The organism is Streptomyces sp. NPDC050147, from assembly GCF_040660195.1.
Taxonomy (GTDB): domain Bacteria; phylum Actinomycetota; class Actinomycetes; order Streptomycetales; family Streptomycetaceae; genus Streptomyces.
In genome coordinates, this window is sequence record NZ_JBFALJ010000013.1 from 1 (window position 1) to 54,227 (window position 54,227).

The following is a 54,227-nucleotide window of genomic DNA, read 5'->3' on the forward strand; positions in this document are numbered from 1 at the left end:
GGGTTGTGCACCTCGACACCGGCGGGCGGGGCGATGTCAGCGGCGGTCACGAGGCCCGGGCCCTGCTTGCGCAGGTACATCACGACGGGCTCGTCGTGCTCGCTGGAGACGACCAGCTGCTTGATGTTGAGGATGAGGTCGGTGACGTCTTCCTTGACGCCCGGCACGGTGGTGAACTCGTGCAGGACACCGTCGATGCGGATGGACGTGACGGCCGCACCCGGGATCGAGGAGAGAAGGGTCCGACGCAGCGAGTTGCCGAGGGTGTAACCGAAGCCCGGCTCCAGCGGCTCGATCACGAACCGGGAGCGGAATTCGTCGACGACCTCTTCGGTCAACGAGGGACGCTGAGCGATCAGCATGAAGTGTTTCCTTCAGTCAGGGACACCCACTATTTGATGTCCTTGCCACTGGGCGGCAGCCCAATGTTGTTACAGCTACAAGGGTACGGGCGGTACGGCTCCGAGGAGCCGCACCGCCCGAAAATCCCTGAGTCAAGCGACGTGCGTCAGACGCGGCGGCGCTTGGGGGGACGGCAGCCGTTGTGCGGCGTCGGCGTGACGTCCTGGATCGAACCGACCTCGAGGCCGGTCGCCTGCAGCGAACGGATGGCGGTCTCGCGACCGGAACCCGGACCCTTGACGAAGACGTCAACCTTGCGCATGCCGTGCTCCTGGGCGCGACGCGCGGCCGACTCGGCGGCCATCTGCGCGGCGAACGGAGTCGACTTGCGCGAGCCCTTGAAGCCGACGTGGCCGGCGGAGGCCCAGCTGATCACGTTGCCCGTGGGGTCCGTGATCGAGACGATGGTGTTGTTGAACGTGCTCTTGATGTGGGCGTGCCCGTGAGCGACGTTCTTCTTTTCCTTGCGGCGCACCTTCTTGGCAGCGCCCTGACGACCCTTGGGGGGCATCTATTAACTCCTACGCGAGGTGGTCGGTCCTGCAGCGACAGCTGTCGATCGACCGCTGAGGACTACTTCTTGCCCGGCTTCTTCTTACCGGCGATGGCGCGACGCGGGCCCTTACGGGTGCGGGCGTTGGTGCTGGTGCGCTGACCGCGGACGGGCAGGCCACGACGGTGACGGATACCCGCGTAGCAGCCGATCTCGACCTTGCGGCGGATGTCGGCCTGGATCTCGCGGCGGAGGTCACCCTCGGTCTGGATGTTGGCGTCCACGTACTCGCGGATCTTGATCATGTCCTCTTCGGACAGATCACGAACACGGGTGTTGCGGTCCACACCGGTGGCGTCCAGCGTCTGCTGGGACAGCGTGCGGCCAATGCCGAACACGTACGTGAGGGCGACCTCAACACGCTTTTCGCGCGGGAGGTCAACACCTTCAAGGCGTGCCATTCAAGGCTCCTGTTGATTTTCGGAGGTCTTCAGCAGGACCGGTCCCAGGTGCCGTACGAGGTACATCCTGGGTCCCCGGCCTCCGACCGGGGGTGTCGCCCTCCATCACTGAAGAGGGACGGGTCCTGCACATGTGCTTTACGTGCGTCGCGCGAAAATCTGCGAACTGCAGTCGTGCGTCAGCCCTGGCGCTGCTTGTGGCGCGGGTTGTCGCAGATAACCATGACCCTGCCGTGACGGCGGATCACCCTGCACTTGTCGCAGATCTTCTTGACGCTCGGCTTGACCTTCATTGGGTGAGGTTCTCCGGGTCAGTGCCATCACCCCACGCGAATGGGGTGCGGGCAAGATCTACTTGTACCGGTAGACGATCCGGCCACGGGTCAGGTCGTACGGAGACAGCTCCACCACGACCCGGTCGTCAGGGAGGATGCGGATGTAGTGCATGCGCATCTTGCCGCTGATGTGTGCCAGGACCTGGTGGCCGTTCTGGAGCTCAACCTTGAACATGGCGTTCGGAAGAGACTCAACGACAGTGCCCTCGATCTCGATGGCACCTTGCTTCTTGGCCACGCTTTGCCCTTCGAATCGACTACCTTGATCGACTTCGTACGCCGTATGCAGACACACGGATGCACGAGAGCCGACGAGTCAGTCTACGTCAGGCCACCCGGAAAGACGAATCGAGGAAGAATGCCCCATCGGGGTGATCCTTAAGCAGACGGAGGTCGTGCCGTTCACGCTGTGGGCAGGCGTTCCGCAGGGCGGAACGGGTGGGCACAGCCTGCCGCTGCCGAGTCATCGCTCCAGCAGCGCCCGCCCTGGCGCAGGCGGGGCGGGTCAGCCCAGCGGGGCAGGGGCAAGTGACCCAGGACTCGTCCGACGGCGTCGGCTCAGCCCAACGGATCCGGCGCGACCGTAACCCCGTACTCCGCCAGCTTCGCCCGCCCGCAGTCAGGAGCCGTGAGAACAAGCGGCCCTTCCTCCGTCAGCGCGATCGTGTGCTCCCAGTGCGAGGACCACGTGCCGTCCGTCGTGATGACCGTCCAGTCATCCTCCAGGACCTTCGTGCGGGGCGTGCCCAGGGAGACCATGGGCTCGATGGCCAGGCAGAGGCCGGGGACCAGCTTGGGGCCCTTGCCGCGGCGCCGCTCGACGTAGTTCAGGACGTGCGGGTCCATGTGCATCTCGGTGCCGATGCCGTGGCCGCCGTAGTCCTCGACGATGCCGTACTTGCCGCCGCCGGGCTTCGGCTGGCGGCGGATGTACGTCTCGATGGCGCGCGAGATGTCGGCGAGCCGGTTGCCCTGCTTCATGGCGGCGAGCCCCGCCCACATGGACTCCTCGGTCACCCGGGAGAGCTCGATCAGCTCCGGGGCGTGACCGGTGCCCACGAACGCCGTGTAGGCGGCGTCGCCGTGCCAGCCCTCGATGATCGCGCCCGCGTCGATCGAGATGATGTCGCCGTCCTTCAGGACGGTCTTGTCGTCCGGGATGCCGTGTACGACGACCTCGTTGACCGAGGTGCAGATCGTCGCCGGAAAGCCGCCGTACCCGAGGAAGTTGGACTTCGCGCCGTGCTCGGCGATCACCTTGCGGGCGACGTCGTCCAGGTCCTTCGTGGTGGCACCCGGCACCGCCGCCTCACGCGTCGCGGCGTGGATGGCGGCGACGACAAGGCCCGCCTCACGCATCTTCGCGATCTGCTCGGGGGTCTTGATCTGCACCATGGGGCTTCCGCTCTCCGTCATCCGTCCAACAACACGCCTACGTACACAACACTACGGCCGCGGTCCCCCGAGGGGCACCGCGGCCGAGACAGCGTACTGACTACTTGTCGCCCTTGAGCGCATCCATCGCGCGCTTGGTGACCTCGTCCACCTTGCCGAGCGCGGAGATCGTGACCACCAGGCCCTGGGCCTTGTAGTGGTCGATGATCGGCTCGGTCTCACGGTGGTACACGTCGAGACGCTTGCGCACGGTCTCTTCCTGGTCGTCACCGCGCTGGTAGAGCTCGCCGCCGCAGACGTCGCAGACGCCCTCGGTCTTCGGCTTGCTGTACGTCACGTGGAAAACGTGGCTGGAATCGTTCCGGCAGATGCGGCGGCCGGCGATGCGCTTGACGACCTCGTCCTCGGGGACCTCCAGGTCGAGCACCGCGTCGAGCTTCTGGCCGTCCGTCTTGAGCGACTCGTCCAGCGCCTCGGCCTGCGACACGTTCCGCGGGAAGCCGTCGAGCAGGAAGCCCTTCTCGGCGTCCGGCTGCGTCATGCGGTCGTGGGCCATGCCGATGGTGACTTCGTCGGGTACGAGGTTGCCGGCGTCCATGAACGCCTTCGCCTGCTTGCCCAGCTCCGTGCCCTGGCTGATGTTGGCGCGGAAGAGGTCCCCCGTGGAGATGTGCGGGATCGACAAGTTCTTGGCGAGGAACGCGGCCTGCGTTCCCTTGCCCGCACCGGGCGGCCCGACGAGGACGATTCGCATCAGCGGAGGAACCCTTCGTAATTGCGCTGCTGGAGCTGGCTCTCGATCTGCTTCACGGTCTCCAGACCCACACCCACGATGATCAGGATGCTTGTCCCGCCGAACGGGAAGTTCTGGTTCGCGCCGAAGCCCACCAACGCCATCGTCGGTACGAGAGCGATCAGACCCAGATACAGCGAGCCCGGCCACGTGATCCGGTTGAGTACGTAGCTCAAGTACTCAGCGGTCGGACGGCCAGCCCGGATGCCCGGGATGAAGCCACCATACTTCTTCATGTTGTCCGCGACTTCCTCGGGGTTGAACGAGATAGCCACGTAGAAGAAGGCGAAGAACACGATCAACAAGAAGTACGTCGCGATGTAAATCGGGTGGTCGCCCTTGGTCAGGTTCGCCTCGATCCACTGCTTCCACCCGGAGTTGCCACCCGCGAACTGGGCGACGAGAGCGGGGATATAGAGCAGCGAAGAGGCGAAGATCACAGGGATGATGCCCGCCTGATTGACCTTCAGCGGAATGTACGTCGAAGTACCGCCGTAAGACCGGCGGCCGATCATGCGCTTCGCGTACTGGACCGGAATGCGGCGCTGAGCCTGCTCCACGAAGACGACCAGACCGACCATGACGAGGCCGACCGCGATGACGGTGCCGAACTCGATCCAGCCGTCCGCCAGGGAGCCCTGCTTCTTGATGGCCCACAGGGCGCTCGGGAAGGTCGCGGCGATCGAGATGAACATCAGGATCGACATGCCGTTGCCGATGCCGCGGTCGGTGATGAGCTCACCGAGCCACATGACGCAGGCCGTGCCCGCGGTCATCGTGATGACCATGGTGATGGTCACGAAGATGGACTGGTCCGGCACGATCTCGGTGGCGACGGGACAGCCGGAGAAGAGCGAGCCCGTGCGCGCGGTGGCCACCAGGCCGGTGCCCTGGAGGATCGCGAGCGCCACGGTCAGATAACGCGTGTACTGCGTGATCTTCGCCGTGCCGGCCTGGCCCTCCTTCTTCAGGGCCTCGAGCCGCGGGATCACCACGGTCAGCAGCTGCAGGATGATGCTCGCCGTGATGTACGGCATGATGCCGAGCGCGAAGATCGTGATCTGCAGCAGCGCCCCGCCACTCATCATGTTCACCAGACCGAACAACCCCTGGTTGGAGTTGGCCTGGTCCACACAGACCTGGACGTTCTTGTAGCTGACACCGGGGATCGGGATATGCGTACCGAGCCGGTAGATCACGATGATGCCGAGAGTGAAGAGCAGCTTCTTGCGCAGGTCGGGCGTCTTGAACGCCCGGGCGAACGCGGTGAGCACGGTGCCTCCTGCGACCCCCGCGCGCGTGCGCAAGAGGTAGTGGTCTTGAGGATCGACGAATACGTATCAGTCAGAAAAACCGCACGGGCAGACCGCACGGAGCTTAGACAGTGCACGCCACCTTACCGGCGACCGTGCCCCCCTTGGAACGACCAACCGGGGATGCCCCATATGTGGGGCATCCCCGGCTGGGAATCGCTCAAGTCATCGAGTGGCCTGAAGAAATCAGACGAGCTCGGTGACCGTACCGCCGGCGGCGGTGATCTTCTCCTTGGCGGAGCCGGAGACGGCGTCAACCGTCACCTGCAGCGCCACGGTGACCTCACCCTGGCCGAGGACCTTGACGAGGCTGTTCTTGCGAACCGCACCCTTGGCCACGAGGGCCTCGACGGTGACCTCGCCACCCTCGGGGAACAGCGCGCTCAGCTTGTCGAGGTTCACGACCTGGAACTCGGTCTTGAACGGGTTCTTGAAGCCCTTGAGCTTCGGGAGGCGCATGTGGAGGGGCATCTGCCCGCCCTCGAAGCGCTCCGGAACCTGGTAACGGGCCTTGGTGCCCTTGGTACCACGGCCTGCGGTCTTACCCTTGGACGCCTCACCACGACCCACACGGGTCTTGGCGGTCTTGGCGCCCGGGGCGGGCCGGAGGTTGTGGACCTTCAGCGGGTTCTGCTCCGCCATGTCAGTCGACCTCCTCAACCGTCACGAGGTGGCGGACGGTGTGAACCATTCCGCGGAACTCGGGGCGGTCCTCCTTGACGACCTGCGTGTTGATGCCCTTGAGACCAAGGGAGCGCAGGGTGTCGCGGTGGTTCTGCTTGCTGCCGATGTACGACTTCGTCTGCGTGACCTTGAGGCGAGCCATTACGCACCCGCCCCGGCACGTGCACGCAGCAGAGCCGCGGGGGCCACGTCCTCGAGGGGCAGACCACGGCGAGCCGCGATCTCCTCGGGACGCTGCAGGCCCTTGAGGGCCGCCACGGTCGCGTGAACGATGTTGATCGCGTTCGACGAGCCGAGCGACTTCGACAGGATGTCGTGAACGCCGGCGCACTCGAGCACAGCACGCACCGGGCCACCGGCGATAACGCCGGTACCGGGGGAAGCAGGCTTGAGCAGGACGACGCCTGCGGCCTTCTCGCCCGTGATCGGGTGTGGGATGGTGCCCTGGATACGCGGGACCTTGAAGAAGTTCTTCTTGGCCTCTTCAACGCCCTTGGCGATGGCCGCGGGAACTTCCTTGGCCTTGCCGTATCCGACACCTACGGTGCCGTCACCGTCGCCCACCACGACCAGCGCGGTGAAGCTGAAGCGGCGACCACCCTTGACAACCTTGGCGACACGGTTGATCGCGACAACGCGCTCAACGTATGCGGTCTTTTCGGCGGCAGCGCCACCGTCGCGACCCTTCCGGTCCCGCCGCTCGCCGCCACCGGCACCGCTTCCGCGGCGCTGGGGTCCAGCCATTGGAATTACCTCTCTCTGTTACGTCCGCTAGCTCCGGAACCGGGGCTTAGAACTTCAGCCCGGCTTCGCGGGCGGCGTCCGCCAGAGCGGCAATGCGCCCGGCGTACTTGTTGCCACCGCGGTCGAACACGACGGCCTCGACACCCGCGGCCTTGGCACGCTCGGCAACGAGCGCGCCGACCTGCTTGGCCTGCGCGGACTTGTCGGCCTCGCCACCGCGGATCGTCGCGTCCAGGGTCGACGCCGACGCAAGGGTGTGACCCTTGAGGTCGTCGATGACCTGAGCAACGATGTTGCGGTTCGAGCGAGTCACGACGAGGCGCGGACGCTCCGCCGTACCCGACACGTGCTTGCGGATGCGGATGTGGCGGCGGGCCTTGGCGGCACGCTTGTAAGCGTCGCCCTTGGCGATCTTCACACCGTATGCCATGGCTTACTTACCTGCCTTTCCGACCTTGCGCCGGATGACTTCGCCCTCGTACTTGACGCCCTTGGCCTTGTACGGGTCGGGCTTGCGCAGCTTGCGGATGTTGGCCGCAACCTCGCCGACCTTCTGCTTGTCGATGCCCTCGACCGAAAGCTTGGTCGCGGACTCCACCTTGAAGGTGATGCCCTCGGGGGCCTCGACCAGGATCGGGTGGCTGTAACCCAGCGAGAACTCCAGGTTGGAGCCCTTCGCGAGGACGCGGTAACCGACACCGCTGATTTCGAGCTTCTTCACGTAACCCGTGGTCACGCCGGTGATCATGTTCGCCACCAGCGTGCGGGACAGGCCGTGCAGGGCCTTGTTCTGACGCTCGTCGTTCGGGCGGGTGACGTTCAGAACGCCGTCCTCACCCTTAGCGATGTCGATCGGCGCGACGACGGTGTGGGAAAGGGAGCCCTTGGGACCCTTAACCGAGACCGTCCGGCCGTCGATGGTGACGTCCACGCCGGCGGGAACCGTGATGGGGAGCTTGCCAATACGCGACATTAGCTATTCCTCCGTTCCCGACTACCAGACGTAGGCGAGGACTTCCCCACCTACGCCCTTCTTGCCTGCCTGCTGGCCGGTGAGCAGACCGTGGGACGTGGAGATGATCGCCACGCCCAGGCCGCCGAGCACCTTCGGCAGGTTGGTGGACTTCGCGTAAACCCGGAGACCGGGCTTGGAGATCCGCTTGATGCCCGCAATGGAGCGCTCACGGTTCGGGCCGAACTTCAGCTCGAGAACGAGGTTCTTGCCAACCTCGGCGTCCTCGACCTTCCAGCCCGTGATGAAGCCCTCCTGCTGGAGGATCTCCGCGATGTGAGACTTGATCTTGCTGTGCGGCATCGCCACGGTGTCGTGGTACGCCGAGTTCGCGTTACGCAGACGAGTCAGCATGTCCGCGATCGGATCAGTCATGGTCATGAATTGGCCTTCGGCCTCTCTCGCCGGGGTTTCCTATCTGCGCCATCCCTCTCCCCACTCAGAGGCAGGACGGGTGCGGCGCGGGGACCTACGGCGTAGTAAGTCGGTCAGGGCGGCAGGCGCCCAACCCTCCTAGCCTAAGCCATGGAGAGGTGGGCCACCTACCGACCAGATACTTACCGAGAGCCTCCAGTAATTCCCAAGTCCCTAGGGACAGAGGGGAATTACCAGGAGCTCTTGGTCACGCCCGGCAGCTCGCCACGGTGAGCCATCTCACGAAGGCAGACGCGGCACAGGCCGAACTTGCGGTACACGGAGTGCGGGCGGCCACAGCGCTGGCAGCGGGTGTAGCCACGCACACCGAACTTGGGCTTACGAGCAGCCTTGGCAATAAGTGCCTTCTTCGCCATCTCGCTTACGCCTCCTTGAACGGGAAGCCGAGGTGACGGAGAAGGGCACGGCCCTCAGCGTCGTTGGTCGCCGTGGTGACCACGGTGATGTCCATACCCCGGACGCGGTCGATCTTGTCCTGGTCGATCTCGTGGAACATGACCTGCTCCGTGAGACCGAAGGTGTAGTTGCCACGGCCGTCGAACTGCTTGGGGGACAGACCACGGAAGTCGCGGATGCGCGGAAGCGCGAGCGACAGGGTGCGGTCCAGGAACTCCCACATGCGGTCGCCACGGAGCGTGACGTGGCAGCCGATCGGCTGACCCTCGCGCAGCTTGAACTGCGCGATGGACTTCCGGGCCTTCGTGATGGCCGGCTTCTGACCCGTGATGGTGGTCAGGTCACGGACGGCACCGTCCATGAGCTTCGAGTCACGGGCGGCGTCGCCGACACCCATGTTGACCACGATCTTGACGAGGCCGGGCGTCTGCATGACGTTCTCGTACGAGAACTCTTCCTGCAGCTTCGCCGCGATCTCCTCGCGGTACTTCGTCTTCAGACGCGGAGTGGTGGTGGTCGTCATCAGATGTCCTCACCCGTCCGCTTGGCAACGCGGATCTTGTTGCCGTCTTCGTCGAAGCGGAAACCGACACGCGTGACGACCTTGTTGCCGTCCTTCTCCACGACGAGCTGAACGTTGCTCACGTGGACAGGGGCCTCGGTGGTCACGATGCCGCCGGCCTGCGAACCGCTGGCGGTCGGGCCGGCCTTCGTGTGCTTCTTGACCCGGTTGACACCCTCGACCAGGACGCGCTCGTCGCGCGGGTAAGCGGCAATGACCTTGCCCTGCTTGCCCTTGTCCTTACCGGTGATGACCTGAACCAGGTCGCCCTTCTTGATCTTCATGCTTACAGCACCTCCGGCGCGAGCGAGATGATCTTCATGAACTTCTTCTCGCGCAGCTCACGGCCGACGGGGCCGAAGATACGGGTGCCGCGAGGGTCGCCGTCGTTCTTCAGAATGACGGCGGCGTTCTCGTCGAAGCGGATGTACGAGCCGTCGGGACGGCGGCGCTCCTTGACGGTGCGAACGATGACCGCCTTGACGACGTCACCCTTCTTCACGTTGCCACCGGGGATCGCGTCCTTGACGGTGGCGACAATGACGTCACCGATACCCGCGTAGCGGCGACCCGAGCCACCGAGAACACGGATGGTGAGAATTTCCTTCGCACCCGTGTTGTCGGCGATCCGAAGTCGCGACTCCTGCTGGATCACGTCTATCTCCTGTTTGTCTGCCGGTTCCCCCGGGGCAGTTCAGCGAACTGCCCCGGGAGCCTGGCGGAACGAACTCCGAGGGATACCCCTCAGAGATTTACTTGGCCTTCTCGAGGATCTCGACGATGCGCCAGCGCTTGGTCGCCGACAGCGGACGCGTCTCCATCAGGAGGACGCGGTCGCCGACGCCGGCAGCGTTCTGCTCGTCGTGCGCCTTGAGCTTGTTCGTACGGCGGATGACCTTGCCGTACAGCGCGTGCTTCACACGGTCCTCGACGGCGACGACGACGGTCTTGTCCATCTTGTCGCTGACGACCAGGCCCTCACGGGTCTTGCGGAATCCGCGGTCAGTGTTGGTCTCAGTCACGTTGCTCTCGCTCATCAGGCGCTCTCCACCGTTTCGATGCCCAGCTCGCGCTCACGCATCAGGGTGTAGATCCGCGCGATGTCCTTACGGACGGCCTTGAGCCGACCGTGGTTCTCGAGCTGACCGGTCGCCGCCTGGAAGCGGAGGTTGAACAGCTCTTCCTTGGCTTCGCGGAGCTTGTTGAGAAGCTCCTCGTCACCCAGTTCGCGCAGCTCGGACGCCTTGGTACCGGCCGACATCACGACTCACCTGCCTCGCGCCGAACAATCCGGCACTTCATCGGAAGCTTGTGAGCAGCGCGGGTAAGCGCCTCACGCGCAGTCTTCTCATTCGGGTAGGACAGCTCGAACATCACCCGTCCGGGCTTGACGTTCGCGACCCACCACTCGGGGGAACCCTTACCGGAACCCATGCGGGTCTCGGCGGGCTTCTTCGTCAGCGGACGGTCCGGGTAGATGTTGATCCAGACCTTGCCGCCACGCTTGATGTGGCGGGTCATCGCGATACGAGCCGCCTCGATCTGGCGGTTGGTCACGTACGCCGGAGTGAGGGCCTGAATCCCGTACTCGCCGAACGCAACCTGCGTACCACCCTTTGACATACCGCTGCGCTTGGGGTGGTGCTGCTTGCGGTGCTTGACCCTACGAGGGATCAGCATGTCGGTCAGGCCTCCGTTCCGGTGCTCTCAGCCGGAGCGGCAGCTGCGGCGGGAGCGTCGGCCTTGGGGGCCTCGGCAGCCGGCGCGGACTGCTGCTGCGGCTTGCGGCCGCGGCCGCCACGCTCGCCACCACGGCCACCACGGGCCGGGCGGTCGTTGCCGCCACCACGGGCCGGGCGGTTACCCGCACGGGCCGCGGCGTTCTCGGCGCGGACCTCGGCGATGTTCTTGACGTCGCCCTTGTAGATCCAGACCTTCACGCCGATACGGCCGAAGGTCGTCTTGGCCTCGAAGAAGCCGTAGTCGACGTTCGCACGGAGCGTGTGCAGCGGCACACGACCCTCGCGGTAGAACTCCGACCGGGACATCTCGGCGCCGCCGAGACGGCCACCACACTGGATCTTGATGCCCTTGGCGCCGGCCTTCATCGTCGACTGCATGCTCTTACGCATGGCGCGACGGAAGGAGACGCGGGAGGACAGCTGCTCTGCAACGGCCTGCGCGACCAGCTGAGCGTCGACCTCGGGGTTCTTGACCTCGAGGATGTTCAGCTGGACCTGCTTGCCCGTGAGCTTCTCGAGGTCGCCGCGGATGCGGTCGGCCTCGGCGCCACGGCGGCCGATGACGATGCCGGGACGCGCGGTGTGGATGTCCACCCGCACGCGGTCACGGGTGCGCTCGATCTCAACCTTCGAGATGCCGGCGCGCTCCATGCCGGACGTCATCATCCGACGGATGGCGACGTCTTCCTTGACGTAGTCCTTGTACAGCTTGTCGGCGTACCAACGCGACTTGAAGTCGGTGGTGATGCCGAGCCGGAACCCGTGCGGGTTTACCTTCTGGCCCATTACCGGGTTCCTTCCTTGCTGCTGACGACCACGGTGATGTGGCTGGTCCGCTTACGGATCCGGTAGGCACGGCCCTGAGCACGCGGACGGAACCGCTTCAGGGTCGGGCCCTCATCCACGTACGCCTCGCTGATGACCAGCGAAGAGGCGTCACTGTGGTCGTAGTTGTGTGCAGCGTTGGCGATGGCGCTGTCAAGCACCTTGCCAACCGGCACGCTCGCGGCCTGCGGGGCGAAACGCAGGACCGCCTGAGCCTCCGTGGCATCCATGCCACGGATGAGGTCCACCACTCGGCGGGCCTTCATGGGCGTGACGCGGATGTACCGCGCCTGGGCCCTGGCTTCCATGGTTGTCCCTTCGGTGTAAGTCATAGTCGTTCCACCCCGCGCTAGCGGCGCTTCGACTTCCGGTCGTCCTTGACGTGGCCGCGGAAGGTGCGAGTCGGCGAGAACTCGCCGAGCTTGTGGCCGACCATCGCCTCGGTGACGAACACCGGGATGTGGGTCTTGCCGTTGTGCACCGCGATCGTGTGGCCCAGCATGGCCGGGACGATCATCGAGCGACGGGACCAGGTCTTGATGACGTTCTTGGAACCTGCTTCGTTCTGGACATCCACCTTCTTGATGAGGTGTCCGTCGACGAAGGGCCCCTTCTTGAGACTGCGCGGCATCTAAACCCGCTCCTAGCGCTTCTTGTTCGTCTTGCGGCGGCGGACGATGTACTTGCTGCTCGCCTTCTTCGGCGAACGAGTACGACCCTCCTTCTGACCCCAGGGCGAGACCGGGTGGCGACCACCGGAGGTCTTGCCCTCACCACCACCGTGCGGGTGGTCGACCGGGTTCATCGCCACACCGCGAACGGTCGGGCGAACGCCCAGCCAGCGCTTACGGCCGGCCTTGCCCCAGTTGATGTTCGACTGCTCGGCGTTGCCGACCTCGCCGATCGTGGCGCGGCAGCGGGCGTCGACCAGGCGGATCTCACCCGACGGCATACGAAGGTGGGCCATAGTGCCCTCCTTCGCCAGCAGCTGCACGGAGGCACCCGCGGAGCGGGCGAACTTCGCGCCGCCGCCGGGCCGCAGCTCGATGGCGTGGATGGTCGTACCGACCGGGATGTTGCGGAGGGCCAGGTTGTTGCCCGGCTTGATGTCCGCGCCCGGTCCGTTCTCGACCCGGTCACCCTGCGACAGGTTGCGGGGGGCCAGGATGTAGCGCTTCTCGCCGTCCGCGTAGTGCAGGAGCGCGATGCGCGCGGTGCGGTTCGGGTCGTACTCGATGTGCGCGACCTTCGCCGGCACGCCGTCCTTGTCGTGGCGACGGAAGTCGATCACTCGGTAGGCGCGCTTGTGTCCGCCACCCTGGTGGCGAACGGTCACACGACCGGCGTTGTTACGGCCGCCCTTGCTGTGCAGCGGGCGGACCAGCGACTTCTCCGGCGTGGACCGCGTTACCTCGACGAAGTCGGCGACGGAGGAGCCACGGCGGCCCGGCGTCGTCGGCTTGTACTTGCGGATTCCCATTTCTCAGTCCTCGTCCGATATTCGGACCAGGGCGCTCCGTTAGGAGGCCTGGCCGAAGATGTCGATACGGTCGCCCTCAGCAAGGGTCACGATCGCGCGCTTGGTGTCAGCGCGCTTACCGAACCCCGTGCGGGTGCGCTTGCGCTTGCCCTGGCGGTTGATCGTGTTGACCCCAGTGACCTTGACCGAGAAGACCGACTCGACGGCCTGCTTGATCTGGGTCTTGTTGGCGCCGGGCGCGACGACGAAGGTGTACTTGCCCTCATCGAGAAGCGCGTAGCTCTTCTCAGAGACGACCGGCTTGACGAGGACGTCACGGGGGTCCGTGAAGCTCTTGCTCAGCGGCGTCTCAACGGTGTTCTTGCCCTCGGTGGCGTGGCGCTTCGCCTTGGCGAGGCGCGCGGCCTTGGCGGCCTTGGCCGCCTTGGGGGCGATGCTCGGGTGACGCGTAGCCATCAGGCTTCGCTCCCTTCGGTCTCATCGGCCTTGGGGCCAGACACGAAGGACTCGAAGGCGGCCTTGGTGAAGACCACGTCGTCCGAGACGAGCACGTCGTACGTGTTCAGCTGGCCCGGCTCCAGGATGTGCACCTGGGGCAGGTTGCGGGCGGAGAGCAGCGAAGTCTCGTCCGCGCGGTCGATGACCAGGAGCACGTTCTTGCGCTCGCTGACCTTGCCGAGCAGCGTCTTCGCGGCCTTCGTGGAGATGTCGCCCTCGACCACGTTGGTGACAACGTGGATACGAGCGTTGCGGGCCCGGTCGGTGAGGGCGTGGCGCAGGGCCGCGGCCTTCATCTTCTTCGGGGTCCGCTGCGAGTAGTCACGCGGCTGCGGGCCGTGGACGACGCCACCGCCGGCGAACTGCGGCGCACGGGTCGAACCCTGGCGGGCGCGGCCGGTGCCCTTCTGGCGGTACGGCTTGCGACCACCACCGCGGACTTCACCGCGGCGCTTGGTCTTGTGCGTGCCCTGACGGGCAGCGGCCAGCTGGGCGACGACGACCTGGTGGAGAAGCGGGATGCTGATCTTCTCTACGTCGAAAATCTCCGAGGGGAGCTCGACGGTCCCGGCCTTGTCGCCTGCCGGCGAAAGGATGTCAATGGTGCTCATCGGTTCCTCAAGCCCCCTTGGCCGCGGTACGGACCAGGACGAGGCCGCCGTTCGGACCGGGAACTGCGCCCTTGATGAGGAGCAGGCCCTTCTCCGCGTCAACGGCGTGAACGGTCAGGTTCTGGGTGGTGACCCGCTCGTTGCCCATACGCCCCGCCATGCGGAGGCCCTTGAACACACGGCCCGGGGTGGCACAGCCACCGATGGAACCGGGAGAGCGGTGCTTGCGCTGGGTGCCGTGACCGGCGCCGAGTCCCTTGAAGTTGTGACGCTTCATGACACCGGCGAAACCCTTGCCCTTGCTCTTGCCCGTGACGTCAACCTTGACGCCGGACTCGAACACCTCGGCAGTCACCTCCTGGCCCAGCGTGTACTCGCTGGCGTCAGGGGTGCGGATCTCCACCAGGTGGCGGCGGGGAGTTACGTCGGCCTTGGCGAAGTGACCCTTGAGGGGCTTGTTCACCTTGCGAGGGTCGATCTCGCCGAAGGCGATCTGGACCGACTCGTAGCCGTCGGAGTCATTCGTACGGACCTGGGTAACGACGCAGGGCCCGGCCTTGACGACGGTGACCGGGACGACACGGTTGTTCTCGTCCCAGACCTGGGTCATGCCGAGCTTCTCGCCCAGGACGCCCTTGATCTGCTTAGTCATCTGTCCGCGCCTCTCAGAGCTTGATCTCGATGTCGACGCCGGCCGGAAGGTCCAGGCGCATCAACGAGTCAACGGTCTTGGGCGTCGGGTCGAGGATGTCGATCAAGCGCTTGTGCGTGCGCATCTCGAAGTGCTCGCGCGAGTCCTTGTACTTGTGCGGCGACTTGATGACGCAGTACACGTTCTTCTCAGTGGGCAGCGGCACCGGGCCTGCGACCGACGCACCAGTGCGAGTCACCGTCTCGACGATCTTCTTCGCCGAAGAGTCGATGACCTCGTGGTCGTAGGCCTTGAGCCGGATGCGGATCTTCTGTCCCGCCATGGCTACTTGGTAGTCCTTTGTCTCGAACGCTCTGGCTCCCGGGAGGCCCTTTTTTCTACTTCCTCCGACCCACGCGGTCGGGTGTGTCGCAGTCCCGCCCACACGAATTTCCCGAAGGATTTCCCTGCTAGGGGCTGCGGCCCAGATGACCGCGGGTCCGGGGGAAGAAACCCACCGGGTGCCTGGTTAAGTCTCCGCACCACACTTCCCAGAAGATTCCCGTACGTCCGCTCCAGCGCTGCCTGCGGGCTTTTTACGACCGCTTGACAGATGGGGCGACGAGTACTGTGGGACTCGCTTCCGGTCCTCCCGGCGGGAGGCGCGCAGCATCGGCACTCAACCGAGCAACCCCGACAGTCTGCCACACGGGGCACGGGCCTGGCCAATCGAAGCCTGGGATCGTACCCGGCGGACGCCAGAGATCAAACCCGGGGTGGGCCGGGAGAGGCCAGGCGATCACACGGCGTCACGCTCGGGGCGCGGACGGTTGTGGGTCGAGCTGAGCCTCACGCGACCGGAACCCGTCTCCTCGTGCTCCGGTGCCACGGGCACCTTTCCCCAAGGACCGTGAGAGGGAAAAGGACCCCACCAAACCCCACCCCTCCCGCCCGCAGGCACATCCGCGGGCGCCCCCCGCCCGGAGGCCGTCGGCAACGACAGGGCACCGCTCACTCACGCGGGTGAACATCACCAGCTCAGCTGGATTTCCGATCCCCCAACTGCCCTACTCTCAGCCCCAGTAGGCCAAACAACAGCAGACATGCGACGGCCCCCGCCGGGACTGGCATCCCAAGGCGAGGGCCTGACCACCGAGGAAGCGAGACCTTCCCGATGGACACCCACGAGGAAGAAGAGACCTTCCCGATGGACACCCAAAACCCTAGCGCGCCCCCGCACGCCCAGTCCGCCGTTGGCGGCAGTCAATCCCACGCACGAGCGACCCGGCGCCCCCGCAGCGGCCAGGACGCGCGGCGGCGCCCCTCCGGTGGCATCTCCCACGACAGCACCCGCCACACCACCCGCTTCACGGTGATCGGCAATCACCTCACCCAGCACCCGGAGCTCTCCCTCCTGGCGATCGGCATCGGCTGCCACATCCAGTCGCTGCCCGCGGGGGCCCGCGCCGACATCAAGACGCTCGCCGCCCGCTTCCCGGAGGGAACGACCCGGATCGCCGCCGCCCTGCGCGAGCTGGAGGCCCACGGTTACCTACGCCGCGTACGCGAGCGCACAGCCGTCGGCCGCATCGTCACCCGTACGACCTTCTGCAATCAGCCGCACGCCGCCCGGCAGCACGCGCACTCCCCCGCCCCGGCGCAGACCCCACCGCCCGAGCCCAGCGAGCCCCCGGCCCCGCGCCCACCCCGCAAACAGCCCCGCCCCCTCCCCGCGGTACCGCACCCGGCCTACCCGGCCCCGCCCCTCCTCCAGCAGGCCACCGACCTCCTCGCTGACCTGCGCCACCACGACCCCCGCCTCTTCCTCTCGGCCCGCGACACCGCCCACCTGGCCCCGGGCATCGCCGCCTGGCTGGAACGCGACGTGGCCCCCACCGCCGTACGCCACGCCCTCACCCACGACCTGCCACCCGAGGGCCCCCGCCACCCGGCCGCCCTTCTCGCGCACCGTCTGACAGCGCTTCTCCCACCCCCGTTCGACGGTCCGCCACCACCCACCCGGCATCCGCTCCAGAACTGCGACACCTGCGACCGAGCCTTCCGCGCCCCCGCTCCGGGCCACCGCCGCGACTGCCGACCCAGCTCCATGGAGGCCCCCTAGCATGAACGTGACGACCCTTGCCCCTGGGCACAGACGAGGAGCGCACGCCATGACTACCGCCCCGCACAGCGCACGACAGGGCAGCTCCCAGTACCAGGCGATGCGCGATGCCGTCGTACAGATGGGAGACGCCCTTCCGGGCAAATTCGAGATCACCCAGGAAGGGATCGTCCACGACATGATGTCGCCTGTCGGGCCTCACGAGTTGACGGCACTGCGCGTCCGGAAGCGCCTGGAGAAGGTGATGCCGGAAGAACTGGTGGCTCATACGGGGACGCCTGACGTGGAGGACGAGCCCGGGGGAATCCTGCGACACCCAGACATCATGGTGATCGCCGAGGCGGACATGGACGTCCAGGATTCCTTCGATCCCCGTACGCTCATCGCCGCGATCGAAGTCGTCTCCCTTTCCAACCCGGACAACGACTGGGTGAGCAAGACACGGGACTACCCCCTCCTCGGTATCCCCGTCTACGCGATCTTCGACCCGCGCACCAGCACGGGCGCCGTCTTCACCGACATCCACTCCACCCCGCGAGGCCCCCGCTACGCCACCCGCAAGGACTTCGTCTACGGCGAGGACGTCACCGTCGCCGAGTGGACGATCTCGACCGAGGACCTGCCCCGCTACCAATGAGCAGATCCGCACACGCGAAAGGGCCCGTACGACCGAAGTCGTACGGGCCCTCCCGTTACTGCGTGTACTGCTGTGCTCTCAGTTCAGAGCAACCGGGTCTCCCCGATCAACGCGCAAGCGAAAAGCTTACTTGTTGATCTTGGTGACCTGGCCGGCGCCGACGGTCCGGCCACCCTCACGGATGGCGAACTTCAGGCCCTCTTCCATCGCGACGGGCTGGATGAGCTCAACGGTCATCTCAGTGTTGTCGCCCGGCATGACCATCTCGGTGCCCTCGGGGAGGGTCACGACGCCGGTCACGTCCGTGGTGCGGAAGTAGAACTGCGGACGGTAGTTGTTGAAGAAGGGGGTGTGACGGCCACCCTCGTCCTTCGACAGGATGTAGGCCTGGGCCTCGAACTCGGTGTGCGGCGTGACCGAACCGGGCTTGATGATGACCTGGCCGCGCTCGACGTCCTCGCGCTTGATGCCACGGAGGAGCAGACCGACGTTCTCACCGGCCTGGCCCTCGTCGAGCAGCTTGCGGAACATCTCGATACCGGTGACCGTGGTGGTGGTCTTCTCGGTCTTGATGCCGATGATGTCGACGGTCTCGTTGACCTTGAGGATGCCGCGCTCGATACGACCGGTGACGACGGTGCCACGACCGGTGATCGTGAAAACGTCCTCGATCGGCATCAGGAACGGCTTGTCGACGTCACGCTCGGGCTCCGGGATGGACTCGTCGACAGCCTTCATCAGGTTGAGGACGGACTCACCCCACTCCTTGTCGCCCTCGAGCGCCTTGAGCGCCGAGACCTTGACGACCGGCAGGTCGTCGCCCGGGAACTCGTACTCGGAGAGGAGCTCACGGACCTCGAGCTCGACGAGCTCCAGGATCTCCTCGTCGTCCACCATGTCGGCCTTGTTCAGGGCGACGACGATGTACGGAACGCCGACCTGGCGGGCCAGAAGCACGTGCTCCTTGGTCTGCGGCATCGGGCCGTCGGTGGCGGCGACCACGAGGATCGCGCCGTCCATCTGCGCGGCACCCGTGATCATGTTCTTGATGTAGTCAGCGTGACCCGGGCAGTCGACGTGCGCGTAGTGACGCGTCTCCGTCTGGTACTCGACGTGCGCGATCGAGATCGTGATACCGCGCTGGCGCTCTTCGGGAGCCTTGTCGATCTGGTCGAAGGCCGAGGCCTCGTTCAGGTCCGGGTACGCGTCGTGCAGCACCTTGGTAATGGCGGCCGTGAGGGTCGTCTTACCGTGGTCAATGTGACCGATGGTGCCGATGTTGACGTGCGGCTTAGTCCGCTCGAACTTTGCCTTCGCCACTGAATCCTCCTGCGGAGTGGTTCTGTACGCCTTGCTTCATCGGCGCCAGGTGATCTTTGCTGGGATGCCGGGGTCCGAGGCATTCCGTCCGTAGAACGGCCGGAATGCCTCAGGACTTCCGGTGACAAGCCTAAAGCGTGAACTCGGGGGAGTTACTCGCCCTTGGCCTTCGCGATGATCTCCTCGGCGACGTTCCGCGGAACCTCGGCGTAGGAGTCGAACTGCATCGAGTAGCTTGCGCGACCCGAGGTCTTGCTGCGGAGGTCTCCGACGTAGCCGAACATCTCCGAGAGGGGCACGAGGCCCTTCACGACACGGGCGCCACTGCGCTCCTCCATGGCCTGGATCTGGCCACGGCGGGAGTTGATGTCGCCGATGACGTCGCCCATGTAGTCCTCGGGCGTGGTGACCTCAACGGCCATCATCGGCTCGAGCAGCACGGGGCTGGCCTTGCGCGCGGCCTCCTTGAACGCCTGCGAACCGGCGATCTTGAAGGCGAGCTCGGAGGAGTCGACCTCGTGGTAGGCACCGTCGAGAAGCGTGACGCGGACGCCCGTCATCTCGTAACCGGCCAGGATGCCGAACTGCATGGCTTCCTGAGCGCCGGCGTCCACCGACGGGATGTACTCCCGCGGGATACGGCCACCGGTGACCTTGTTGACGAACTCGTACGAGGTCTCGCCACTGTCGATCGGCTCGATCGCGATCTGCACCTTGGCGAACTGACCCGTACCACCGGTCTGCTTCTTGTGGGTGAAGTCCACGCGCTCGACGGCCTTGCGGATCGTCTCGCGGTAAGCGACCTGCGGCTTGCCGACGTTCGCCTCGACGCGGAACTCGCGCTTCATGCGGTCGACGAGCACCTCGAGGTGAAGCTCGCCCATACCACCGATGATGGTCTGGCCGGTCTCCTCGTCCGAGTGCACGCGGAAGGAGGGGTCCTCCTCCGAGAGACGCTGGATGGCTACACCCAGCTTCTCCTGGTCACCCTTGGACTTGGGCTCGATGGCGACCTCGATGACCGGCGCCGGGAAGTCCATGGACTCCAGGATGACCGGCTTCTTGTCGTCACTCAGCGTCTCACCGGTGGTGGTCTGCTTCAGGCCCATGACGGCGACGATGTCACCGGCGCCCACCGACTGGATCTCCTCACGCTTGTTCGCGTGCATGCGGTAGATCTTGCCGATGCGCTCCTTCTTGCCCTTGACCGAGTTCAGCACCGCGGTGCCGGCCTCGAGGCGACCGGAGTAGATCCGGACGAAGGTGAGCTTGCCGAGGTGCGGGTCGCTCGCAATCTTGAACGCGAGAGCCGAAAGCGGCTCGTCGTCCGAAGGCTTGCGCTTGACGATGACCTCGGGGTCCTTGACGTCGTGGCCTTCGATGGCCTCGACGTCCAGGGGCGACGGGAGGTAACGCACGACCGCGTCGAGCAGGGGCTGGACGCCCTTGTTCTTGAACGCGGTGCCGCAGAACACGGGGGTGACAGTGGTGTCGCCGCCCTTGCCGGAGGCGATGGTGACGCGGCGAATGGCCTCGTACAGCTGCTCCTCGGTGGGCTCCTGGCCCTCGAGGTACAGCTCCATCATCTGCTCGTCGTTCTCGGCGACGGCCTCGAGGAGCTTGCCGCGCCACTCTTCAGCGGCCTCGGCGTGCGTCGCCGGGATGTCGACGATGTCGTACGCCTCGCCCATGGCGGTCTCGGCGGACCAGACGAAGGCCTTCATCGTGACGAGGTCGACGACACCCTTGAAGTCAGCTTCTGCGCCGATGGGCAGCTGCATGACGATCGGGGTCGCACCGAGGCGGTCGATGATCATGTCGACGCAGCGGTGGAACTCGGCACCCGTACGGTCGAGCTTGTTGACGAAGCAGATGCGCGGGACGCCGTAGCGGTCCGCCTGACGCCAGACAGTCTCGGACTGGGGCTCGACACCGGCAACGCCGTCGAACACCGTCACGGCACCGTCGAGCACACGGAGCGAACGCTCTACCTCGACCGTGAAGTCGACGTGGCCCGGGGTGTCGATGATGTTGATCGTGTGGTCGACGTCGTTCAGCGGCCAGTGACAGGTGGTGGCAGCAGAGGTGATCGTGATGCCACGCTCCTGCTCCTGCTCCATCCAGTCCATCGTGGCGGCGCCGTCGTGGACCTCGCCGATCTTGTACGAGACGCCGGTGTAGAAGAGGATCCGCTCGGTGGTGGTCGTCTTGCCCGCGTCGATGTGGGCCATGATGCCGATGTTGCGCACCTTGGCCAGGTCAAGTGAAGTGGTAGCCATATCGGCTCAGTCTTCTCTCGGTCTCGATGTGGGTAGCGACTACCAGCGGTAGTGCGCGAAGGCCTTGTTGGACTCGGCCATCTTGTGGGTGTCCTCACGCTTCTTCACAGCGGCACCAAGGCCGTTGGAGGCGTCGAGGAGCTCGTTGAGCAGACGCTCGGTCATCGTCTTCTCGCGACGGGCGCGGGAGTAACCGACCAGCCAGCGCAGGGCCAGCGTGTTGGCACGACCGGGCTTGACCTCGATCGGAACCTGGTAGGTCGCACCGCCGACGCGGCGGGACTTGACCTCGAGGGTCGGCTTGATGTTCTCGAGCGCGCGCTTGAGCGTGATGACCGGGTCGTTACCGGTCTTCTCGCGCAGGCCCTCCATGGCGCCGTACACGATGCGCTCGGCGGTGGAGCGCTTGCCGTTCATCAGCACCTTGTTGATGAGGGAGGTCACCAGAGGAGAACCGTAGACCGGGTCGATGATGACCGGGCGCTTCGGGGCGGGGCCCTTACGAGGCATTCTTACTTCTCCTTCTTGGCGCCGTAGCGGCTGCGGGCCTGCTTGCGGTTCTTGACGCCCTGGGTGTCAAGGGAGCCGCGGATGATCTTGTAGCGAACACCCGGCAGGTCCTTCACACGGCCACCACGCACGAGCACGATGGAGTGCTCCTGCAGGTTGTGTCCCTCACCCGGAATGTAAGCGGTGACTTCGATCCCGCTGGTCAGACGCACACGCGCGACCTTACGCAGGGCCGAGTTCGGCTTCTTCGGGGTGGTCGTGAACACACGCGTGCAGACGCCGCGGCGCTGGGGCGAACCCTCAAGTGCAGGCGTCTTGTTCTTCTCGACCTTGTCCTGCCGGCCCTTCCGGACCAGCTGCTGGATCGTAGGCACTACTTCTCCGGTTTCTGTGTGCCGAATGGTAAAGCTAACCTGGAACGTCGCCGACCCACGCGGTCGGGTGTGTCGAATCCTGCAGACTCCCGCCGCAAGGCGGAAAGAGGCGCAGATTACGGTGGCCGTTCTCGGACTCACGCAGCGGCTGAAGACACGCGCACGAGCCCAGGCACACCCCAGGCACAAGGTCTGAGCGTACCTACCTCATCGAGTTCGGTCAAAACAAATGCGGTGGGGGGCGACACGCCGGGCTTTTCAGCGCCGGCGCGACCGGACTCGGCCACCGGGGCCGATTGTCGCCCGTTCGCTCCACGGACACCTCAAGTACGTTGACTGGTTGCGAGATCAGCGGCATCGGCGCACGTGAACACGGGGGCAGCGGGATGGCCGGGGGGCAAGCGCACACGAGGGACGACGACGGCCTGGACGACCGGGTGCCTTTCCTCGCGCGGCTGGAGAGGGACGACCGCACGGCCCTGCTCGCCATCGGCCGACCCCTGAGTTATCCGGCCCGCAGCGTCATCATGCGCCAGGACGAGCCGTCCACTCACCTCCTGCTGCTCCTGCGAGGCTGGACCAAGGTCACAGCCACCGCGGCCAACGGGTACGAGGCGCTCCTCGCCCTGCGCGGCCCCGGCGACATCATCGGCGAGGGTGCCGCACTCAGCGGACGCGGCCGCTCGGCCACCGTGACGGCCCTGGAGCAGGTCGAAGCGACCGCCATCGAGGAGCGCCGCTTCACCCGGTTCCTCACAGGCAGTCCGCAGGTGGCGCTCAAGCTCCTCGGCCTGGCCACCGACCGGCAACGCTCGACCGACCGCCGCCGACTGGAGTGGGCGGCGCTCTCGGTGCGCGAGCGGCTCGCCGTCCTGCTGCTGGACCTCGTCCGCACGCACGGGACGCGGACCGAGGAGGGCATCGAGCTGACCGTCCCGCTCAGCCAGCAGGAGTTCGCGGGCTCGGTCGGGTCTTCGCGTGAGGCGGTCGCCCGGCTCTTGAAGGAGTTGCGCGACCGGCAGGTCGTCGTGACGAGCCGCCGCCGCATCGTCGTCGTACGGCCTGACATTCTGCGTCGCATGACCGGTGGCGGAACGTGACCTGGCCGTAACATGTTGTCACTCTATGCACACGGTCACACTTCGTACGCGTCATCCGCCCTCTGCCGTCTCCTTCCGACCCGCCATCGTGCTGGTCAACGGACCGAATCGGCGAGAGGCAGACATGACCGCCACTGTGAACCGCACGATCCTGCTGTTCGACATCGAGCAGTTCGGCAAGCGCGACGACGTAGAGCAAGCCTTCCTGCGACGTCTGCTGTACGACGTCGCCGACCAGACCCTCACGGCCGCGGGCATCGACGAGACCGCCCGGCTGCGCGCGGACCGCGGCGATTCCGTCATGGAACTCATCGACGCCAACATCCCGGTGTCCGTGCTGCTGAAAAGCCTGCTGGCCGAGACCCCCGCACTGCTGCGCAACAAGAACCGCGTGGCCTCGAACAGCGCCCAGATGCGTCTGCGCATCGTCCTGTCCACGGGCCACGTCGCCGTGGACGAACTCAACGGCTGGGTCGGCTCGGATCTCAATCACGCCTGCCGACTGCTGGACGCGGCCCCCCTGCGTGAGGCGCTGCGCCGGCGCCAGGAGGACAGCGTGCTGTGCGTGTCCGACGGCGTGTATCAGGGGGTGGTACGGCACGGGCCCCTGGGCGTGCGCCCGGAGCAGTTCCGGCGGATCACGGTGGAGGCGAAGGAGGGGCCGACGATCGCGTGGGTGCACGGCGAGACAGACAGCGCCGCGCCGTCTGCCGCGTACGAGTACACGGCGCCACAGGAGCCCGCGCCGGGAGCGCAGCACAACACCACTCACGTCGGACGCGACCAGTACGGCGGCAACACCCACGTCCAGGGCGACGTCCACTACCGCTTCGGCACAGGGGACAGCCGATGAGCCAGGACGAGGCGGAAGGCACGGCCACGGCCGACGCGACCACCGAGGGTGGCGACCAGAAGCAGGAAGAGACACCCGACGCGCAGGAACAGCGCCAGAAGGCCTGGGCCGCCCGGCGGGACCTGATCGAGCACGCCCCTTCCTTCGTCTCCAGCCTGGTCAAGCGGGACCAGTACGGAGTCAGCGGCGGCCACGTGCAGGGCAACGTGATCTACCAGTTCGGTGGCCCCTCCGACACTCTCAGCGGCCCGGCGTCCGGGCCCATCCCCCGGGCCGAGATCGAGGCGCTTGCGGCCGTCTTCCAGCGCTGCCCCAGCTTCGACGAGGCGCTCGCCCGGCTGCGTACCGAACGCGTCGTGGTCCTGTCCGGGGGCCACGCGACGGGCCGCCGCTCCGCCGCGATGATGCTGCTGCTTCAGCTCGGCGTCGAGCGGATGCGTGACCTGGAACCGGGCACCTCCCCCGCGGCGTTGCGCGAACATCTGGACGGCGCCGCCGGATACGTCCTGTGCAATCTGGCGACCAGCAGGAGCCGCCCCCTGCGAGAGCTGCATCTGCGGAGCATGCGCGAGCAGTTGGAGCGCGCCGGCGGTCATCTGGTGATCACCATCGAACCGTCGGCGGCGCTCGGCGACGTACCGTCCGTGCGCTGGGAACCCCCGCCGGTGCAGGACATGCTGTGCGCCCATGTCACCCAGTCCGTGGGAGCGGCGGCGTGGGCGGACCTGTGTCGACTGGCGCCGGTGCGGGAGTTCCTCGAACGGGAGCATCGGCCGGATGAGATCGCCCGGTTCGCGCAGCGGCTCGTCGCCCTGCACCGCGGTGAGACCAGCGAACAGGAACTGGTCGCCCACGGACAGGCCGACGTCGCCGCCCAGGTCACCCAGTGGCTCACCGGCGAGAAACCCCCGCTGCTCGACAAAGCGTTCCTCATCTCGCTCGCCGTCTTCGACGGAGCCTCGTACGCGGTGACGGCCGAGCTCGGCGACCGGCTCTTCGCATTGCTGCAGAAGACCGAGGACCCCGACGAGCCACCCCGCATCCCCGTCTTCGGCAGCACACGGGCCGACCGCCTCCAACTGGCCCGCGCCGAGGGCCACATGGGCACAGAGGTCACCGAGTGGGGCGCGGTCGAGCAGTACGTCGTCGGCTTCCGGGACCGGGACATCGCGCGGCTCCTGCTCCACGAGGTGTGGAATCTCCACCCCTCCGCCCGCCCCGCCCTGGTCGCCTGGATCAAACAGCTCGCCGGTGACGGCCGCCCCCTCGTGCGTACTCGTGCCGCCGCGGCGGCTGCGCTCCTGGCAGCGGCGGATCTGCCGTCCTCGCTGGCCCTGCTCATCGAGCCCTGGGCCGACACGAAGAGCCACGGCGCCTGGCTGAACGCGGCGAACGCCCTCACCTTGGCCGTACTCCTGAAAGTGCCCACCGTCCCCCAGATCCTGCACGGCTGGTGCACCGGCGAGAACAAGAGCCGTCGCTGGACGGCCATTCGCGCGTACGGACTGCTGGGCCCTGTGCTCCACGAGGAGGCCCTCCAATCCTTGCTGGACGTCGCCGGTCAACAGCAATGGGACGAGGAGGAAGAGGCGGGCGAGCAGGAGGAGGCGTTGCAGCTCGCGGACGCCCTGGAGCTGCTGCTCCTCGCGGTGGAAGGGCCGGTCCTCGCCCGCCTCGCCGAACACATTCACGACGATCACACGGTCCGGGATCACGCTCTGCTCGCCTTTCTCCACGCCTGCGAGCAAATGGAAGAGGGCAGCGACCGCCCCCTGGTCCTCGGCTGGTACGCCCGAGCGGCGGCCGATGACACCCCTGAGGACCGGGAGCACCTGCTCACCTTCTGGCGCACCGCGCTCAACGACCGCGCCCACACCTCCGGGGCCCTGAGCGTGCTGCGCGACTGGGTGCGCATCGCCGACCGGGACCCGGCGTCAGAAGCAGCGCTCACCGCGCTGCTTCCCGCTCTCGCCACCGCACCCGCCGACCGCCAGCGCATCGGCCATCTGCTGCGCACGGCACGCGGCGCCGACGGCCGGATACCGGAGGCGAGCACACGACTGCTGGCGGCACTGCCCGCCGCCTGACCACTCGCCGAGGAGACGGAACATGGAAGACACCCACATACAGCCCGACGAGCCCAACTGGCTGCAACAGAAGCCCGAACCCCTCGCCACCTACTCACGACGGGCCGACCCGGTGATCACCGTGTGGCAGTTGCCGCGCATCAGCCTCGGCGGCCGCCGCTACACCGGTCGCATCGACCACACCCTGGTCCTCGTCACCCGCAAAGGGGAGTACGAGACGTTCCCACCGCCCGCTCGCCCCACGTCCCTCAGGCGGTATGTGGCCCTGTACGAGGTGAACACCGACCCCCGCTCCTTCTCGGTACGTGTCCCCCTCCCCAGCGCCGTGGACAGCTTCGAGTTCGAGGCCGCCGTGGACGTCACCTGGCGCGTCGCCGATCCGAAGCGCTTCGTGATCAGCCAGGAGCGCGACGTCCCCGCCCTCCTCACCCGCGAGCTCCTGCGGCTGATGCGCGCGGCCGGCCGCCGCCACGCCATCACCGCGAGCACCGCCGCCGAGCTTGACGTCCAGCAGGCGGTGGAGAGGGGCGCCGGCGTCGGCGACCGCGAAGGCCTGTGGGTCGACTGCTCCGTACGCCTGCGGCGTGATGCCTCCGAGCGAGCACATCAGGACCGGCTGCGGCAGGCCCTGCACGAGAGGGAAGCTGCCGCACCCGAGCACGAGGTGGCGGTGCTGCGCGACGAGCAGGACCGGCAGCTCATGGCCGAGAAGATCAAGTTCTACGAGAGCCATCTGGCCAAGGGCGGTATCGGCGCGCTCTCCCTGCACCTGGCCGAACACCGCGAGGACACCAAGCTGGTTCTGGAGCATCTCCGCGCCGACCAGGCGGAGCTCGTACAGAGCCAGCTTCATCTGATCGACCAGGCGCTGGAGAGCAAGGGCCTGGAGGACTACCAGCTGGAGGAGCCCCATCGGCTCATCGCCGAGCGCATGACGGACATCCTGAGGCCGACGGCCGAGCCCCCGGACGAGCCCGCGCCTCGCTACCCGGAGCTGTCGCCGCAGCCACCGGTCGAGAAGCGGCCGGGGCGCCCGACATGACAACCCTGGGCGACCCCCGGATCCAGGCAGGCGCACAGTTGCTCGCCGACCTCCGCAACGAAATCGCCCGCGCCGACTCCAAGGCCACTGTTCTGGTCGGAGCACTCAGCATGTCGACCGGCCTGCTCGGCGGTCTCCTGGCAAGCCGAAGCTGGACTCCGTCCCTGCTCTCGGCTCCCGCTGGCGCCCTGTGGTGGTCGGGAGTGGCCTCTCTCACCGGCGCCCTCTTCTCCCTGCTGCTCGCCGTGGTCCCCCGCTACCGCCGAAGCCGCTGGAGGTCAGGTGAACCACTCACCTACTTCGGCGATGTACACCGGGCCGCACGGGCCGGACAGCTCGACGCCGCCCTGACCGAGACCGGGCTTGATCCCACGTGCGGTCTGCTCCCCACCCTCACCGAGACCAGCCGCATCGCGGCCCGCAAGCACCTGTGGATCCGCATCGGTCTGATCGCCTTCGGCTGCGCCTCGCTCCTGCTTCCCGGATCGCTGCTCATCGACTGAACCGCCCATGGAAGGAGCACCATGTCCCCACCTCCCGAACCCGAGATACCCCGCGAGCCGGTGGCCCCCGAAGACCCGGACGACGACCTCGCCTTCCGTGACGGACGGATTCACATCACGGCCAGGCAGCGCCGTGCGGACGCCCTCACGCTCGGCAGTCTGCTGCTGCACCTGCCCCACGTGGCCATGAGCGCGGCTGTGGTCTTCCTCGTGTCGTACGTGATCGATGCCCTCGTCGGCCTTCCCTGGTGGGCCTGTGTCGGCGCCTGGGCCCTGAGCGGGGCGCTCGTGTTCCATCGCCCCAGCGAACGCGTCCTGGCCCGCCACCTCTTCGGTCTTCGCCATCCGACCCCGGGGGAGCGTCGGCGATTCGGGCCGGTCTGGCGTGAGGTGACGGCGCGTGCCGGAGTGAACGGGGACGCCTACCAGCTGTGGGTCGAGGACAGCGACGGCATCAACGCCATGGCGGCCGCCGGGCACATCGTCGGGGTCACGAGCCATTCGCTGAACGAGTTGCCGTCCGCCCAGCTCGGCGGCGTGCTCGCGCATGAACTCGGTCACCACACCAGGGGCCACGCATGGGCATCGCTGCTCGGCTACTGGTACGCGCTGCCGGGGCGGATCGCCTGGCGCGTCCTGCTCCGGCTCGCCTCGTTCATCGACCGGCTCTCCGTGGGAGCGACGGTCGCCGTGGTCGCCCTGACCGGAGCCGCTGTACTGGCCGTAGCGGTCGCCACGTACGGCCTGGTGCTCCTGCCTTTGGTCACGCCCTATCTGGTGGCAGCGGTCGCCCGGCGGTCAGAGCTCCGGGCCGATCAGCACGCGGCGGCGCTCGGCTTCGCGCCCCAGCTCATGGCGGTGCTCCGCAAAGAACAGGCGGGTCAGGAATCCGAGCGGGCCACGGCGGCGGCACTCGGCTCACCGCTCCGGGCACCCGGCCTGATCGCCCGGCTGCTCTCCTCGCACCCCGATCTGCACACCCGGCTGCACCACCTCCAAGAAGGCATGGACGGCGGGCGCTGAAACGCCGAAGGGCGGCCACCCCGGAAGGGATGACCGCCCATCAACTCAAGCGACTGACTGGCAACGCCTACTGGTTGTAAGGCCCGTAGTCGTAGTCCTCCAGCGGAACAGCCTGACCCGAACCCGTCCCGAAGGGCGAGTAGTCGATGTCGTCGTAGCCGACGGCCGAGTACATCGCGGCCTTGGCCTCTTCAGTCGGCTCGACCCGGATGTTGCGGTAGCGGGAAAGACCCGTACCGGCCGGGATGAGCTTACCGATGATGACGTTCTCCTTGAGGCCGATCAGGGAGTCGGACTTGGCGTTGATCGCCGCGTCCGTCAGGACCCTGGTCGTCTCCTGGAAGGAAGCCGCGGACAGCCACGACTCCGTCGCCAGCGAGGCCTTGGTGATACCCATCAGCTGCGGACGGCCGGAGGCCGGGTGGCCGCCTTCCGTGACCACACGACGGTTCTCGGTCTCGAACTTCGAGCGCTCGACGAGCTCGCCCGGCAGCAGCTCAGCGTCGCCGGACTCGATGATCGTCACGCGGCGCAGCATCTGCCGGATGATGATCTCGATGTGCTTGTCGTGGATCGACACGCCCTGGCTGTTGTAGACCTTCTGGACTTCGCCGACCAGGTGGACCTGGACCGCGCGCTGACCGAGGATCCGCAGCACGTCGTGCGGGTTGGTGGCACCGAAGGTGAGCTTCTGGCCCACCTCGACGTGGTCACCCTCACGCACGAGGACCTTGGCGCGCTTCGAGATCGGGAAGGGAGTCTCGTCGCTGCCGTCGTCCGGCGTGACGACGATCTTCTTGGTCTTCTCGGTCTCCTCGATACGGATGCGGCCTGCCGCCTCCGAGATCGGGGCGACACCCTTGGGCGTACGAGCCTCGAAGAGCTCGACGACACGGGGCAGACCCTGGGTGATGTCGTCACCGGCCACACCACCGGTGTGGAACGTACGCATCGTCAGCTGCGTGCCGGGCTCACCGATGGACTGGGCGGCGATGATGCCGACCGCCTCACCGATGTCGACCAGCTTGCCGGTGGCGAGCGAACGGCCGTAGCAGAAGGCACAGGTGCCGACCGCGGACTCACAGGTCAGGACCGAACGGGTCTTGACCTCCTCGACGCCGTTGGCGACCAGGGCGTCGATCAGGACGTCACCGAGGTCGACGTTGGCCGGCGCGATGACCTTGCCGTCGATGACGACGTCCTCGGCCAGCATGCGGGCGTACACCGAGGTCTCGACGTTCTCCGTCTTGCGGAGCACACCGTCCTCGCCCTTGACCGCGATCTTGAGCTTCAGACCGCGCTCGGTGCCACAGTCCTCCTCGCGAATGATGACGTCCTGAGAGACGTCGACCAGACGACGGGTGAGGTAACCGGAGTCGGCGGTACGGAGAGCCGTGTCCGCCAGACCCTTACGGGCACCGTGCGTGGAGATGAAGTACTCGAGGACCGAGAGGCCCTCACGGAACGACGCCTTGATCGGACGCGGGATCGTCTCGTTCTTCGCGTTCGACACCAGACCACGCATACCGGCGATCTGACGCATCTGCATCATGTTTCCTCGGGCACCCGAGTCAACCATCATGAAGATGGGGTTCGTCTTGGGGAAGTTCGCGTTCATCGCCTCGGCAACCTCGTTGGTCGCCTTGGTCCAGATCGCGATGAGCTCCTGCGTGCGCTCGTCCTTGGTGATCAGACCGCGCTCGTACTGCTTCTGGACCTTCTCGTCCTGCGCCTCGTAGCCCGCGACGATCGCCTTCTTGGCCTCGGGGACCACGACGTCGGAGATGGCCACGGTGACACCGGAACGGGTCGCCCAGTAGAAGCCCGCCGCCTTCAGGTTGTCGAGCGTCGCCGCCACGATGACCTTGGGGTAGCGCTCGGCCAGGTCGTTGACGATCTCGGAGAGCTGCTTCTTGCCCACCGAGTAGTCGACGAACGGGTAGTCCTCGGGCAGCAGCTCGTTGAAGAGCGCGCGGCCCAGGGTCGTACGCAGCCGGAAGCTGTCGCCCTGCTGGTACTCCTGCTCGCCCTCTTCGACGGCCGGCGGGGTCCAGCCGCGCGGCGGGATGGTGCCCACCGGGAAGCGGATGTCGACCTTCGCCTGGAGCGAGAGCTCCTTGGCGTCGAACGCCATGGTCGCCTCGGCGGTAGAACCGAAGGAACGGCCCTCACCGATGACCTTGCGCTCTTCCTCGTCCGTCGTGAGGAAGAAGAGGCCAAGGACCATGTCCTGGGTCGGCATGGTGACGGGACGGCCGTCTGCCGGCTTCAGGATGTTGTTCGAGGACAGCATCAGGATGCGGGCCTCGGCCTGCGCCTCTGCCGAAAGCGGCAGGTGCACGGCCATCTGGTCACCGTCGAAGTCCGCGTTGAACGCGGTGCAGACGAGCGGGTGGATCTGAATGGCCTTGCCCTCGACCAGCTGCGGCTCGAAGGCCTGGATGCCGAGGCGGTGCAGCGTCGGCGCACGGTTCAGCAGAACCGGGTGCTCGGCGATGACCTCTTCCAGGACGTCGTACACGACCGTGCGGCCGCGCTCGACCATGCGCTTGGCCGACTTGATGTTCTGCGCGTGGTTGAGGTCGACCAGGCGCTTCATCACGAACGGCTTGAAGAGCTCCAGCGCCATGGCCTTGGGAAGACCACACTGGTGCAGCTTCAGCTGCGGGCCGACGACGATCACGGAACGCGCGGAGTAGTCCACACGCTTACCGAGAAGGTTCTGACGGAAACGACCCTGCTTGCCCTTGAGCATGTCGCTCAGGGACTTCAGCGGGCGGTTACCGGGACCGGTGACCGGGCGACCACGACGACCGTTGTCGAAGAGGGCGTCCACGGCCTCCTGGAGCATGCGCTTCTCGTTGTTCACGATGATCTCGGGAGCACCGAGGTCGAGAAGCCGCTTCAGGCGGTTGTTGCGGTTGATGACGCGGCGGTACAGGTCGTTCAGGTCGGAGGTCGCGAAGCGGCCACCGTCCAGCTGCACCATCGGACGCAGGTCCGGCGGGATGACCGGCACGCAGTCCAGAACCATGCCCTTGGGGCTGTTGCTGGTCTGCAGGAACGCGGAGACGACCTTGAGGCGCTTGAGCGCACGGGTCTTCTTCTGGCCCTTGCCGGTACGGATGATCTCGCGAAGCCGCTCGGCTTCCTCGTTCAGGTCGAACGACTCAAGGCGCTTCTGCAGTGCAGCGGCACCCATCGAACCGTCGAAGTACGTGCCGAAACGGTCACGCAGCTCGCGGTAGAGCAGCTCGTCACCCTCCAGGTCCTGGACCTTGAGGTTCTTGAAGCGGTTCCACACCTCGTCGAGACGGTCGATCTCGCGCTGCGCACGGTCACGCAGCTGCTTCATCTCACGCTCGGCACCTTCGCGCACCTTGCGGCGTACGTCGGCCTTGGCGCCCTCGGCCTCAAGCTCGGCCAGGTCGGTCTCAAGCTTCTTGGCGCGGGCTTCGAGGTCGGAGTCGCGACGGTTCTCGACCTGCTGACGCTCCACGGAGACGTGCGCCTCCAGGGAGGGCAGGTCACGCGTGCGGCGCTCCTCGTCCACGAACGTGATCATGTACGCCGCGAAGTAGATGACCTTTTCGAGGTCCTTCGGGGCGAGATCAAGCAGGTAGCCGAGGCGCGACGGAACGCCCTTGAAGTACCAGATGTGCGTGACAGGCGCGGCCAGCTCAATGTGGCCCATCCGCTCACGACGCACCTTGGCGCGAGTGACCTCGACGCCGCAGCGCTCGCAGATGATGCCCTTGAAGCGGACACGCTTGTACTTGCCGCAGTAGCACTCCCAGTCCCGGGTCGGACCGAAGATCTTCTCGCAGAAGAGTCCGTCCTTCTCGGGCTTGAGCGTGCGGTAGTTGATGGTCTCCGGCTTCTTGACCTCGCCGTGGGACCACTGTCGGATGTCGTCCGCGGTGGCAAGGCCGATCCGCAGCTCGTCGAAGAAGTTGACGTCGAGCACTTTGTCGTCAATCCCTCTTTCGGGGTCGAGTCTCAATCATGGTCTGAACGGGTCCGGGGAGAGCCGGCCGGACACGAGGTCCGGCCGGCCAACCCGTCAGACCTCTTCGACGCTGCTCGGCTCGCGCCGGGACAGGTCGATACCGAGCTCCTCCGCCGCGCGGAAGACGTCCTCGTCGGTGTCACGCATCTCGATGGACATGCCGTCCGAGGACAGCACCTCCACGTTGAGACAGAGCGACTGCATTTCCTTGATGAGTACCTTGAAGGACTCGGGAATGCCGGGCTCGGGGATGTTCTCGCCCTTGACGATGGCCTCGTAGACCTTCACGCGGCCGGTCACGTCGTCGGACTTGATCGTCAGCAGCTCCTGGAGTGCGTACGCGGCGCCATAAGCCTCAAGCGCCCACACCTCCATCTCACCGAAGCGCTGACCACCGAACTGGGCCTTACCACCCAGCGGCTGCTGGGTGATCATGGAGTACGGACCGGTCGAGCGAGCGTGGAGCTTGTCGTCGACCAGGTGGTGCAGCTTGAGGATGTACATGTACCCGACCGAGATCGGGTCCGGGAACGGCTCGCCGGAGCGGCCGTCGAACATCCGCGCCTTGCCGGACGGCATGACCATGCGGTCGCCGTCGCGGTTCGGAATCGTGTGCTCGAGCAGGCCGGTCAACTCGTCCTCGCGGGCGCCGTCGAAGACCGGAGTCGCGACGTTCGTCCGCGGCGGAACCTGGTCGGCGCCGATGCGCTGCAGGCTCTGCGCCCAGTCCTCGCTGAGACCGGAGACGTCCCAGCCCTGGCTGGCGAGCCAGCCGAGGTGGATCTCCAGGACCTGTCCCGGGTTCATTCGGGACGGGACACCCAGCGGGTTGAGGATGATGTCGACGGGCGTGCCGTCCTCGAGGAAGGGCATGTCCTCGATCGGAAGGATCTTGGAGATGACGCCCTTGTTGCCGTGACGACCGGCGAGCTTGTCGCCGTCCGTGATCTTGCGCTTCTGCGCCACGTAGACACGAACCAGCTGGTTCACGCCCGGCGGCAGCTCGTCGCCCTCTTCACGGTCGAAGACGCGTACGCCGATGACCTTGCCGATCTCACCGTGCGGCACCTTCAGCGAGGTGTCGCGCACCTCGCGCGCCTTCTCACCGAAGATCGCGCGGAGCAGGCGCTCCTCGGGGGTCAGCTCGGTCTCACCCTTGGGCGTGACCTTGCCGACGAGGATGTCGCCGGCGACGACCTCGGCACCGATACGGATGATGCCGCGCTCGTCGAGGTCGGCGAGGACCTCTTCGGAGACGTTCGGGATGTCCCGGGTGATCTCCTCCGGGCCCAGCTTGGTGTCACGGGCGTCGACCTCGTGCTCCTCGATGTGGATCGAGGAGAGGACGTCGTCCTGTACGAGGCGCTGCGACAGGATGATCGCGTCCTCGTAGTTGTGACCTTCCCAGGGCATGAACGCCACGAGCAGGTTCTTGCCGAGGGCCATTTCGCCCTCTTCGGTCGCGGGACCGTCGGCGAGGACCTGACCCTCGACGACCCGGGCGCCCTCGTCGACGACAACCTTCTGGTTGACCGAGGTGCCCTGGTTCGAGCGGGAGAACTTGGCGATGCGGTACGTGGTGTACGTGCCGTCGTCGTTCGTGACGGTGACGTAGTCCGCGGAGACCTCCTGGACCACACCCGCCTTCTCGGCCTTGATCACGTCACCGGCGTCGACCGCACAGCGGTACTCCATGCCGGTTCCGACGAGGGGAGCCTCGGCGGTGATCAGCGGCACGGCCTGACGCATCATGTTCGCGCCCATGAGGGCACGGTTGGCGTCGTCGTGCTCGAGGAACGGGATCATCGCGGTCGCGACCGACACCATCTGGCGCGGCGAGACGTCCATGTAGTCGACGTCGTCGCCGGGGATGTAGTCGATCTCGCCGCCACGACGGCGGACGAGGACGCGCGCCTCGGTGAAGCGCATGTCCTCACCCAGCACGGCGTTGGCCTGGGCGATGACGAAGCGGTCCTCTTCGTCGGCCGTCAGGTAGTCGACGTCGTCGGTGACGACGCCCTCGACGACCTTGCGGTACGGCGTCTCGACGAAGCCGAACGCGTTGACGCGGCCGTACGAGGCGAGCGAACCGATCAGACCGATGTTCGGGCCTTCGGGCGTCTCGATCGGGCACATGCGGCCGTAGTGCGACGGGTGCACGTCACGGACCTCGAAGCCGGCCCGCTCACGGGAGAGACCACCCGGGCCAAGCGCCGACAGGCGGCGCTTGTGGGTGAGACCCGACAGCGGGTTGTTCTGGTCCATGAACTGCGACAGCTGGCTGGTGCCGAAGAACTCCTTGATGGAGGCGACGACCGGCCGGATGTTGATCAGGGTCTGCGGCGTGATCGCCTCGACGTCCTGGGTCGTCATGCGCTCACGCACGACGCGCTCCATACGAGCCAGACCCGTGCGGACCTGGTTCTGGATGAGCTCGCCGACGTTACGCAGACGACGGTTGCCGAAGTGGTCGATGTCGTCGGTCTCGACGACGATCGACGTACCGCTGTCGCCAACGGTCTCGGTCTCACCGGCGTGCAGCTTCACCAGGTACTTGATCGAGGCGATGATGTCCTCGACCGTGAGGATGCCCGCGTCGAGCGGAGCCTCCGCACCCAGCTTCTTGTTGACCTTGTAGCGGCCGACCTTCGCGAGGTCGTAGCGCTTGGGGTTGAAGTAGAGGTTCTCGAGCAGCGTCTGGGCAGCCTCGCGCGTCGGCGGCTCGCCCGGACGGAGCTTGCGGTAGATGTCGAGCAGTGCGTCGTCCTGGCCCTGGGTGTGGTCCTTCTCCAGGGTGGCGCGCATGGACTCGTACTCGCCGAACTCCTCGAGGATCTGCTCGGTCGTCCAACCGAGAGCCTTGAGCAGAACGGTGACCGACTGCTTGCGCTTGCGGTCGATGCGCACACCGACCATGTCGCGCTTGTCGATTTCCATCTCCAGCCAGGCACCCCGGGACGGGATGATCTTGGCGGAGAAAATGTCCTTGTCGGACGTCTTGTCGATCGAGGAATCGAAGTAGACGCCCGGCGAGCGGACCAGCTGTGACACGACGACACGCTCGGTGCCGTTGATGACGAAAGTGCCCTTGTTGGTCATGAGCGGGAAATCGCCCATGAAGACCGTCTGGGACTTGATCTCGCCGGTTTCGTTGTTGGTGAACTCGGCAGTGACGAAGAGCGGGGCGGCGAACGTGAAGTCGCGCTCCTTGCACTCGTCGATGGAGTTCTTCGGAGGCTCAAAACGGTGGTCGCGGAACGTCAAGGACATCGACCCAGAGAAGTCCTCGATCGGGGAGATCTCCTCGAAGATCTCTTCCAGACCGGACTTGGTGGGGACGTCCTGTCCACTGTCGAGAGCCGCCTCGACGCGAGCCTTCCACGCGTCATTTCCGAGCAGCCAGTCAAAGCTCTCGGTCTGGAGCGCAAGAAGGTTCGGAACCTCGAGGGGCTCCCGGATCTTTGCAAAGGAGATGCGCAGCGGGGCAGTGCTTGCGCCGTTGTTCGTATTCGCGGTCGAGGCAGTGCGCGAGGCGGCCAAGAGGGGGTCCTTCCGAGGGCTCGGACTCACTACGCGCGTACCGGTCCCAGGTTGGACGCAGAGACAGGATCACCCAGGTCAGGGAAAGTCCAGTCCACTGTGCTCAAGCATGGGCATGCCCCTGGTGACGGGCAGGAGGCAGCTAACAGGCAGCGCAAAGGGTCAGTGTAGCCACTAGGCCCACTGATGTCCAGTGCGGGTTTTTGAAGACCCTCGTTGTTCTCAACCCCTGCTGCAAGCCACGCCCTCGATGCACATCGATACTGCCCTCTTCGCCGTCGATCCATGCCTCGGATGCGGATCGATGTGACGACGCGTCCTGAGAATTGCGCGCTGCGTGCAGTTCGTCAAGGCCCCCCTGCCCCGACTTGGCTCTCAGCTCGTCACCGTCACGGCCGTTCCGAGGCACGACGAAGATCACCATACTCGTCGGGACGGGCTACGCAAGGCAGCCGTAGGGGTGTGCCGGAGAACGCCGAAGGGCGACCACCCAGATGGGTGATCGCCCTTGACGCGCGCTGCCTGAGCAGCGCTGGAAGTCCTGCCGCCTACGCGCCCACAGGCGCGCGGCAGACGACTCGCGAGGTGTTACTTGACCTCGACGGAGGCGCCGGCGGCCTTGAGGGACTCGGCAGCCTTCTCAGCGGCCTCCTTGGCGACCTTCTCGAGGACCGGCTTCGGGGTGCCGTCGACGAGGTCCTTGGCCTCCTTGAGACCCAGGGAGGTGAGCTCGCGCACGACCTTGATGACCTGGATCTTCTTCTCGCCGGCGCCGGTGAGGATGACGTCGAACTCGTCCTGCTCCTCGGCAACCTCGGCGGCGGCGGCCGGGCCGACCGGGGCGGCGGCAACCGCGGCGGCGGCGGTGACGTCGAACTTCTCCTCGAAGGCCTTCACGAACTCGGAGAGCTCGATGAGGGTGAGCTCCTCGAACTGAGCAAGCAGGTCTTCCTGGCTGAGCTTCGCCATGATGGGCGATCCTTCCACTAATTCGGCTGGTGCCGGGTGTATATGAAGGCGGGCGTACGTTCGGCCCGCTGCGACCGTCGCCCTAACGGGCGGCGATCAATGCGCGAGCCGAATTACTCGGCACCGCCCTGCTCGGCCTTCTTGGCACGAAGCGCTTCCGCGGTGCGGACGAACTTCGACGGCAGAGCCTGGAAGAGCTGCGCAGTCTGCGTCTGCTTGCCCTTCAGCGCGCCGGCCAGCTTGGCGAGCAGAACCTCGCGGGACTCGAGGTCCGCGAGCTTCTTGAACTCATCGGCGGACAGCGCCTTACCGTCAAGGACACCGCCCTTGATGACGAGGTTGGGGTTGTCCTTGGCGAAGTCACGAAGACCCTTCGCCGACTCCACCGGGTCACCGGTGACGAAGGCAACTGCCGTCGGACCCGAGAACAGGTCGTCCAGCGTGTCGATCCCGGCCTGGTTGGCCGCGATCTTGGTCAGCGTGTTCTTCACCACGGCGTACTCGGAGTTCTCACCGAGCGAACGGCGCAGCTGCTTGAGCTGGGCCACGGTGAGACCCCGGTACTCGGTCAGCACGGCGGCGTTCGAGCTGCGGAACTTGTCCGTGAGCTCGGCTACCGCGGCAGCCTTGTCGGGCGTCGGCATAGAGCGTCGGCCTCCTTCCGGGTGATGAGGACCGCTCAGAAGGGGCTGACAAAACAAAACGCCCCAGCGCAGGCGCATGGGGCGTGAACTCGACCTGACGAAAACCCGTCCGGGAGCACTTCCATAAACACCTACGCGGGTCGTCCGCAGTTTCAGCGGATCCTTCGGCCACCGCACACTCTTGCGAGCACACGGCAACGACCAGCGGTCTTTGGCTTCTACGGAAGAGTACGCGAACGGGTTCGCGTCAAGCAAATCGGCTCAGAAGCCGCTGTCCCCGCCGCCCTCGCCGAGCTCCTTGAACATCTCCATCAGGTCGAAGGTCTCCCCGGCCGGCGGAGCGGACACCTTGGCGGCGGCCCCGTAGTCCGAGAACTTCTGCGAGGTCTTGATGGTGCCCTCGGGGCTCTTGATGTCGATGTCCATGCGGACCGGGTAGTCGTCCTCGTTGACCCAGACCTCGGTGTCGTAGCCCTTGATGCCCGACTTCTCGATGCTCTTGAAGAGCTCGTCGCGCTCGCTCTTGCTGAGCACGTCGCTCAGGCCCTTGTTCGACTCCATCATCTCCTTGACGGAGAGCCGGCCCTTGTAGCTCTGGGTCTGCACACCGTCGACCTTGGCCGGGCCGACGTGCTTCAGGTTCGGCGAGTCCAGGAGCATCGCGAGCTGCTGCGCCGGGTCCTGGTTCATGCTGTCCAGGCCGCCGGTCATCTGCTTCGCGAGCTTCTCGTCACCGGCCTGCTCGGCGATGGAGGTGAGGTCCATCTTCATCCAGCGCTTGCCGTCCATGTCCTTGGCGGCGGCAGTCCCCATGTCCATGTACATCACGCTGTCGAGCCAGCGCATCCGGATCTCCTTCGGAGCCTCCGGGGCGCCCTCCGTGAGTGCCGAGCCCGACATCGTCATGTCCATGACGGTCGGGTCCCAGCCCATGACGCCGGACATCTTCATGTCACCGGACGCACCGGCCATCGACTTCGGCGCCGACATCGTCATCTCGACCTTGGCCGACTTGGCCTTCGCGGTCTTCTCGTACGCCGCCGTGATGACCTCGGTCACCTGCGACCGGGACTGGGTCTCCCCCGAGCCCGCTCCCCTGGACTTTCCGTCCTTGTCGGAGCCCGTGCAGGCGACCGCGCCGGTACAGAGCAGCGCGGTGGCGAGCACGGCGCCCGCGACCCTCTTACGTCCCTTGTCCCCACGTACGGAAACAATGTTCATGACCCCACCCCTAGGAACACATGATCGAAACAATTTAGTGTGGCGAGACTACCCGAAGGGCGAGATCAGGCCTGCGGCTGCTGGTTCATGAGGTCCTTGAAGTTCACGGTGTCCGAGGCCGGGGGCTTCTCCACGGAGACCGGGGTGCCGTAGTCGCTGTAGTAGACCGTCTGGGAGAAGGAGCCGGTCTTCATGTCGGCCTTCTCGGTCTTCTTGACCAGCAGGTCGTCGTCGTTGACCCAGATGTCGATCGTTTCCGTGCTCATGCCGGCCTGGCTGAACTGCTTCTTCAGCTCGGCCATCTGAGACGCGTCCAGGTCGGCGTTCTTGCCCGTCAGGTCGGCGACATCGACCTCACCGGAGTAGTGCGTCGTCTTCGTGCCGCGGACCGTCTCCTCGCCCACGCGCTTCACGTCGCCCGAGGCGAGCAGCATCTTGACCGACTGGTTCGGGGTGGTGTTCTGCATCTGGTCCTTGAAGGCGTCACCGGCGGCGCCGCCCATCTCGGCCAGCGTCTCGTAGTCGTACGCGATCCAGTGCTTGCCGCCACCGGCCTGCGAGGCGAACTGGTCGCCCATGTTCGCGTAGAAGCCCGTCTTCAGATAGCGGTAGTCGATCTTCGACTGGCCCATCTGCTTCATCTGCTCGGCCTGCGTGCCACCGGTGAGGGTCGCCGTGACGTTGCCGGTGATGCCGTCGGACCAGGCCATGGCGCCGTCCATGCTCATCGACATCTGCGTGCCCATGACCGTCTTGCCCTCGATCTTGGCCGAGTCGGCGCTGTCGGTCTTGTCGTCGATGGTGCGCAGGGCGGCTATCGGGCTGAGCGCCACGGACCCCTTCCCCTTGCTCTTCCGGTCGCCGTCGCCGGAGGAGCCACAGGCCGCGACCCCGGTCAGCGCGGTGGCCACCGCGATCGACAGGCCCACGCGTCGCATGGTCGTGCTGTTCATGACATCCCACCCCTTGTACTCGTGTGAAACCCGCACGCTAGCGCAGTCCCCCGACAGCGGACGGACATGCACGCATACGAGGACGGGCCCCGCACCTCGAAAGGTTGCGGGGCCCGCCCTCACAAAAACGCGTACGCGACGCGACTGCCGTCAGATTCAGACGGCGGCCGGGTCCTCCTCGACGAGGAGGTTGCGGGTGCGGTTGCTGTCCAGCGGAATGCCGGGGCCCATCGTGGTGGCCAGGGCGGCCTTCTTGATGTAGCGACCCTTGGCGGCCGACGGCTTCAGACGGAGGATCTCCTCCAGCGCCGCGGCGTAGTTCTCCACCAGCTTGGTCTCGTCGAAGGAGACCTTGCCGATGATGAAGTGCAGGTTCGAGTGCTTGTCGACGCGGAACTCGATCTTGCCGCCCTTGATGTCGTTGACAGCCTTCACGACGTCGGGGGTGACGGTGCCGGTCTTCGGGTTCGGCATCAGACCACGCGGACCGAGCACGCGGCCGAGGCGGCCGACCTTGCCCATGAGGTCCGGGGTGGCGACGACGGCGTCGAAGTCCAGGCGGCCCTTCGCGACCTCGTCGATGAGCTCGTCGGCGCCGACGATGTCGGCCCCAGCGGCTTCCGCGGCCGCAGCACGGTCACCGGTCGCGAAGACCAGGACCCGGGCGGTCTTGCCGGTGCCGTGCGGGAGGTTCACGGTGCCACGGACCATCTGGTCGGCCTTGCGCGGGTCGACACCCAGGCGGAAGGCGACCTCGACGGTGCCGTCGAACTTGGTCGCGGAGGTCTCCTTGGCGAGACGGACGGCCTCGAGCGGGGCGTAGAGCTTGTCCCGGTCGATCTTGGCGTCCGCAGCGCGGAGAGTCTTGCTGCGCTTCACTTCTGCTCCTGTGCGGTTACATCATGCGGCTCCGCCGCGTGACAGGTATGGAGTCGTGGTGTGGACCAGCGCTTGGCCCTACCACTGAGAAAGGTCAGACGGGTAGAGCTCTCAGCCCTCGACCGTGATGCCCATGGAACGGGCGGTGCCGGCGATGATCTTCGACGCGGCGTCCAGGTCGTTGGCGTTGAGGTCTTCCATCTTGGTGGTGGCGATCTCGCGGACCTGCGCCTCGGTGATCTTGGCGACCTTGGTCTTGTGCGGCTCGCCGGAGCCCTTCTCGACACCCGCGGCCTTGAGGATCATCTTGGCGGCCGGCGGAGTCTTGGTGATGAAGGTGAAGGAGCGGTCTTCGTAGACCGTGATCTCCACCGGGATCACCCAGCCACGCTGCGACTCGGTCGCGGCGTTGTAGGCCTTGCAGAACTCCATGATGTTCACGCCGTGCTGGCCCAGCGCGGGGCCGACCGGCGGGGCCGGGTTGGCTGCGCCGGCCTGGATCTGGAGCTTGATAAGCCCCGTGACCTTCTTCTTCTTGGGAGGCATTGCTCTCTCCGGGTCCTAGTGAGAGTTTCCAGCCACCATCCAGTCATCCGGATGGAGGCATACCGCACCACGATAACGGGTATAGTCGCGCGGCCAAAAACCGAGCAGGTCAGACGGGCTTTGGCAGCCCGTCTGACCTGTTCGGAAGCGTGTGTTCCAGAGGAAGCCGCGAGGGCTAGTTCTTCTGGATCTGGTCGAAGCTGAGCTCGACCGGGGTCTCGCGGCCGAAGATCTCGACGAGGCCCTTGACCTTCTTCGAGTCGGCGTTGATCTCGTTGATCGTCGCCTGCAGCGTCGCGAACGGGCCGTCGGTGACGGTGACCGAGTCGCCGACCTCGAAGTCGAGGACCTGGACCTCGACCTTGCGGGACGGAGCCGGCTTGCCCGAGGCCTCGGCGGCCTCGCGGGCCGCCTTCTCCTCGGCCTCGGGGGCGAGCATCTTGACGATCTCGTCCAGGGTCAGGGGGTACGGGTCGTAGGCGTTGCCCACGAAGCCGGTGACGCCGGGGGTGTTGCGGACGACACCCCAGGACTCGTTCGTCAGGTCCATGCGCACCAGGACGTACCCGGGGAGCTTGTTCTGACGGACGGTCTTGCGCTCACCGTTCTTGATCTGCGCGACCTCTTCCTGCGGCACCTCGGCCTGGAAGATGAAGTCTTCGACGTTCAGCGAGACGGCACGCTGTTCGAGGTTGGTCTTCACGCGGTTCTCGTAACCGGCGTAGGTGTGGATGACGTACCACTCACCGGGAAGGGTGCGGAGCTCTTCGCGCAGGGCCACGATCGGGTCGACCGGCTCGGCCTCCTCCTCGTCCTCCGCGGACTCGGTGCCCTCTTCGGTCTCGTCATCGGCGACGGCCTCGGCGTCCTCGTCGGACTCGGCGGCAGCTTCGTCGCCGGCCTCGGCGTCGTCGGCAACCTCGGCGTCGGCAACCTCAGCGTCGTCGTCGGTGGCGGCGTCGTCAGCGGCCTCGGAGTCGGTCTCGACGTGCAGCGCAGACTCTTCGGCGGGTGCGCCCGCGGCGGCGTCGGCAGCCTCGGCCTGGTCCGGGTCCTCGGAGTCCGCCGCCTCGACGATGTCGAGCTGGTCCTCCACGGACTCCGCCGACTCGATGGCGTCGTTCAGGTTCGGGTCAGACACGGTGGCTGCTTCTTCCTGGATACAGAGGGGTGGAACGCGCGAAACGGGCGCCGGGTACGGCGCCCTTCGCTCTCGGCTCAGCCATCGGCTCAGCCGAAGACGTACTTGACGGCCTGGGCGAACCCATAGTCAATCACGGTCACGAGGCCGATCATGATGACGACGAAGACAATCACCACGGTGGTGTACGTCGTGAGCTGACTGCGAGTCGGCCAGACGACCTTGCGGAGTTCCGCGACGATCTGGCGGTAGAAGAGCGCGAGACGGCCGAAGGGGCCCTTCTTGCCGCGCTTGCCGCCCTTGCGGGCCTTCTTCTTGGACTCCGGCGCCTCGTCCTGGGCATCAGGCATGTCGATGGAGCCCACGGCGTCCGTCACTCGTCCTCACCTGATTCCGGGTCGTGGCCGTGCCGCGCCCGGTATGAGCCGCACGGCGGTGCAATGCAGTACGTACATGTGCGCACACATCCTGGTGAGAGGAGTGTGTAGCAGGGCCGGAGGGACTTGAACCCCCAACCGCTGGTTTTGGAGACCAGTGCTCTACCAATTGAGCTACGACCCTTTGATTTCCCCCAACCTACCGCATCCGCCCGGGTGCACAGAGTGCGAGGAGAAGGCGCGGCCGGTGAGGGCCAACGAGCAGTGAGTGTACGTGCTCCGCGGCGCCCCGTCGAACAGAAACGGATCCGGTGGTCTCACAAACCCGTGTGCCGGGGGTCTCTCAGGTCTGGAACGATGGAGCGATGAGCGCTTCCACTTCTCCCACCGAGCGCCGGGTCTCCGCCCGCGTCGGCGCGATCTCCGAGTCCGCGACCCTCGCTGTCGACGCCAAGGCGAAGGCCCTCAAGGCCGCCGGGCGGCCGGTGATCGGATTCGGCGCGGGCGAGCCCGACTTCCCGACGCCCGACTACATCGTCGAAGCCGCCATCGAGGCCTGCAAGAACCCGAAGTACCACCGCTACACCCCGGCCGGCGGGCTCCCCGAGCTCAAGGCCGCGATCGCCGCGAAGACGCTGCGCGACTCGGGGTACGAGGTCGACGCCTCGCAGGTCCTGGTGACGAACGGCGGCAAGCAGGCCATCTACCAGGCGTTCGCGGCGATCCTCGACCCGGGCGACGAGGTCATCGTGCCGGCTCCCTACTGGACGACGTACCCGGAGTCGATCCGTCTCGCGGGCGGCGTGCCGGTCGAGGTCGTCGCCGACGAGACCACGGGCTACCGCGTCTCGGTCGAGCAGCTGGAGGCCGCTCGCACGGAGCGCACGAAGGTCGTCCTCTTCGTGTCGCCGTCCAACCCGACGGGCGCCGTCTACAGCGAGGCCGACGCCGAGGCGATCGGCCGCTGGGCCGTCGAGCACGGCCTGTGGGTCATGACCGACGAGATCTACGAACACCTCGTCTACGGAGACGCGAAGTTCACCTCGCTCCCGGCGATCCTGCCCGAGCTGCGCGACAAGTGCATCGTGGTCAACGGCGTGGCCAAGACGTACGCGATGACCGGCTGGCGCGTGGGGTGGATCGTCGGCCCGAAGGACGTCGTGAAGGCGGCGACGAACCTGCAGTCGCACGCCACGTCGAACGTCTCCAACGTGGCGCAGGCGGCGGCCATCGCGGCCGTCTCCGGCGAGCTGACCGCCGTCGAGAAGATGCGCGAGGCCTTCGACCGGCGCCGCAAGACCATGGTGCGGATGCTGAACGACATCGAGGGCGTGCTGTGCCCCGAGCCGGAGGGCGCCTTCTACGCGTATCCCTCGGTGAAGGGCCTCATCGGCAAGGAGATCCGCGGCAAGCGCCCCCAGGACTCCGTGGAGCTCGCCGCGCTGATCCTGGAGCAGGCCGAGGTCGCGGTCGTCCCGGGCGAGGCCTTCGGGACGCCGGGTTACCTGCGCCTTTCGTACGCCCTGGGTGACGAGGACCTCGTCGAGGGCGTTTCCCGGATCCAGAAGCTGCTGGCCGAGGCGCGCGACTAGGCACCTGCCGGTTTCCCCGGTGCCTGTCGCGCTCCACGCGCGCGTGCGGGCCGTCTCCCCTCTGCGGGGAGACGGCCCGCTTCTTCGTTCGGGGAAGGCCACGAAGGGGGAAAGTGGCTTCCGGGACGCCACGTACGTACGGCAAGATCCTTGAATGGAGCGCGTACGTGACGTAAGAGAGCTGCCGAAGGCCCACCTGCATCTGCACTTCACCGGGTCGATGCGGCCCACGACCCTGCTGGAACTCGCCGACAAGTACGGGGTGCGGCTGCCCCCGGCGCTGACCGGCGGTGAGCCTCCTCAGCTGCGGGCGACCGATGAACGCGGGTGGTTCCGCTTCCAGCGGCTCTACGACATGGCGCGGTCCTGCCTGCGGGAGCCCGAGGACATCCAGCGTCTGGTCCGGGAGGCCGCCGAGGAGGACATCCGGGACGGTTCGGGGTGGCTGGAGATCCAGGTCGACCCGACCTCGTACGCGCCGCGGCTCGGTGGGCTCATCCCGGCCCTGGAAATCATCCTGGACGCCGTCGAGAGCGCCTCGCGGGACACCGGCCTCGGAATGCGCGTGCTCGTCGCCGCGAACCGCATGAAGCACCCTCTGGACGCCCGCACGCTGGCCCGGCTCGCGGTGCGGTACGCCGATCGCGGCGTCGTCGGCTTCGGGCTCTCCAACGACGAACGCCGGGGCATGGCGCGGGACTTCGACCGTGCCTTCGCGATCGCGCGGGACGGCGGCCTGCTCGCGGCGCCGCACGGGGGTGAGCTCAGCGGGCCCGCCTCCGTACGGGACTGCCTCGACGACCTGCACGCGGGACGGATCGGGCACGGGGTGCGGGCGGCGGAGGACCCGCGGCTCTTGAAGCGGCTGGCCGAGCGGGGGGTGACCTGCGAGGTGTGTCCGGCGTCGAACGTGGCCCTCGGGGTCTACGAGAAGCCCGAGGACGTGCCGCTGCGGACCTTGTACGACGCCGGGGTGCCGATGGCTCTCGGGGCCGACGATCCGCTGCTCTTCGGGTCGCGGCTGGCCGCGCAGTACGAGATCGTGCGCAAGCACCACGCCTTCGACGACAGCGACCTGGCCGAGCTCGCCCGGCAGTCGGTGCGCGGCTCGGCCGCTCCCGTCGACGTACGGGAGAAGCTGCTTTCGGGCATCGAGGAGTGGCTCAGCGGCTGATGCCCGCGAGGAGGGTGCGGGCGAGGGCGGCGGCGAACTCCTCGACGGGCTGCGGAGGTTGCCTGCCGATGGTGGAGTCGTAGGCGAAGGCGCGCTGTGCGCAGGCGCCCAGGAGGAGCGAGGCGGCCGCGAACGTGTCGGCGTCGCGTGCGATCCGGCCGGCGTCGCGTTCGGTACGGAGGTAGGCGTCCAGGGCCTCGATGGGCATGTGCGGACCTGTACCCATCTCCCGCATGGAGTCTTCGTGGCGTCGCTTGAGCTTGGTCTCGGCGTAGAGGGACGCGGCGATCGGGAAGCTCTGGGCGTAGAAGTGGCTGGCCAGGCGGGCGATCTCGGCGAGGTTCTCCTCTACGGGGCGCTCCCCCGGGTCCTCGGCGAGGCGGCGCAGGAGCGGGCCGAGGCGGGGCAGCCGTTCCTGGAGGACGCCGACGAACAGCTCCTCCTTGCTCGCGAAGTGCTTGTAGAGGGCCGCTTCGGAGCAGCCCGCCGCCTTGGCGATCTCCTTGGTGGTGGCACGCGCGAGACCGATGGTGAGCATGAGGTCGTGCGCCGCGTCGAGGATGCGGGCCCGGGTGGGCTTCTGCTGCATGTGCCGTCCAACCAACCTTGACGAAGAGGTGAGCGCCTACTCACCCTAAGGGTGAGTGAATACTTACCCACCTTGGGAGGGTGCGCCATGAAGCTCACGGTGTTCGGTGCGACCGGCGGTGTCGGCGGGGAGATCGTCCGGCAGGCGCTCGCGGCTGGCCACGAGGTCACGGCGGTCGTGCGTGACCCCTCGCGGCTGAGGGCGAGGGGAGAGGGCCTTGAGGTGTTCCGGACCGACCTGACGGACTCACAGTCCCTGCGGGCGGCGGTGGCCGGACGGGACGCGGTCCTTTCGGGGCTGGGGGCACGCAAGAAGGCCGACGCGGGGATCACGACCACGGTCACGCGGTCGGTCGTGCGCGCGATGGAGGCCGAGCGGGTGCGCAGGCTGGTGGTGGTGAGCGCGTCTCCGGTGGGCCCTTCGCCCGAGCGCCAGTCGCTGGTCGACCGGATCGCGGGTGTCCTGATCAGCAAGATCCTGAAGCCGGTGTACGACGATCTGCGCGCCATGGAGGCGGATCTGGCGAGCAGCGAGACGGACTGGACGTCTGTCCGCCCGCCGAGGCTTCAGGACAAGCCGGCCACGGGGGTCTACCGCCGGGTCGTCGGGGGCACGCCGCCCAGCGGGCGGTTCATCGGCAGGGCCGACGTGGCGCACGCGATGCTGGCGGCGGTCGACGACCTGTCGACGGTGAAGCAGGGAGTGGGCGTCGCCTACTAGCAGCCATCAGAGGAGCCCATCACGACTTCAGAGACTGACGCCCACCGTCACCGGCTCGTTGACCAGCGTGACCCCGAAGGCGTCCCGCACACCGGCGACGACCTCACGGGCGAGGGCCAGCAGGTCCTCCGTGGTCGCGCCGCCGCGGTTGGTCAGGGCGAGGGTGTGCTTGGTGGAGATGCGGGCCGGGCCCTCTCCGTAGCCCTTGGTGAAGCCCGCCTTGTCGATGAGCCAGGCGGCGGAGGTCTTCACGCGGCCGTCCTCCGTCGGGAAGGCGGGGGGCGCCACGTCAGGGCCGAGACGGTCCACCACGCGCGCGTGGAAGGCGGTGAACTCCTCCTCCGTGAGGATCGGGTTGGTGAAGAAGGACCCGGCCGACCAGCTGTCGTGGTCCTCGGGGTCAAGCACCATGCCCTTGCCCGCGCGCAGCTTCAGGACGGTCTCACGGGCGACGGCCGCGGAGACCCGGTCGCCTGCCTGGACACCGAGGGTGCGGGCCGTCTCCGGGTACTTGAGGGGGGCGCTCATCCCTTGAGCGTCCTCCAGCGCGAAGCGCACGCGCAGCACCACGAAACGGTCGGGCTCGGCCTTGAAACGGCTGTGACGGTACGAGAAGTCGCACTCGGCGTTCGTGACGGTGACCGTCTCGTGGCTCTTCCTGTCGTACGCGATCACTTCGGTGATGGTCGACGAGACCTCCTGGCCGTACGCCCCCACGTTCTGGATCGGCGTCGCACCCGCGGAGCCCGGAATCCCGGCGAGGCACTCGATGCCGGCGAGACCGGCCTCCACGACGCGGGCCACCGCGTCGGTCCACACCTCTCCGGCCGCCAGCTCCAGCCTCGTGCCGTCGAGTGCGAAGCCCTTCGTGGCGATGCGCAGAGCGGTGCCGTCGAAGCCCTTGTCTCCGATGACCAGGTTCGAGCCGCCGCCGATGACCAGCAGCGGGGTGCCGGAGTCGTCGGCTTCGCGGACGGCGGCGATCACCTCGGCGTCGGTCGTCGCGGTGATCAGGCGGGCCGCGGGGCCGCCGAGCCGGAAGGTGGTCAGCGGGGCGAGGGGGGCATCGTGGAGTTCCTGCACGTGCTCAAGAGTACGGTCCGTGGCTCCGCCGCTCGGGCGGGGCCACGGACCGTGGGGTGAGGGCGGTCGGATCCGGTTCAGACGCCCGCCGACGTGCGCTCGTCGGCGGCGGCCGGCACGGCACCGCCCTGTTTCTCGGTCGCGGTCGTCCGCCCCGGGAGCAGGGCGGCGGCCACCGCGCCCACTCCGACAAGCGCGGCGCCGGCCCACAGCGCGGGCACCAGGCCGTCCACGAAGTACTGGCCGGTGTCGTAGCCGCCCTGGGCGGAGAAGACCGCGGCGAGGATCGCGATGCCGAGGGCGCCGCCGACCTCCCGCAGGGCGTTGTTGGCGCCGGACGCGATGCCCTGCTCGGACGGGCGGACGCTGGACATCACCAGGCTCGCGGCCGGGGCGAAGTACAGCGCCATGCCGACCCCGCTGATGATCAGGGCGGGCAGCTGGGCGGCGTACGACACATCGGTCTTCACCACGGCCGCGAACCAGGCCAGGCCGACGGCCTGGAGCGCGAGGCCCGCGGTCACGACGGGACGGCCGCCGATCCGGTCCGAGAGGTAGCCCGCGATGGGCGCGACGAGCATCGGCATGCCGGTCCAGGGGAGCATCCGCAGGCCCGCCTCGGTGGGCGAGTAGCCGACGACGATCTGCAGGAACTGGCTGAGCAGGAAGATCGAGCCGAACATTCCGACGAACATCAGCAGGCTCGCTGCGTTGATCGCCGAGAACGCGCGGCTACGGAAGAGGCGCATCGGCAGCATCGGGTTCTCGGCGCGTATGCCGTGGCGCACGAAGAGGGCCAGGAGCGCGCCGCCGCCGATCAGACCGATGAGCACGGTGGCACTGGCCCAGCCGTCGATGTTGCCGCGGATCAGCGCGTACACGATGCCGAAGAGCCCGCCGCTGGCCAGCAGCGTCCCGGTGATGTCGAGCGGCGCTCCGGTGCCGTACGACTCGGAGAGCCGCAGCCGGGCCAGCGGCAGCAGCGCGACGCCGAGCGGAACGTTCAGCCAGAAGATCCACTGCCAGGACACGTGCTCGGTGAGGCTGCCGCCGACGAGCGGACCGCTGGCGACCGCGAGACCGTTGACGGCGCCCCAGATCCCGTACACCATCCCGCGCTTGGCCACCGGCACGGCAGCCGTCAGCAGGGTCAGCGTCAGCGGCATCATGATCGCGGCGCCGACGCCCTGGACCGCGCGGGCGGCGACCAACGCCTCGATGCCGGGCGCGAGGGCCGCGGCGGCTGAGGCTCCGGTGAAGACCGCGAGTCCCGCGATGAAGAGCTTGCGGCGCCCGAAGCGGTCGCCGAGGGCCGCGCCGAACATCAGCAGTACGGCGAAGGTGAGGGTGTAGGCGCTCACCGTCCATTCGAGGTCGTGCAGCGCTCCCCCGAAGTCCTCGCGGATGGCGGGCAGGGCGGTGGTGACGACGAGGTTGTCGAGGGCCGCCATGAATCCGGCGACGCTGGTGATGGCGAGGGCCCAGGCCGCTTGCCCGCGCCGTGCTGGTTGCTGTGACATTGCTTCCCCTGTGGTTAGTTATTGATGACTAACTTCCGTGGGCACAGAAAGAACGCACCCCCATGACGCGGACGCGCCAACTCACTGCTCGGATTGCGCCGAGACGCGAAAGCCGGTCCACACCCGGTGCTCGGGCCGGAAGCCCATCGACACGAGGACGTTGATCAGCATCCCGTACGCAAGAAACTGCGTCGCCTCCCCGACGTCCGCCCCCAGCGCGAGGCGCACCGTGTCGTACATCTCCATCCAGCCGGCCCGCAGCGCCTCGCCGAACTCCCGGTCACCGGACGCCTCCGCGGAGGCGACAGCGACGTACATCTGCATCTGCATGAGGAGTTTGTCCGGATCATCGGCGATGAGTGCTTGGTAGGCCTCCCCCATGGCACGCAGGGCCTGCTCCCCCTCGAGCCCTTCGGCCGCCTTCCGGAAGACCTCGGTGACCTCCTGGCAGCAACGCCGGGACGCGGCGAGGAAGATGGCTTCCTTCCCCGGGAAGAGGCGGAAGAGATACGGCTGCGAGACACCCACACGCTTGGCGATCACGTCGGTGGACGTCCCGTTGTAGCCACCGCGGGCGAACTCGATCATCGCCGCGCGAATGACGCTCTCGCGCCGCTCCTCTGCACTCATCCTGACCATGGGATTAAGTTAGTGGCCAATCACTATCTAAGTCAATCGGTCCTCACCGAACGAGCTGCGCACGAGTGACGAGCGTACGAGTAAGGGGCACCCGCTACGGGCGGGTGCCCCTTACTCATTCACGCCTACGGCGATCAAGCGAGCTGAACCACCGCGCGCGACATGCCAAGCACCTTCTGATCCCCGCTCATCGCCACCAGGTCCACCCGGACCCGGTTGTCGTCGAGCTTCACGGCGACCTTCGCACTGACCTCTATCAGCGCGCCCTTGTCGTCGTTCGGGACCACGACGGGCTTGGTGAAACGCACGCCGTACTCGACCACGGCGGCTGGGTCGCCCACCCAGTCGGTGACGACCCTGATCGCCTCGGCCATGGTGAACATGCCGTGCGCGATGACGTCCGGGAGGCCGACCTCGACCGCGAACTTCTCGTTCCAGTGGATCGGGTTGAAGTCACCGGAAGCGCCCGCGTAGCGGACGAGCGTGTCACGCGTCACAGGAAAGCTCTGGGCCGGCAGCTCGGTGCCGACCTCGACGCTGTCGTACGAAATCTTGGCGGTCATCGCGTCACGCTCCCTCTGCCGCAGGCGCCGCCGCACGCGCGACGAGCTTCGTCCAGGCGGTCACGACATGTTCGCCGGCCTCGTCGTGGACCTCGCCGCGGATGTCCAGGATGTCGTTGCCCGCCATCGACTTGATGGCCTCGATGGTCGAGGTGACCGTCAGCCGGTCTCCCGCACGCACCGGGCGCGTGTACGCGAACTTCTGGTCCCCGTGCACGACGCGGCTGTAGTCGAGCCCCAGCTGCGGGTCCTCGATGACCTGTCCCGCGGCCTTGAACGAGATGGCGAACACAAAAGTCGGCGGGGCGATCACATCAGGGTGCCCGAACGCCTTGGCGGCTTCCGCGTCGTTGTACGCGGGGTTGGCGTCGCCCACCGCCTCGGCGAACTCACGAATCTTCTCCCGGCCGACCTCATAGGGATCGGTGGGCGGGTAGGACCGCCCCACGAAGGACTGGTCGAGCGCCATGGACTCGGTACCTCCTGCACGTATGGATCGCGTACGGATCACGTATGGACAAACGACGCGAGGCCGCCCCCAGAACTCGGGGACGGCCTCGTGTACGAGCCTGTGTCTAGCGCGTTTCGCGGTGCGCAGTGTGCGCGTTGCAGCGCGGGCAGTGCTTCTTCATCTCAAGACGGTCCGGGTCGTTACGCCGGTTCTTCTTGGTGATGTAGTTCCGCTCCTTGCACTCCACGCAGGCCAGCGTGATCTTCGGGCGGACGTCTGTGGCAGCCACGTGAGTGCTCCTTGACGGACGGATGGACGGATGAACGCAAAAAAATAGTAGCCGATCGAAGGTCCGACCCCACAATCGGCTACCAATTCAGTAGCGGTGACCGGACTTGAACCGGTGACACAGCGATTATGAGCCGCTTGCTCTACCGACTGAGCTACACCGCTGTAGATGCCGGATCCCCTCGCCCGAAGGCGAGGATCACTCAACATCAGAGCCCCAATGCGGAATCGAACCGCAGACCTTCTCCTTACCATGGAGACGCTCTACCGACTGAGCTATTGGGGCGAGCGATGAAGACATTACACGGTCGGCCGCCGATCGCCCAAATCCGTTTCGCCAGGGCTGTCCGGGGGCATCTCGGCAGGCGTCCCGGCCGCCTCACCACGTCACTTCGGCGCCTCGCGCCACACCGGTTCGGCGGCTCGTACGGCGCCCGCTCGCAGCCCCCACCACGCCTCTCCCGAGCCGCACACCACACCGGTACGACTATTCCGCTCCTCCTCGAAGAGGGCCGGTCGTCGCCCTAGGCTCGACCCACTCTGCGTGATCTTGGACGTTTTCGTCCCGGCCACCTCCGTCCCGGACGACGCCACGCCCCCGCAGCCGCCCCCGAACCTCAGGAGCGCGATGCCCGACAGCCAGCCGCAGCCCCACTCCTCCGGGCCGTCCGGCTCATCCGGCTCATCCGGCTCCTCAGGTGACGGCACCGAAGCCTCCGCGCTGCTCCTCTGCGGCGCCCGGCTGACCGACGGCCGGACCGTGGACGTGCGGCTCGACTCCGGGCGCATCGAAGCGGTCGGCACGGCGGGCAGCCTGACCTCGCACGCCACGCGCGTGGACCTCGCCGGATACCTCCTGCTGCCGGCCGCCGCCGAACCGCACGCGCACACCGACACGGCACTGTCCGCGGACGCGGAAGGCCCGGTCTCGTACGAGCTCGCCGATGTCCAGCGCCGGACCACCGAAGCCGCCCTGCTGCAGCTCGGGCACGGCGCGACGGCGCTGCGCTCGCACGTGCGGATCGGTGACCTCCCCGGGCTCACGTCGATGGAGGCGGTGCTGCAAGCGCGCCGTTCGCTGCGCGGTCTGGTCGACCTGACGGCCGTGGCCGTGCCGCGCCTGCTGACCGGAGTGGCCGGCGCCGACGGGCTCGCGATGCTGCGGGACGCCGTGAAGATGGGCGCCTGCGTGGTGGGCGGCTGCCCCGACCTGGACCCCGATCCGACCGGGTACGTGGAGGCCGTGCTCGAGGTCGCCGCCGAGCACGGCTGCCCCGTCGACCTGCACACGGACGGCAGCGACCCGGCGCGGCTCGGGCGGCTCGCGGCGATGGCGGGCGGGCTGCGGCCCGGGGTCACGATCGGGCCGTGCGGCGGGCTCGGGCGGCTGCCGTCGGACGTGGCCGGGCGGACCGCGGAGCAGCTGGCGGCGGCCGGTGTGACGGTGGTGTGCCTGCCGCAGGGCGGGTGCGCGAGCGTGGACCGGCGGGGCGCGGTGGCTCCGGTCCGGCTGCTGCGGGCTGCGGGGGTGCGGGTGGCCGCGGGGAGCGGGGCCATGCGGGACGTGTCGAACCCCGTGGGGCGCGGGGATCCGCTGGAGGCCGCCTATCTGCTGGCCTCGCGGTGCGGGCTGCGGGCCGAGGACGCGTACGGCACGGTCAGCTCGGCGGCGCGGGCCGCGATGGGGCTCGCCCAGGTCCGGGTGGAGGCGGGCTTCCCCGCCGAGCTGCTCGCGGTGCGGGGCGAGCATCTCGCGGGGGCGCTCTCGCTCGCGTACAGCCGCATCGTGGTGCACCGGGGGCGCGTGGTGGCACGGACGAGCGCGGTGCGGGAGTACTGCGACTCGGCGGCCGCCGCGGCGCTCGATCTGCCACGGCAGGGCCGCGCCAAGGGGGGCGGTCCGGGACGGCCGTAGGGCGCGGAACCGTCGTGAGGGCGGGCGACGCCTCCTGACGCGCACCCGCGTGCGCGGGGCGATCATGCGGGTGCTGTCGTACGGTCGGAGGCATGCGCATTGTCATCGCTGGAGGTCATGGTCAGATCGCGCTGCGGCTCGAGCGGTTGCTCGCCGGGCGGGGTGACGAAGTCGTCGGGATCGTCCGCAGAAGCGGGCAGGAGGCCGATCTGCGGGAGGCCGGTGCCGAAGCGGCGCTGTGCGACCTGGAATCGGCGTCCGTCGACGAGGTCGCCGGGCTTCTGGAAGGCGCCGACGCGGCCGTCTTCGCGGCGGGCGCGGGGCCTGGCAGTGGCGCCGACCGCAAGAACACCGTGGACCGCGACGCCGCCGTGCTCTTCGCCGACGCGGCAGAGCGCGCGGGCGTGCGGCGCTACGTCGTCGTGTCGTCGATGGGCGCGGACCCCGCGCACGAGGGCGACGAGGTCTTCGACGCCTATCTGCGTGCCAAGGGCGAGGCCGACGCGTCCGTACGCGGCCGCAAGGCCCTGGACTGGACGATCCTGCGCCCCGGCATGCTGACGGACGACGCGGGCACCGGTCTCGTGCGCCTGGAGGCGTCGACCGGACGCGGGCCGATCCCGCGTGACGACGTGGCCGCGGTCCTCGCCGAGCTCGTCGACTCGTCGGCGACGGCGGGCCTGACCCTGGAGCTGGTCAGCGGGTCCACGCCGGTGTCCGTGGCGGTCAAGTCCGTTGCGGGCAACTGACGT

General features: G+C 67.0%; 62 protein-coding genes, 3 tRNA genes and 1 pseudogene. 13 read left to right on the plus strand and 53 right to left on the minus strand.

The features are described 5' to 3' along the window. The 29 genes and pseudogenes from AB0I94_RS20625 to rpsJ all read right to left on the minus strand — a co-directional run. Window positions 1-362 (minus strand): annotated as a pseudogene (locus tag AB0I94_RS20625) (DNA-directed RNA polymerase subunit alpha); the annotation flags it as partial. Window positions 363-508: 146 nt separating this feature from the next. Beyond that, window positions 509-913 carry a 30S ribosomal protein S11 gene (rpsK, locus tag AB0I94_RS20630; RefSeq protein ID WP_003948617.1) on the minus strand — a complete coding sequence of 135 codons (405 nt, stop codon included), beginning with the start codon at window positions 911-913 and terminating at the stop codon, window positions 509-511. Window positions 914-975: 62 nt separating this feature from the next. Continuing rightward, complete coding sequence (gene rpsM, locus AB0I94_RS20635; protein ID WP_363311039.1) at window positions 976-1,356, minus strand: 30S ribosomal protein S13; 381 nt, start codon at window positions 1,354-1,356, stop codon at window positions 976-978. A gap of 179 nt (window positions 1,357-1,535) precedes the next feature. Then, the gene (gene rpmJ / locus AB0I94_RS20640; protein WP_003974245.1) at window positions 1,536-1,649 is read right to left on the minus strand and encodes a 50S ribosomal protein L36; all 114 of its coding nucleotides are present in this window, start codon (window positions 1,647-1,649) and stop codon (window positions 1,536-1,538) included. A 58-nt stretch (window positions 1,650-1,707) separates the two neighbouring features. After that, the gene (gene infA / locus AB0I94_RS20645; protein WP_003948620.1) at window positions 1,708-1,929 is read right to left on the minus strand and encodes a translation initiation factor IF-1; all 222 of its coding nucleotides are present in this window, start codon (window positions 1,927-1,929) and stop codon (window positions 1,708-1,710) included. Between the two features lie 320 nt (window positions 1,930-2,249). Beyond that, window positions 2,250-3,086: a type I methionyl aminopeptidase gene (gene map, locus AB0I94_RS20650; protein ID WP_363311220.1), complete on the minus strand. Its 837-nt coding sequence runs from the start codon at window positions 3,084-3,086 to the stop codon at window positions 2,250-2,252. A 100-nt stretch (window positions 3,087-3,186) separates the two neighbouring features. Continuing rightward, entirely contained in the window at window positions 3,187-3,840 is a 654-nt protein-coding gene (locus AB0I94_RS20655) for an adenylate kinase (RefSeq protein WP_363311040.1), read from the minus strand. Further along, window positions 3,840-5,153: a preprotein translocase subunit SecY gene (secY, locus tag AB0I94_RS20660; RefSeq protein ID WP_363311041.1), complete on the minus strand. Its 1,314-nt coding sequence runs from the start codon at window positions 5,151-5,153 to the stop codon at window positions 3,840-3,842. The genes AB0I94_RS20655 and secY overlap by 1 nt, the downstream gene beginning before the upstream one ends. Before the next feature lie 225 nt (window positions 5,154-5,378). Next, the gene (rplO, locus tag AB0I94_RS20665) at window positions 5,379-5,834 is read right to left on the minus strand and encodes a 50S ribosomal protein L15 (protein WP_098244248.1); all 456 of its coding nucleotides are present in this window, start codon (window positions 5,832-5,834) and stop codon (window positions 5,379-5,381) included. A 1-nt stretch (window position 5,835) separates the two neighbouring features. Continuing rightward, window positions 5,836-6,018 carry a 50S ribosomal protein L30 gene (rpmD, locus tag AB0I94_RS20670; protein WP_055553514.1) on the minus strand — a complete coding sequence of 61 codons (183 nt, stop codon included), beginning with the start codon at window positions 6,016-6,018 and terminating at the stop codon, window positions 5,836-5,838. Further along, complete coding sequence (rpsE, locus tag AB0I94_RS20675; RefSeq protein ID WP_160506669.1) at window positions 6,018-6,620, minus strand: 30S ribosomal protein S5; 603 nt, start codon at window positions 6,618-6,620, stop codon at window positions 6,018-6,020. The genes rpmD and rpsE overlap by 1 nt, the downstream gene beginning before the upstream one ends. A gap of 46 nt (window positions 6,621-6,666) precedes the next feature. Then, window positions 6,667-7,050, minus strand: a complete 384-nt coding sequence (rplR, locus tag AB0I94_RS20680) for a 50S ribosomal protein L18 (protein ID WP_363212681.1) — start codon at window positions 7,048-7,050, stop codon at window positions 6,667-6,669. Window positions 7,051-7,053: 3 nt separating this feature from the next. Next, window positions 7,054-7,593 (minus strand): 50S ribosomal protein L6, encoded by a 540-nt coding sequence (gene rplF / locus AB0I94_RS20685; protein WP_160506667.1) that lies wholly within the window; start codon window positions 7,591-7,593, stop codon window positions 7,054-7,056. 21 nt (window positions 7,594-7,614) lie between these two features. After that, the gene (rpsH, locus tag AB0I94_RS20690; RefSeq protein WP_018528360.1) at window positions 7,615-8,013 is read right to left on the minus strand and encodes a 30S ribosomal protein S8; all 399 of its coding nucleotides are present in this window, start codon (window positions 8,011-8,013) and stop codon (window positions 7,615-7,617) included. Between the two features lie 224 nt (window positions 8,014-8,237). Next, the gene (locus AB0I94_RS20695; protein ID WP_003948630.1) at window positions 8,238-8,423 is read right to left on the minus strand and encodes a type Z 30S ribosomal protein S14; all 186 of its coding nucleotides are present in this window, start codon (window positions 8,421-8,423) and stop codon (window positions 8,238-8,240) included. A gap of 5 nt (window positions 8,424-8,428) precedes the next feature. Then, window positions 8,429-8,986 carry a 50S ribosomal protein L5 gene (rplE, locus tag AB0I94_RS20700; RefSeq protein WP_135332558.1) on the minus strand — a complete coding sequence of 186 codons (558 nt, stop codon included), beginning with the start codon at window positions 8,984-8,986 and terminating at the stop codon, window positions 8,429-8,431. After that, window positions 8,986-9,309: a 50S ribosomal protein L24 gene (gene rplX / locus AB0I94_RS20705; RefSeq protein ID WP_055553504.1), complete on the minus strand. Its 324-nt coding sequence runs from the start codon at window positions 9,307-9,309 to the stop codon at window positions 8,986-8,988. Before rplX ends, rplE begins: the two co-directional genes overlap by 1 nt. Before the next feature lie 2 nt (window positions 9,310-9,311). Further along, window positions 9,312-9,680 (minus strand): 50S ribosomal protein L14, encoded by a 369-nt coding sequence (gene rplN, locus AB0I94_RS20710; RefSeq protein WP_073768975.1) that lies wholly within the window; start codon window positions 9,678-9,680, stop codon window positions 9,312-9,314. Window positions 9,681-9,777: 97 nt separating this feature from the next. Then, window positions 9,778-10,062: a 30S ribosomal protein S17 gene (rpsQ, locus tag AB0I94_RS20715; RefSeq protein ID WP_360768521.1), complete on the minus strand. Its 285-nt coding sequence runs from the start codon at window positions 10,060-10,062 to the stop codon at window positions 9,778-9,780. Continuing rightward, complete coding sequence (gene rpmC / locus AB0I94_RS20720) at window positions 10,062-10,286, minus strand: 50S ribosomal protein L29 (protein ID WP_005481220.1); 225 nt, start codon at window positions 10,284-10,286, stop codon at window positions 10,062-10,064. The genes rpsQ and rpmC overlap by 1 nt, the downstream gene beginning before the upstream one ends. Next, a complete protein-coding gene (gene rplP, locus AB0I94_RS20725; protein WP_135332557.1) occupies window positions 10,286-10,705 on the minus strand; it encodes a 50S ribosomal protein L16 in 420 nt (139 codons plus the stop codon). The genes rpmC and rplP overlap by 1 nt, the downstream gene beginning before the upstream one ends. Window positions 10,706-10,710: 5 nt before the next feature. Beyond that, entirely contained in the window at window positions 10,711-11,553 is an 843-nt protein-coding gene (gene rpsC, locus AB0I94_RS20730) for a 30S ribosomal protein S3 (protein ID WP_160506663.1), read from the minus strand. After that, window positions 11,553-11,900: a 50S ribosomal protein L22 gene (gene rplV, locus AB0I94_RS20735; protein ID WP_016645177.1), complete on the minus strand. Its 348-nt coding sequence runs from the start codon at window positions 11,898-11,900 to the stop codon at window positions 11,553-11,555. Before rplV ends, rpsC begins: the two co-directional genes overlap by 1 nt. Window positions 11,901-11,941: 41 nt before the next feature. Next, window positions 11,942-12,223 carry a 30S ribosomal protein S19 gene (gene rpsS, locus AB0I94_RS20740; protein WP_160506662.1) on the minus strand — a complete coding sequence of 94 codons (282 nt, stop codon included), beginning with the start codon at window positions 12,221-12,223 and terminating at the stop codon, window positions 11,942-11,944. A gap of 12 nt (window positions 12,224-12,235) precedes the next feature. Then, window positions 12,236-13,072, minus strand: coding sequence for a 50S ribosomal protein L2 (gene rplB / locus AB0I94_RS20745; protein ID WP_363311042.1), 837 nt, complete (start codon window positions 13,070-13,072; stop codon window positions 12,236-12,238). A gap of 39 nt (window positions 13,073-13,111) precedes the next feature. Next, window positions 13,112-13,528, minus strand: a complete 417-nt coding sequence (gene rplW / locus AB0I94_RS20750; RefSeq protein WP_363311043.1) for a 50S ribosomal protein L23 — start codon at window positions 13,526-13,528, stop codon at window positions 13,112-13,114. Then, the gene (gene rplD / locus AB0I94_RS20755) at window positions 13,528-14,181 is read right to left on the minus strand and encodes a 50S ribosomal protein L4 (RefSeq protein WP_363311044.1); all 654 of its coding nucleotides are present in this window, start codon (window positions 14,179-14,181) and stop codon (window positions 13,528-13,530) included. Before rplD ends, rplW begins: the two co-directional genes overlap by 1 nt. Window positions 14,182-14,188: 7 nt before the next feature. Then, window positions 14,189-14,833, minus strand: a complete 645-nt coding sequence (rplC, locus tag AB0I94_RS20760) for a 50S ribosomal protein L3 (RefSeq protein WP_361182338.1) — start codon at window positions 14,831-14,833, stop codon at window positions 14,189-14,191. 13 nt (window positions 14,834-14,846) lie between these two features. Further along, entirely contained in the window at window positions 14,847-15,155 is a 309-nt protein-coding gene (gene rpsJ, locus AB0I94_RS20765; protein ID WP_003948644.1) for a 30S ribosomal protein S10, read from the minus strand. A gap of 864 nt (window positions 15,156-16,019) precedes the next feature. On the opposite strand from rpsJ, the gene AB0I94_RS20770 reads away from it, so the two are divergent. Next, window positions 16,020-16,934, plus strand: a complete 915-nt coding sequence (locus AB0I94_RS20770; protein ID WP_363311221.1) for a helix-turn-helix domain-containing protein — start codon at window positions 16,020-16,022, stop codon at window positions 16,932-16,934. A gap of 49 nt (window positions 16,935-16,983) precedes the next feature. Beyond that, complete coding sequence (locus AB0I94_RS20775) at window positions 16,984-17,571, plus strand: Uma2 family endonuclease (RefSeq protein ID WP_363311045.1); 588 nt, start codon at window positions 16,984-16,986, stop codon at window positions 17,569-17,571. A 126-nt stretch (window positions 17,572-17,697) separates the two neighbouring features. On the opposite strand, the gene tuf is transcribed toward AB0I94_RS20775, so the two are convergent. From tuf to rpsL, 4 genes are all read right to left on the minus strand, one after another. Beyond that, window positions 17,698-18,891, minus strand: coding sequence for an elongation factor Tu (gene tuf, locus AB0I94_RS20780; protein WP_351170407.1), 1,194 nt, complete (start codon window positions 18,889-18,891; stop codon window positions 17,698-17,700). Between the two features lie 152 nt (window positions 18,892-19,043). After that, on the minus strand, window positions 19,044-21,170 hold the full coding sequence (fusA, locus tag AB0I94_RS20785) for an elongation factor G (RefSeq protein ID WP_363311046.1): 2,127 nt from the start codon (window positions 21,168-21,170) through the stop codon (window positions 19,044-19,046). A 39-nt stretch (window positions 21,171-21,209) separates the two neighbouring features. Next, the gene (gene rpsG, locus AB0I94_RS20790) at window positions 21,210-21,680 is read right to left on the minus strand and encodes a 30S ribosomal protein S7 (protein ID WP_055597737.1); all 471 of its coding nucleotides are present in this window, start codon (window positions 21,678-21,680) and stop codon (window positions 21,210-21,212) included. A 2-nt stretch (window positions 21,681-21,682) separates the two neighbouring features. Beyond that, the gene (rpsL, locus tag AB0I94_RS20795) at window positions 21,683-22,054 is read right to left on the minus strand and encodes a 30S ribosomal protein S12 (RefSeq protein ID WP_003948652.1); all 372 of its coding nucleotides are present in this window, start codon (window positions 22,052-22,054) and stop codon (window positions 21,683-21,685) included. Window positions 22,055-22,440: 386 nt separating this feature from the next. Between rpsL and AB0I94_RS20800 the strand changes: the two genes are divergently transcribed. The 6 genes from AB0I94_RS20800 to AB0I94_RS20825 all read left to right on the plus strand — a co-directional run bounded on the left by AB0I94_RS20800 (window position 22,441) and on the right by AB0I94_RS20825 (window position 28,662). Continuing rightward, a complete protein-coding gene (locus AB0I94_RS20800) occupies window positions 22,441-23,154 on the plus strand; it encodes a Crp/Fnr family transcriptional regulator (RefSeq protein WP_363311047.1) in 714 nt (237 codons plus the stop codon). Between the two features lie 124 nt (window positions 23,155-23,278). Further along, window positions 23,279-24,007: a hypothetical protein gene (locus tag AB0I94_RS20805; RefSeq protein ID WP_363311048.1), complete on the plus strand. Its 729-nt coding sequence runs from the start codon at window positions 23,279-23,281 to the stop codon at window positions 24,005-24,007. Then, window positions 24,004-26,094: a hypothetical protein gene (locus AB0I94_RS20810; protein WP_363311049.1), complete on the plus strand. Its 2,091-nt coding sequence runs from the start codon at window positions 24,004-24,006 to the stop codon at window positions 26,092-26,094. Before AB0I94_RS20805 ends, AB0I94_RS20810 begins: the two co-directional genes overlap by 4 nt. A gap of 22 nt (window positions 26,095-26,116) precedes the next feature. Beyond that, window positions 26,117-27,136, plus strand: a complete 1,020-nt coding sequence (locus AB0I94_RS20815) for a hypothetical protein (RefSeq protein ID WP_363311050.1) — start codon at window positions 26,117-26,119, stop codon at window positions 27,134-27,136. After that, window positions 27,133-27,639: a Pycsar system effector family protein gene (locus AB0I94_RS20820; RefSeq protein ID WP_363311051.1), complete on the plus strand. Its 507-nt coding sequence runs from the start codon at window positions 27,133-27,135 to the stop codon at window positions 27,637-27,639. The genes AB0I94_RS20815 and AB0I94_RS20820 overlap by 4 nt, the downstream gene beginning before the upstream one ends. A gap of 21 nt (window positions 27,640-27,660) precedes the next feature. Next, the gene (locus AB0I94_RS20825) at window positions 27,661-28,662 is read left to right on the plus strand and encodes a M48 family metalloprotease (protein WP_363311052.1); all 1,002 of its coding nucleotides are present in this window, start codon (window positions 27,661-27,663) and stop codon (window positions 28,660-28,662) included. A gap of 67 nt (window positions 28,663-28,729) precedes the next feature. Here AB0I94_RS20825 and AB0I94_RS20830 read toward each other — a convergent pair whose 3' ends face one another. The 11 genes from AB0I94_RS20830 to AB0I94_RS20880 all read right to left on the minus strand — a co-directional run bounded on the left by AB0I94_RS20830 (window position 28,730) and on the right by AB0I94_RS20880 (window position 43,125). Continuing rightward, window positions 28,730-32,629 carry a DNA-directed RNA polymerase subunit beta' gene (locus AB0I94_RS20830; protein WP_363311053.1) on the minus strand — a complete coding sequence of 1,300 codons (3,900 nt, stop codon included), beginning with the start codon at window positions 32,627-32,629 and terminating at the stop codon, window positions 28,730-28,732. Window positions 32,630-32,725: 96 nt separating this feature from the next. After that, window positions 32,726-36,211: a DNA-directed RNA polymerase subunit beta gene (gene rpoB / locus AB0I94_RS20835; RefSeq protein ID WP_363311054.1), complete on the minus strand. Its 3,486-nt coding sequence runs from the start codon at window positions 36,209-36,211 to the stop codon at window positions 32,726-32,728. A gap of 588 nt (window positions 36,212-36,799) precedes the next feature. Next, window positions 36,800-37,180, minus strand: a complete 381-nt coding sequence (gene rplL, locus AB0I94_RS20840) for a 50S ribosomal protein L7/L12 (protein WP_363311055.1) — start codon at window positions 37,178-37,180, stop codon at window positions 36,800-36,802. Between the two features lie 113 nt (window positions 37,181-37,293). After that, window positions 37,294-37,824 (minus strand): 50S ribosomal protein L10, encoded by a 531-nt coding sequence (gene rplJ / locus AB0I94_RS20845; RefSeq protein ID WP_363311056.1) that lies wholly within the window; start codon window positions 37,822-37,824, stop codon window positions 37,294-37,296. Between the two features lie 261 nt (window positions 37,825-38,085). After that, window positions 38,086-39,045, minus strand: coding sequence for a hypothetical protein (locus tag AB0I94_RS20850; RefSeq protein WP_363311057.1), 960 nt, complete (start codon window positions 39,043-39,045; stop codon window positions 38,086-38,088). Window positions 39,046-39,110: 65 nt separating this feature from the next. Next, window positions 39,111-39,998 carry a hypothetical protein gene (locus AB0I94_RS20855; RefSeq protein WP_363311058.1) on the minus strand — a complete coding sequence of 296 codons (888 nt, stop codon included), beginning with the start codon at window positions 39,996-39,998 and terminating at the stop codon, window positions 39,111-39,113. A 156-nt stretch (window positions 39,999-40,154) separates the two neighbouring features. Beyond that, window positions 40,155-40,877: a 50S ribosomal protein L1 gene (gene rplA, locus AB0I94_RS20860; protein ID WP_363212698.1), complete on the minus strand. Its 723-nt coding sequence runs from the start codon at window positions 40,875-40,877 to the stop codon at window positions 40,155-40,157. Between the two features lie 111 nt (window positions 40,878-40,988). Continuing rightward, on the minus strand, window positions 40,989-41,423 hold the full coding sequence (gene rplK, locus AB0I94_RS20865) for a 50S ribosomal protein L11 (RefSeq protein ID WP_355803871.1): 435 nt from the start codon (window positions 41,421-41,423) through the stop codon (window positions 40,989-40,991). Between the two features lie 175 nt (window positions 41,424-41,598). After that, window positions 41,599-42,564, minus strand: a complete 966-nt coding sequence (gene nusG / locus AB0I94_RS20870; protein WP_363311059.1) for a transcription termination/antitermination protein NusG — start codon at window positions 42,562-42,564, stop codon at window positions 41,599-41,601. An 89-nt stretch (window positions 42,565-42,653) separates the two neighbouring features. Beyond that, on the minus strand, window positions 42,654-42,941 hold the full coding sequence (secE, locus tag AB0I94_RS20875; RefSeq protein ID WP_363311060.1) for a preprotein translocase subunit SecE: 288 nt from the start codon (window positions 42,939-42,941) through the stop codon (window positions 42,654-42,656). A gap of 111 nt (window positions 42,942-43,052) precedes the next feature. Next, a tRNA-Trp gene (locus tag AB0I94_RS20880) sits at window positions 43,053-43,125 on the minus strand. 181 nt (window positions 43,126-43,306) lie between these two features. Between AB0I94_RS20880 and AB0I94_RS20885 the strand changes: the two genes are divergently transcribed. After that, window positions 43,307-44,533: a pyridoxal phosphate-dependent aminotransferase gene (locus AB0I94_RS20885; protein ID WP_363311061.1), complete on the plus strand. Its 1,227-nt coding sequence runs from the start codon at window positions 43,307-43,309 to the stop codon at window positions 44,531-44,533. A 154-nt stretch (window positions 44,534-44,687) separates the two neighbouring features. Next, entirely contained in the window at window positions 44,688-45,707 is a 1,020-nt protein-coding gene (locus AB0I94_RS20890; RefSeq protein WP_363311062.1) for an adenosine deaminase, read from the plus strand. On the opposite strand, the gene AB0I94_RS20895 is transcribed toward AB0I94_RS20890, so the two are convergent. After that, entirely contained in the window at window positions 45,697-46,296 is a 600-nt protein-coding gene (locus tag AB0I94_RS20895) for a TetR/AcrR family transcriptional regulator (RefSeq protein WP_363311064.1), read from the minus strand. The two genes, AB0I94_RS20890 and AB0I94_RS20895, sit on opposite strands and share 11 nt — an antisense overlap. A gap of 87 nt (window positions 46,297-46,383) precedes the next feature. Here AB0I94_RS20895 and AB0I94_RS20900 point away from each other — a divergent pair, with 87 nt between their 5' ends. Further along, window positions 46,384-47,016 carry an SDR family oxidoreductase gene (locus tag AB0I94_RS20900; RefSeq protein WP_363311065.1) on the plus strand — a complete coding sequence of 211 codons (633 nt, stop codon included), beginning with the start codon at window positions 46,384-46,386 and terminating at the stop codon, window positions 47,014-47,016. Between the two features lie 27 nt (window positions 47,017-47,043). On the opposite strand, the gene AB0I94_RS20905 is transcribed toward AB0I94_RS20900, so the two are convergent. From AB0I94_RS20905 to AB0I94_RS20940, 8 genes are all read right to left on the minus strand, one after another. Continuing rightward, a complete protein-coding gene (locus tag AB0I94_RS20905; protein WP_363311222.1) occupies window positions 47,044-48,171 on the minus strand; it encodes a UDP-N-acetylmuramate dehydrogenase in 1,128 nt (375 codons plus the stop codon). A gap of 5 nt (window positions 48,172-48,176) precedes the next feature. Continuing rightward, window positions 48,177-49,619, minus strand: a complete 1,443-nt coding sequence (locus tag AB0I94_RS20910; RefSeq protein ID WP_363311066.1) for a DHA2 family efflux MFS transporter permease subunit — start codon at window positions 49,617-49,619, stop codon at window positions 48,177-48,179. 81 nt (window positions 49,620-49,700) lie between these two features. Then, entirely contained in the window at window positions 49,701-50,258 is a 558-nt protein-coding gene (locus tag AB0I94_RS20915; protein ID WP_363311067.1) for a TetR/AcrR family transcriptional regulator, read from the minus strand. 134 nt (window positions 50,259-50,392) lie between these two features. After that, window positions 50,393-50,821: a MaoC family dehydratase gene (locus tag AB0I94_RS20920; protein WP_363311068.1), complete on the minus strand. Its 429-nt coding sequence runs from the start codon at window positions 50,819-50,821 to the stop codon at window positions 50,393-50,395. Between the two features lie 4 nt (window positions 50,822-50,825). Continuing rightward, window positions 50,826-51,290, minus strand: a complete 465-nt coding sequence (locus AB0I94_RS20925) for a MaoC family dehydratase N-terminal domain-containing protein (RefSeq protein WP_363311069.1) — start codon at window positions 51,288-51,290, stop codon at window positions 50,826-50,828. A gap of 106 nt (window positions 51,291-51,396) precedes the next feature. Then, window positions 51,397-51,561 carry a 50S ribosomal protein L33 gene (gene rpmG, locus AB0I94_RS20930; protein WP_004571794.1) on the minus strand — a complete coding sequence of 55 codons (165 nt, stop codon included), beginning with the start codon at window positions 51,559-51,561 and terminating at the stop codon, window positions 51,397-51,399. Window positions 51,562-51,652: 91 nt separating this feature from the next. Continuing rightward, a tRNA-Met gene (locus AB0I94_RS20935) sits at window positions 51,653-51,725 on the minus strand. 48 nt (window positions 51,726-51,773) lie between these two features. Continuing rightward, window positions 51,774-51,846: transfer RNA gene (locus AB0I94_RS20940), tRNA-Thr, on the minus strand. Between the two features lie 342 nt (window positions 51,847-52,188). Here AB0I94_RS20940 and AB0I94_RS20945 point away from each other — a divergent pair. Next, window positions 52,189-53,475, plus strand: a complete 1,287-nt coding sequence (locus AB0I94_RS20945; protein ID WP_363311223.1) for an amidohydrolase family protein — start codon at window positions 52,189-52,191, stop codon at window positions 53,473-53,475. Window positions 53,476-53,567: 92 nt separating this feature from the next. Next, window positions 53,568-54,224 (plus strand): NAD(P)H-binding protein, encoded by a 657-nt coding sequence (locus AB0I94_RS20950; protein ID WP_363311071.1) that lies wholly within the window; start codon window positions 53,568-53,570, stop codon window positions 54,222-54,224. The last annotated feature ends 3 nt before the right edge of the window (window positions 54,225-54,227 follow it).

Excerpts from the sequence above, each read along its gene's own strand:
- rpsK (WP_003948617.1), bottom strand. The coding sequence starts at position 913 with ATGCCCCCCAAGGGTCGTCAGGGCGCTGCCAAGAAGGTGCGCCGCAAG.
- rpsM (WP_363311039.1), bottom strand. The coding sequence starts at position 1,356 with ATGGCACGCCTTGAAGGTGTTGACCTCCCGCGCGAAAAGCGTGTTGAG.
- rpmJ (WP_003974245.1), bottom strand. The coding sequence starts at position 1,649 with ATGAAGGTCAAGCCGAGCGTCAAGAAGATCTGCGACAAGTGCAGGGTG.
- map (WP_363311220.1), bottom strand. The coding sequence starts at position 3,086 with ATGGTGCAGATCAAGACCCCCGAGCAGATCGCGAAGATGCGTGAGGCG.
- AB0I94_RS20655 (WP_363311040.1), bottom strand. The coding sequence starts at position 3,840 with ATGCGAATCGTCCTCGTCGGGCCGCCCGGTGCGGGCAAGGGAACGCAG.
- rplO (WP_098244248.1), bottom strand. The coding sequence starts at position 5,834 with ATGGCGGAGCAGAACCCGCTGAAGGTCCACAACCTCCGGCCCGCCCCG.
- rpmD (WP_055553514.1), bottom strand. The coding sequence starts at position 6,018 with ATGGCTCGCCTCAAGGTCACGCAGACGAAGTCGTACATCGGCAGCAAG.
- rpsE (WP_160506669.1), bottom strand. The coding sequence starts at position 6,620 with ATGGCTGGACCCCAGCGCCGCGGAAGCGGTGCCGGTGGCGGCGAGCGG.
- rplR (WP_363212681.1), bottom strand. The coding sequence starts at position 7,050 with ATGGCATACGGTGTGAAGATCGCCAAGGGCGACGCTTACAAGCGTGCC.
- rplF (WP_160506667.1), bottom strand. The coding sequence starts at position 7,593 with ATGTCGCGTATTGGCAAGCTCCCCATCACGGTTCCCGCCGGCGTGGAC.
- rpsH (WP_018528360.1), bottom strand. The coding sequence starts at position 8,013 with ATGACCATGACTGATCCGATCGCGGACATGCTGACTCGTCTGCGTAAC.
- AB0I94_RS20695 (WP_003948630.1), bottom strand. The coding sequence starts at position 8,423 with ATGGCGAAGAAGGCACTTATTGCCAAGGCTGCTCGTAAGCCCAAGTTC.
- rplE (WP_135332558.1), bottom strand. The coding sequence starts at position 8,986 with ATGACGACCACCACCACTCCGCGTCTGAAGACGAAGTACCGCGAGGAG.
- rplX (WP_055553504.1), bottom strand. The coding sequence starts at position 9,309 with ATGAAGATCAAGAAGGGCGACCTGGTTCAGGTCATCACCGGTAAGGAC.
- rpsQ (WP_360768521.1), bottom strand. The coding sequence starts at position 10,062 with ATGAGCGAGAGCAACGTGACTGAGACCAACACTGACCGCGGATTCCGC.
- rpmC (WP_005481220.1), bottom strand. The coding sequence starts at position 10,286 with ATGTCGGCCGGTACCAAGGCGTCCGAGCTGCGCGAACTGGGTGACGAG.
- rplP (WP_135332557.1), bottom strand. The coding sequence starts at position 10,705 with ATGCTGATCCCTCGTAGGGTCAAGCACCGCAAGCAGCACCACCCCAAG.
- rpsC (WP_160506663.1), bottom strand. The coding sequence starts at position 11,553 with ATGGGCCAGAAGGTAAACCCGCACGGGTTCCGGCTCGGCATCACCACC.
- rplV (WP_016645177.1), bottom strand. The coding sequence starts at position 11,900 with ATGGAAGCCAGGGCCCAGGCGCGGTACATCCGCGTCACGCCCATGAAG.
- rpsS (WP_160506662.1), bottom strand. The coding sequence starts at position 12,223 with ATGCCGCGCAGTCTCAAGAAGGGGCCCTTCGTCGACGGACACCTCATC.
- rplB (WP_363311042.1), bottom strand. The coding sequence starts at position 13,072 with ATGGGAATCCGCAAGTACAAGCCGACGACGCCGGGCCGCCGTGGCTCC.
- rplW (WP_363311043.1), bottom strand. The coding sequence starts at position 13,528 with ATGGCTACGCGTCACCCGAGCATCGCCCCCAAGGCGGCCAAGGCCGCC.
- rplD (WP_363311044.1), bottom strand. The coding sequence starts at position 14,181 with ATGAGCACCATTGACATCCTTTCGCCGGCAGGCGACAAGGCCGGGACC.
- rplC (WP_361182338.1), bottom strand. The coding sequence starts at position 14,833 with ATGACTAAGCAGATCAAGGGCGTCCTGGGCGAGAAGCTCGGCATGACC.
- rpsJ (WP_003948644.1), bottom strand. The coding sequence starts at position 15,155 with ATGGCGGGACAGAAGATCCGCATCCGGCTCAAGGCCTACGACCACGAG.
- AB0I94_RS20770 (WP_363311221.1), top strand. The coding sequence starts at position 16,020 with ATGGACACCCAAAACCCTAGCGCGCCCCCGCACGCCCAGTCCGCCGTT.
- AB0I94_RS20775 (WP_363311045.1), top strand. The coding sequence starts at position 16,984 with ATGACTACCGCCCCGCACAGCGCACGACAGGGCAGCTCCCAGTACCAG.
- fusA (WP_363311046.1), bottom strand. The coding sequence starts at position 21,170 with ATGGCTACCACTTCACTTGACCTGGCCAAGGTGCGCAACATCGGCATC.
- rpsG (WP_055597737.1), bottom strand. The coding sequence starts at position 21,680 with ATGCCTCGTAAGGGCCCCGCCCCGAAGCGCCCGGTCATCATCGACCCG.
- AB0I94_RS20800 (WP_363311047.1), top strand. The coding sequence starts at position 22,441 with ATGGCCGGGGGGCAAGCGCACACGAGGGACGACGACGGCCTGGACGAC.
- AB0I94_RS20805 (WP_363311048.1), top strand. The coding sequence starts at position 23,279 with ATGACCGCCACTGTGAACCGCACGATCCTGCTGTTCGACATCGAGCAG.
- AB0I94_RS20810 (WP_363311049.1), top strand. The coding sequence starts at position 24,004 with ATGAGCCAGGACGAGGCGGAAGGCACGGCCACGGCCGACGCGACCACC.
- AB0I94_RS20815 (WP_363311050.1), top strand. The coding sequence starts at position 26,117 with ATGGAAGACACCCACATACAGCCCGACGAGCCCAACTGGCTGCAACAG.
- AB0I94_RS20820 (WP_363311051.1), top strand. The coding sequence starts at position 27,133 with ATGACAACCCTGGGCGACCCCCGGATCCAGGCAGGCGCACAGTTGCTC.
- AB0I94_RS20825 (WP_363311052.1), top strand. The coding sequence starts at position 27,661 with ATGTCCCCACCTCCCGAACCCGAGATACCCCGCGAGCCGGTGGCCCCC.
- rplL (WP_363311055.1), bottom strand. The coding sequence starts at position 37,180 with ATGGCGAAGCTCAGCCAGGAAGACCTGCTTGCTCAGTTCGAGGAGCTC.
- rplJ (WP_363311056.1), bottom strand. The coding sequence starts at position 37,824 with ATGCCGACGCCCGACAAGGCTGCCGCGGTAGCCGAGCTCACGGACAAG.
- AB0I94_RS20850 (WP_363311057.1), bottom strand. The coding sequence starts at position 39,045 with ATGAACATTGTTTCCGTACGTGGGGACAAGGGACGTAAGAGGGTCGCG.
- AB0I94_RS20855 (WP_363311058.1), bottom strand. The coding sequence starts at position 39,998 with ATGAACAGCACGACCATGCGACGCGTGGGCCTGTCGATCGCGGTGGCC.
- rplK (WP_355803871.1), bottom strand. The coding sequence starts at position 41,423 with ATGCCTCCCAAGAAGAAGAAGGTCACGGGGCTTATCAAGCTCCAGATC.
- AB0I94_RS20885 (WP_363311061.1), top strand. The coding sequence starts at position 43,307 with ATGAGCGCTTCCACTTCTCCCACCGAGCGCCGGGTCTCCGCCCGCGTC.
- AB0I94_RS20890 (WP_363311062.1), top strand. The coding sequence starts at position 44,688 with ATGGAGCGCGTACGTGACGTAAGAGAGCTGCCGAAGGCCCACCTGCAT.
- AB0I94_RS20895 (WP_363311064.1), bottom strand. The coding sequence starts at position 46,296 with ATGCAGCAGAAGCCCACCCGGGCCCGCATCCTCGACGCGGCGCACGAC.
- AB0I94_RS20900 (WP_363311065.1), top strand. The coding sequence starts at position 46,384 with ATGAAGCTCACGGTGTTCGGTGCGACCGGCGGTGTCGGCGGGGAGATC.
- AB0I94_RS20910 (WP_363311066.1), bottom strand. The coding sequence starts at position 49,619 with ATGTCACAGCAACCAGCACGGCGCGGGCAAGCGGCCTGGGCCCTCGCC.
- AB0I94_RS20915 (WP_363311067.1), bottom strand. The coding sequence starts at position 50,258 with ATGGTCAGGATGAGTGCAGAGGAGCGGCGCGAGAGCGTCATTCGCGCG.
- AB0I94_RS20920 (WP_363311068.1), bottom strand. The coding sequence starts at position 50,821 with ATGACCGCCAAGATTTCGTACGACAGCGTCGAGGTCGGCACCGAGCTG.
- AB0I94_RS20925 (WP_363311069.1), bottom strand. The coding sequence starts at position 51,290 with ATGGCGCTCGACCAGTCCTTCGTGGGGCGGTCCTACCCGCCCACCGAT.
- AB0I94_RS20945 (WP_363311223.1), top strand. The coding sequence starts at position 52,189 with ATGCCCGACAGCCAGCCGCAGCCCCACTCCTCCGGGCCGTCCGGCTCA.
- AB0I94_RS20950 (WP_363311071.1), top strand. The coding sequence starts at position 53,568 with ATGCGCATTGTCATCGCTGGAGGTCATGGTCAGATCGCGCTGCGGCTC.